Below are 57,281 nucleotides of genomic sequence, written 5' to 3'. Positions count from 1 at the left end.
TCCAAGTCATATTCGTCCTCCTATGTATCAGCTTATGCCATTATTTTATATGAAGCGGGTGCCTCTGTCACTTGATAACCTGAGATCTGGCCCTTTCCACGTAAAAAGAAATAACGGGCTGCAGACAGCCCGTTATGATTTATTGCTCAAGCGGTACGACCGCATCGTGTAAAAGCTTGTTGAGGTTTTCTGTATGTTTGTTTTTCGCCTGCTCATCCCATTGGAATCGCTCGCTCATAAAATCAATAACGGCATCTTTATATGTTCTTACCCAATTGATATCAAAAAATAAACGTCCCGTTCTGCGGACAAAGAAGTCAGCAGGAGTTGCAGTCATCTCTTCTTCTATACTGTATTCTGCCTCAGCAAGAATATGAACCGGAATGTTGCGTTTCGCGGCCTCATCTTTCAGCGCTTCTACCCGGTCAAAGACGCGATCTACGTTAGAGCCGTATCTGATCGCCAGCTGTTTTGCGTCTTTTTCTGATAAACCGGCTGCAATTCCTTCTTTTGTTTTCGCGGTAACGAAGGACATAAGATTTTTCGAACCGCCGACGTGCCCGCCAGAGATTGGCATGTTTTTCGTTTTACATGGTCCAAAATCCTTTTCGCCCTCTTCTTTTAAGCGATCACGGACAAGATCAACGATGTGCTCCGCCATTTTTCTGTATCCAGTCAGTTTTCCGCCGGCAATGGTGATCAGGCCTGAGTCAGATGTCCAAATCTCGTCTTTCCGTGAAATTTCAGAAGGATCTTTGCCTTCTTCATGAATCAGCGGACGCAGCCCCGCCCAGCTGGATTCGATGTCATTCGCAGTGATATTCAGTTCCGGGAACATGTAATTGATTGATTTGATGACATAATCACGATCCTCCGTTGTCATCCGCGGATGCTCCAGCGCCTCTTTGTAAACAGTGTCTGTTGTTCCCACGTATGTTTTGCCTTCACGAGGAATCGCAAATACCATCCGGCCATCAGGTGTATCGAAATATACAGCCTGTTTCAGCGGAAAGACAGACTGGTCAAATACAAGGTGAATGCCTTTTGTATGCTGCAAGTGCTTTCCGTTTTTCGAATGGTCTTTTTCTCTGAGCTGATCGACCCAAGGGCCTGTAGCATTGACAATTTTTTTCGCATACACTTTATATTCTTTCTTTGTCAGCACATCTTCAATTAATACGCCGACGGCTTTGCCTTTTTCGTAAAGAAGCTCCTTCACTTTGGAGTAATTCACAGGCTCTGCCCCGAATTTCACCGCTTCCTTCATGACTTCGATGGTCAGTCTCGCATCGTCAGTGCGGTATTCCACATAGTACCCGCCGCCTTTTAAGCCGTCTTTTTTTACCAAAGGTTCTTTTTGCAGCGTTTCTTTTGCTGAAAGCATGCTTCTTCGTTCTGACTTTTTCACACCTGCAAGGAAGTCATAAACCCTTAACCCGATTGATGTTGTAAATGAACCGAATGTGCCGCCTTTATGAAACGGAAGCAGCATCCATTCCGGTGTAGTGACATGCGGGCCGTTTTCATACACAATCGCCCGCTCTTTTCCTACCTCAGCGACCATTTTCACTTCAAATTGTTTTAAATAGCGCAAGCCGCCATGTACCAGCTTCGTTGATCGGCTTGATGTTCCCGCCGCAAAGTCCTGCATTTCGCTTAGTGCGACCTTCATTCCCCTTGATGCCGCGTCAAGAGCTGTTCCGGCTCCTGTAATTCCTCCTCCGATAATAAATAGGTCATATGTTTTTTTCGTCATGTCTGTCAGCATGCGATCTCTTTCAAGACTTGAAAATTGATGTTTCATCATTACGTCTCCTCCTTGTTGTCACGGTAAATAGAAAAAGAGACCACAACAGCCAAAGTGCATGCTTACACTTTGGTGCTGTGGTCTCTCCTCATCTCAGGACCGTTCTTATTAACTTGTAACCATTATACCATAGTATTACTTTATTTAAAAGCCATAGCTGCTTTCACGGCTTTTTGCCAGCCTTTATACAGCTCATTTCGTTTTTCTTCTTCTAATTCAGGCTCAAACCGTTTATCCAGATTCCACTGGTTCGCGATTTCAGAACGGTCCTTCCAGAATCCCACAGCGATACCCGCCAAATAAGCCGCGCCAAGTGCAGTCGTTTCATTAATTTCCGGGCGCTCCACAGGAACATTCAACAGGTCTCCTTGGAACTGCATTAGGAAATTGTTTTTCACAGCTCCTCCGTCTACACGAAGCGTCTTTAATGAAATGTTTGAATCTGCTTCCATTGCGTCAAGCACATCTTTGGTCTGATAAGCCAATGACTCCAGTGTCGCACGGATAAAGTGCTCTTTTGTTGTCCCTCTTGTCAGGCCGAAAACCGAACCGCGCACATCGCTGTCCCAGTAAGGCGTTCCCAGTCCGACAAAGGCCGGAACGACATATACGCCGTCAGTTGAATCCACTTTCTCTGCATAAGATTCGCTAAGCGAAGAGTCCTGGAACATTCTCAATCCGTCTCTAAGCCACTGGATGGCAGAGCCTGCGACAAAAATGCTTCCTTCTAACGCATAGTTCACTTTTCCGTCAATGCCCCAAGCGATTGTTGTCAAAAGCCCATGTTCGGACTTAATTGCTTTTTCCCCGGTATTCATCAGCATGAAACATCCTGTGCCGTATGTGTTTTTCCCCATGCCTTCTTCAAAGCATGCCTGGCCGAACAATGCGGACTGCTGGTCGCCTGCCGCTCCAGCAATCGGGATATTTTTTCCGAAGAAGTGATAATCAACAGTCTCCGCATACACATGAGAGGACGGCTTCACTTCAGGGAGCATGGATTTCGGTACGCCTAGAATGTCGAGCAGTTCATCGTCCCATTTTAAATCGTAAATATTAAACATCAGTGTTCTTGAGGCATTGGAGTAATCGGTCACATGCGCTTTTCCGCCTGACATTTTCCAAATGAGCCACGTATCAATCGTTCCAAACAGCAGCTCGCCTTTTTCCGCTTTTTCTCTTGCGCCTTCCACATTGTCTAAAATCCACTTCACCTTCGTGCCGGAGAAGTATGGATCGATTAAAAGCCCAGTTTTTTCTCTGAATTTATCATTATATCCTTTTTCACGAAGTTCCTCACAAATGCCGGACGTCTGTCTGGACTGCCAAACGATTGCATTATAGACAGGACTTCCTGTATCTTTATCCCACACAACCGTCGTCTCGCGCTGGTTCGTGATGCCGATGCCGGCAATTTGAGAAGCGCTGATTCCTGATTCAGAGATGACTGAGGCGATAACCGCGAGGACAGAGCCCCAAATTTCATTGGCATTATGCTCAACCCAGCCAGGATGCGGGAAGTATTGTGTAAATTCCTTTTGAGCAGAGTGGACAATTTTGCCTTCTTTATTAAACAGAATCGCTCTTGAACTTGTCGTCCCCTGATCTAAGGATAAAATGTACGTTTCCATAAGATGTCTCCCCTTTGATTAAATATATTTAGAATTTGATAATGTTTTAGCAGAATGTGATTTCGTATAAACATAGAGTCCTAACAATACCACAACCAATATAACGCTTACAATCCAGAAGCTGCTTGTGATGTGCCCTTTAAATGCAGCGTTGTAAAATACGCCGCCGAATGATCCGCCTAAAATCGGGCCGACTACCGGAACCCATGCGTATTTCCAGTTTGATGAGCCCTTCCCCGGAATCGGAAGAAAAGCGTGGGCTATCCGCGGACCTAAGTCACGTGCAGGATTGATAGCATAGCCGGTGGTGCCTCCCAGAGAAATACCGATTGCTACAATGAGGAAACCGACGATTAAAGGATTAAGTCCTTCTGTAAATTGATTTGCACCTATGGCCAAGATTCCAAGTACAAGGACAAATGTCCCAATCACTTCGCTTAAAACGTTTGCAAATGTATGCGGAATGCTGGGCCCTGTTGAGAAAACACCCAGCTTGGCAGCGGGATCATCCGTTGACTTCCAGTGCGGGAGGTAATGCAGATAGATAATCACCGCACCGATGATTGCTCCGATCATTTGCGCCGCAATATAAACCGGAACTTCTTTCCAAGGAAAATCTCCTACAAATGCAAGCGCTATCGTTAGCGCCGGATTCAAATGGGCACCGCTGATGCCGCCAACCGCGTATGCCGCCATGGCAACACCCAATCCCCATCCAAATACAACAACAATCCAGCCAGACTGGAATGAAAGCGATTTCTTTAAATTGACACCTGCACAAACACCTGCACCAAAAATGATAAGCAGCATCGTACCGATGACTTCTCCCCAAAATGCTGTCATAGCACATTCCTCCTAAAGTCACGATTAAAAAGCATGATAGAGAAGAAGAGAATAAAAAAACCACAACAAACCGCTTTACGGGTGCATAAACATTTGCCGTAAAGAGCTGCTGTGGTCTCCGAGTTCTCCATCACAATGTATTAACCTAGTGCAATTGTATCAGTGCATGAAAGCGGTGTCAATCACTTTCCGTCAAAAAGTTTTCATATTTTTTCCACAATTTGGTATTAGATGTTGTGACAGCTACAGCCCCCGCTTTCAATGCCTGCTCTACATCCTCTTCCGTACGGATGAAACCCCCGGCAAAGATGGGGATCCCTGTTTTCTCTTTTATTTCCTGAATGAGTGACGGAACGATGCCGGGAAGCACTTCGATGAAGTCAGGCTTATGCTTGCCGATAAACTCCATGCTTTTCTCCATCGCGCTTGTATCAAGCAAAAACAGGCGCTGAATGGCATAAATTTTCTTCTGCTTCGCTTTGGCAATCACGTTCGATCTTGTGGAAATAATCCCAGCGGGCTTGATATCCTGGCATATAAATTCCGCACCGTATTCGTCATGCTTAATCCCTTGAATGAGATCGACGTGCACCATCATGTTCTTTCCGTGCTTTTGCGCTTCTTTGATCACGCCCTTCAGCTGGCCGAGATGAATATCAAGAATAACACCGTAAGAGAACGAACTGTTCAAAAACTCATCAAATTGCTTCATATTGCGAATAGCCGGTAAGATCGGCTGGTTGTGAAAACTCATCATGTGCTCCTTTAATAATTCACTTTTATATTATATCGTTTGAAAACTTTCTTTCACCGTTTTCACGATAAAGGAAAGGTCCTCTTCTGTCAGGCAAAATGGCGGCGCAAGCTGGATGACATTGTTGTAGCCGGCGACTGTATCGCCGTTTTTGCCGATGATCAGCCCTTTTTCTTTGCACGCCGCAACCACTTGGTTTACTTTGGCGGCATCAGTCGGCTCTTTAGTCAATTTGTCTTTGACGAGTTCGATTCCGATCAGCAGCCCTTTTCCTCTAACATCCCCGACTGCCGGGTGTTCTCTCAGAGCTTGGAGCTCACCTAAAAGCTTTGCTCCAAGATCGCGGGATCGCTGAATCAGCTGTTCGTCCTCCATAATTTGCAGGTTTTTCAACGCCAAGGCACAGGCAGCCGGGCTTCCGCCGAACGTGTTCACGTGGCGGAAACGGTCATAAGGAGCTTCCCCCTGATACGCTTCGAAAATGTCCCGTTTAATAGCAGTCGCTGACAATGGCAGATACGCGCTTGTGATTCCCTTTGCCATCGTAATGATATCAGGCTTCACACCGTAGTGCATAAACCCGAACGGCTCGCCTGTCCGTCCAAACCCGCAGATCACTTCATCGCAAATCAAAAGGGCTCCGTGGCGCCGGCAAATGTCCTCCACCTTTTTCATATATCCGTCCGGCGGCATTAATATGCCTCCGCCTGTAATGATGGGCTCCATAATGACCCCGGCAATCGTTTCGCTTAATTCCCATGTCATGATGCGGTCGATTTCATTTGCGCTTTCAAGCGTGTCTGCATCATCAGGATTCCGGTATATATCTGGCGGAGCTGCATGCAGGAACCCTTGGCTCAAAGGCTCGTATTTATATTTCCGCTGCGCCTGTCCGGTAGCTGAGAGCGCTCCCAATGTATTGCCGTGGTATGCCCGATATCTTGAGATGAATTTATAACGGCTGTGGTCGCCGTTTTGCAGATGGTACTGGCGGGCAATTTTAAAAGCAGTTTCGTTTGCTTCCGATCCGCTGTTGGAAAAAAAGATAACATAATCGCCGCCAAGCCATTCATTCAGCTTTTCCGCCAGTTGAATTGCGGGTGCGTGACTTTGCGTTAACGGGTAGTAAGGCAGCTCCTTTAGTTGCTCATAGGCAGCCTCCGCAAGCTCCTTTCTGCCGTAACCAATGTTGACGCACCACAAACCGGACATCGCATCCAAATAGCGGCGTCCGTCTATGTCGGTTACCCAGACCCCCTCGGCCTTCTGGGCTATCAGGCTGTCCGCTTGATGCGCTCCCTTCATGGCATGCCACACAAATTGCTCATCTTTTTGCTTTAATCCCTGATTTTGCTGAATGTTTTCCATCCCCATCATCTCCATTTCATTAGCGTTCCCTATAATGCCAATTCAATTGAAACAGACCTTCTCTTTATGTGATTTCTTGGTGATGATTTCCCTGCCTTCAATATAAAGCCAGACCGGGTCAGAGTCAATAAACCGCGTAAATAATAAAATATCCTCTTTCTCAAGAAGAAAGAGGATGCAGCACCCAAAGCAAAACAGGCAAAGTGACAATGCTCAGCATCGTACTGATAAAGGTCGCACTCGAAACAACTTGGACAGCCATTGCAATAGCAATGTGAAGCCTAGCCGTTTTCTGTATGATATAGGAAATGGCGAAAATACAGAAACTCCATAAGGCACCTCCACTATACCTACTTTTATTTTAAAGATAGCACCTAAACAATTCCGCTTTTGTTTTAAAAAACCCGCCAATTCAGGCGGGTTTTTTGGGAATTATTTTTTATATTGAATATGATAAATATCACGCCGTCTGTCTTTTAGCTGGCGCACTGTACCGTTTTGGCGCTGTCTTCTGAGAATTTCCAGGTCAACATCGCCGATGACGACCATTTCAATATTCGGGTTTGTTTCGCCGACAATGCCGTCACGAGCGAATTCAAAATCAGACGGGGCAAAGATGCCTGACTGGGCGTATTGGATATCCATGTTTTCCGTTTGCGGAAGGTTTCCGACCGTTCCAGAGATAACCGTATAAATTTGATTTTCAACCGCTCTAGCCTGCGAACAGTATCTGACACGCAGATAGCCTTGACGGTCTTCTGTACAAAATGGCGTAAAGATGATTTTGGCTCCTTTATCAGCCGCAATCCGGGCAAGCTCAGGAAATTCAATGTCATAACAGATCTGGATCGCGATTTTCCCGCAGTCCGTATCAAACACGCGAACTTGGTCTCCTGCGCTGATCCCCCACCATTTGCGTTCATTCGGCGTAATATGGAGTTTGTATTGCTTCTCGATCGTTCCGTCCCGTCTGAACAGGTAAGCGATATTATAGATCTTGCCTTCCTCTTCGACGAAATGAGATCCGCCGATAATGTTGACGTTATACTTCACAGCCAAGTCAGTAAACAGGCTGATGTAATCTTCTGTATACTCAGTAATTCTCTGCACCGCCAAGCTCGGTGACCGTTCCTCAAGGAAGGACATCAGCTGGGTTGTGAAAATTTCCGGGAACACCGCAAAATCAGATCTTGCGTCGGAAGCAACATCGACATAGTATTCTACTTGATTCGCAAATTCCTCAAAGGAATAAATTTTCTTCATTTCGTATTGAATCACACAAATTCTAACAGGGAACGCCGATTTATAATAGCGTTTTGTCTGCTGCGGTAGATAATCCACATTATTCCATTCCATCAGCGTCGCATACTTGATCGAAGCTGTATCATCCGGGAGATAGTTCGGGTTAATTCGCATAAGGGTAAAGCCGTTCATCAGCTGAAAAGAAAGAACCGGATCGTAAATTTGGTGGCGTGTCACCTGTTCAACATACTCTCTCGCTGTCATTTCCTCTGCATATTTGTGATAGTTTGGAATCCGTCCGCCTATGATGATGCTTTTCAGGTTTAAGCGTCTGGCTAAGTCCTTTCTCGCCTCGTACAAACGGTGGCCAATCTTCATTCGTCTGTACTTCGGGTCCACCATGACTTCAATTCCATACATATTCAAGCCGTCAGGATTATGGTTGGTGATATAACCGTCATCTGTAATGTCCTGCCATGTATGACGGTCATCATATTCATCAAAGTTAATCAGGAGACTTGAGCACGAACCGATAATTTCACCTTCGAATTCTGCACAAAACTGCCCTTCTGGAAAATGCTCCAAATGGCTGATTAAATGCTCCCGCTTCCAAGGCTCCATTCCTGGAAAGCAGTCCTTTTGAAGATCGATAATCTTGTCGATGTCTTTCTCTTCGATATTGCGGATAACCATTTTCTTTTCAAACCGGGTCAAATCTAATTTCTCAGACAACCTACTCGCTCCTTTCTAGTTTTGTGAGTTCAGATGATCAAGCAATAGGGCGAGCTCCATCTCCGCCATTGATTCAAGCCTGTGATCATAGTCTTCAAACATCAAGGTGCCCGTTACTTTATTCGGGACAATGACACACTTCATGCCTGCACGTTTCGCAGCAATCGAACCATTGACAGAATCCTCAAACGCGAGACATTCCGCTGGCGATACCCCCAGGTTCTTTGCCGCCAATAAATAGAGTTCAGGATTCGGCTTCACCTCTTCCACATCATCAGCCGTTTGAATAACTTCAAAATCATCAAACAGGCCGATTTGCTTCAAATGGCCGGACACCCATTTATAATCAGAGCTGGAGGCAAGGCCTATTTTTAAGCCTAAATCCTTTGCCGCATTCAAATACGCTTCGACACCAGGTCTCGCTTTTTCTGATTCCATGCGTTTGGCAAACCGCTCTCTTCTCAATTGTGTGAGCTCTTCATGGTTCAGCTTTTTCCCGATCTGCTCTTCTAAATAGTCAAAAGGCCGGAAACCCGCTGCAGTTCCGATGACCTTCCCCCAGACAGATAGCGGCAGCACTGAGCCGTGCTCTTCAAATATTTCCTGAAGAACTTCATATTCGTGTGTTTCTGTATCTAGAATAAGCCCGTCAAAATCAAAAATTAACGCTTTAATCACTGGGTACAACTCCTTTAGTACGAATTGAGACATATGTATACACTCACTATACCCCGAAACAAGTCTGCTTTCAAAAAGTAAGGTTTTATGTGAAGAAAGAGCCTGCACACTGCAAGCTCTTTCTTATTAATGAATGTTTTGGTGAGAAATGTTTGTCAGCGCTGATCCCGCAGACTCGTTCGACATCTGATTGACTGCCAGGTCTCCAAGCGCAACGATCCCGACTAGATTGTTTTGATCTACAATAGGAAGGCGGCGGATTTGGTGCTGGGCCATCAGCTGCGACGCGTCTTCCAGACTCATATTAGGGTTTCCTGATACGAGTTCTGTTGACATCACTTCTGAAACGGGTGTCTGGCCATCACGGCCCTGAGCTGTAGTTCTTAATGCAATGTCACGGTCAGTCAGCATTCCTTTTAAAACACCTTGCTCTACAACGGGGATCGCCCCGACGTTATGCTGTTTCATTAGAGAAGCCGCTTCCTGAATCGTTTGATTCGGAGAAACGGTTGCCACCTGCGTTGTCATTGTATCTTTAACTGAACTCATTGTCAGCACCCCTTTCAATCATTAGTATGTTCAGACACGAGCCGTTTAAAAAGGGAGTTAGAGGAAAGGTTTTATGATATGATTTCTCTGATACAAAAAAGAGCTTTTCTAAAAATAGAAAAGCCCTTGCCGCATGATTATATCAGCCTTCTTTGACCGAAAAAGGCTTTGTTAGTCTTCTTTTGAAAGTCAGAAAAAGCAAACGGAAAATAAATCCCAAAATCATTCAGCATCTTGCTGTTTTTTTCAAAAATCGCCTGATCACTCAAATCAGAGTGCGGCGAAGGCTTGGTCAGGATAATATGTATCATTTGAAGACAAGCCATAATTTGAAATGCTTCTTTTAATGTTCCTTGGTAATAATGGTTATTTAAAGACAGAACGCCTTTCTTTTTAAAGCGCTGAATGTCCAGTTCGGAGAAATAAAGAGGAAATACATCATGGATCAGCTCCATAGACAGCTCCTTGATAAAGCTCTCCTGTTCTGCAGTTGCTGCGTTCACAATTCTCACGTCAATCACCTTTCTTGCCATCGAATATCCTAAGTCTTACTCAAGAATAGCACAGAAAAAAACGCGAAAGCTAAGGTAAGTGTTTCCTATGAGAAACAGCAGCCTTCCGCTTCGAAAAGGAGCCATTTAACATGAACCAAAAAGGCAGAGGGCTTGAGATCCTCATCAATGAAAAACAGGACGGCCAATGGCTGTTTTCCGTACTCAAAACAGCGCTCAAAGCTTCTAAACCAGTGATACAAGACTGGATGTCCCATCAACAGATAAAGGTCAATCACGAATCCGTCTTAAACAATATGATTGTAAAAAAGGGAGACCGTGTGTTCATTGATCTTCAGGAAAGTGAAGCATCTTCGGTCATTCCGGAGTATGGCGAGCTTGATATTTTATATGAGGACAATCATATGCTCATCGTCAATAAACCCGCTGGCATCGCGACGCATCCGAATGAGGATGGGCAAACCGGCACACTGGCTAATTTGATCGCTTATCATTATCAGATAAATGGCGAAACATGTAAGGTGCGCCACGTCCATCGTCTTGATCAGGATACATCTGGCGCTATCGTTTTTGCCAAGCATCGTTTGGCACACGCCATCTTAGACCAGCAGTTAGAGAAAAAGACGCTGAAGCGTACGTATACCGCCATCGCTGAAGGTAAGCTACGGACGAAAAAAGGGACAATTAATTCACCAATCGGCAGAGACCGGTCACACCCGACAAGACGCCGGGTTTCACCAGGCGGGCAAACTGCCGTCACTCATTTCAAGGTAATGGCCAGCAATGCGAAAGAACGGCTGTCGCTCGTTGAATTAGAGCTGGAAACAGGCAGAACACACCAAATCCGTGTTCATCTGGCGAGCCTCGGCCATCCGTTGACAGGAGACTCGCTTTACGGAGGCGGGAGCAAGCTGCTAAACAGGCAGGCACTGCACGCCAATAAAGTACAAGCGGTTCACCCGATAACAGACGAGCTCATAGTTGCTGAAGCCCCTTTCCCTGCTGATATGAAAAACCTTTGCCGCACATATTTTTCATGAAGAAAAGCCGCAGGCACTGCCTCGGCTTTTTAAGTCACTCGTTTTCCATATATAATATAGCGTTTCGGGGCATTTCCGACGTATGAAAACGGATAGCAGGTCGTCAGAATCAGCTCTTCCTTTTCATGCTGGAGCGTGATAATAGATGTGTCATCCTTATCGACAATTTTTGTATTTACAATTTCATATGTGAATTCTCCATATGACAGGAGAATGCGGAGCCGATCCCCCTTTTCCAGCTCTCCCGTCCGGCGAAACACGGTATCCCGATGCCCCGACAGCACAATTTGTCCGTTTTCATCAGGATAATAGCTGTCCTTGTAATGCCCGACACCTTTTTCTAAATCATCAGCATCGGTGCCCTCCACGATCGGAAGCTCTGCATTGATTTTCGGTATTTCCAAAATGCCGCTCGCTTGGCCGGTCTCAGGCTTAAATGATGCTTTGTTCTTTGCTTGATCTGTGCTATTTTTCGTCCCCAAAAGTTCCTGTGGCTTTTCAGCCGCCAGTTTTGCTTCTTTTAATGTCTGTTCCGTTTTCATATTCGTATCGATTAATTTAAAGCCTCCATAGCCTGCGATCACTAGGCCGGCAGCAATGATGAATAGTGGAATAACTTTTTTCACGTTCTGGAGGCGCTCCTTTTTCTTCTGACATATAGATAAGTTCCTGACAATGTCACCGCCGCACCGATTACCATAAAGTTATAGTAGCCCGCTGACGTATCCGGAAGCTGATGATCAGACCCGCTTTCCGCAGTCTCGGTTTGTAACGGCAATGTGCTGATGCTATTAGCAGTATCAGCGGTTTTTGTGTTGTTGATTGGTATTTCATTGAATCTCGAAATGGCTGAAGGCGGAAGCTGATGAACCGGTGCTGTTCCCGGAGTTTCTTTTATATCAGGCAAATCCACATCAGGCTCTGGAACCTCTTTCATTGGATGCTCCGTCCCCGGATCATCTCCAGGCTCTTCCGTAATCGGGTCTTTTGTTACAGGGTCTTCAATATCACTGGCTTCAGCGAGCTTAATTCTTCCCTCTTTTGTATACGCAATTGGCTCATCAAAACTCTTCACGTACTCAACTGTCGCTTCCAAATCCTCAGGCCCTGTCACCGGATTTTTTCCCAGCAGTCCGATTGGCTGATATTTGGCTCCTGTCGCCGTCGCCATAAAGTTGTTGACGGTCAATGTATATGTGGCATCGGGCTGGATCTCGGTGCCATCTGCCATTTTCATATCAACTGCTTTTCCGGTTTCTTTATCCCACGTATACGTAAACCCGCTGATGCTGTAGTCAGGCCCAAAAACCGGCGAGATTTGAGCATTGATAATCTCTCTTAAATCTTTTCCTTTAATCTCAAGCTTCGTTAACACATTTCCAAACGGCTGAATATTGTAAAGATCTCCCCACGTAATCGGGCCCTTCTTCAGCGCTTCACGTATGCCGCCGCCATTCATAAGAGCAAAATCCGTTTTCATGGCAGCTCTCATACCATCCGCAATCAGGTTTCCAAGAGGTGTATCGCCGTCATTTGAATACCCCCCTCCCATATCAACAGCGGCTTCGCCGACTACCTCGCTGATAATCGGTTCCGCAATTGTTTCGTATTTCTTTAAAATGGCTGACGCGCTGACATCCGGTTCGATTTTACTTTGATCAACATATACGATTTCCGCGGACTTTTTGACAATGTCTTTTGTCGTTTTATCGATCTCTACATCAACGACACCTATCGCTTTTCCATATTCAAACGCTTGAACAATCAGTTTTCCATTCACTTCACCGTTAACAACCTGATGATTATGCGCGGCAAAAATCACGTCAATTTCAGAATCTGTTTTGTTTGCAAGATCAGCAGACTCACCGGTAATGGCGTTGCCGTTTTGTTCAGCTGACATATGTGCGAGAACCGCGATAGCCTTCACGCCTTTTTTCCTCAGCTCTTTGGCCGCCTTATTCACCGCTGTTGCTTCATCTGTAAACTCGATATTTTTTATTCCTTCAGGCATAACCATGCCAGCTGCCGACTGTGTGACAACCCCGATAAAAGCAACGGGTACGCCCTCCACATTTATGATGTCATAAGCCGGCAAAAAGGGCTCTCCAGTTGATTTCATTTTACAATTGGCACATACAAGGGGAAAGTTCTGTCCATTATATCCGCTTGTGCCTTTCGGATGATCACCGCCGTTTAAGATCCTCAGCAGTTCATCCGTGCCTTCATCAAATTCGTGGTTTCCCACGGTTCCGACATCAAATCCGATGTCCTCCATCAGTTCTACAGTCGGTTCATCCTGAAGAAGAGAGGAAACTGGAGAACTTCCGCCGATCATATCTCCCGCGTGCACAATCAGCGAGTTTTTCTTTTCAGCCTTTTTTTCTTTTAAATATGCGGCGGCATAATCCATGCGTCCAAACGTGCCGTCTGCAATTCCATTTCCATCAAGATCAAGCTCGTATTGCTGATCGATTTTGCCATGCAAATCATTCATGCTGAGAATTCTAAGCGGCACATGTTCTTGAGGTGCCGTTTGCCTTTTTTTATATCCCGCGCTCTCCGCTTCACTTGCTGAAGCGAAGAAAATTCTGTTTTCAACAGCTACCTTCTTCCAGTCAGCTGGCTGCACATATGTTTTATTCGACGAATCCCCTACATATCTTGTCAAGCCTTTCCTTTGCTCTCTGGCTCTGAATTCAAACGGCATTTCCATGAGCGGATCGTTTTCATTCCAGATTCCTTTTTGGTCTTTTTTTGCAGTGGCTACTGCGGCCTGAAACTGCTGATAATCCTCTTCATTGTCAACCGGCCAAATAAAATACGTCGGAGCATAGCCATTTTTTACAAGCTCTAAGTTTACGTTGGAACCTGATTCGGTTATGACTTGTCCAAGCAATCTGCCATAGCTGTCCTTGGCTTCACTCCCGACCTTGACAGTAATTTTATCACCCGGGGACAGAACCGTTTTTAGATAGTCAGATGCTTTTTTGCCAAATCTTAATTGATTTTCATCTGCGTCATTTTTTGGTGTGTGATATGTTTCGGGTGTATCTACATTTACAAACCGGATTTTTGTCGTTCCAAGCACCGGAGATTTGAGATGAATGGTATCGCCGTCAACTACCCGGTCAACAATCCCTTCATATTCTCCCTCCGAAGACGGAGGTACAGGCTGCTCTTCAAGCAGCTTCAGGTCAGCCGATTTTCGCGGAAGCAGCTGAAAGGTTTGGTATCTGCTTAACACACCGGTAAATTCATACCATTTGCCCTCATCAAGCTCGTCTATCACCCCTGTTTCATTCATAACCCGGAGCGTCATTGCATGATGGTCGTCATCAATCATTGTTACATTGTAACCGCCGCCGGCAGGAGAACTTGGAATTGAGGAAACAAAAGCGGTTAGTTTCACAAGGCGTCCTTCATACTTATCACCTAGGCTGCCGTTAATAAGTTCATTGATTGTTAAGTGTTTGGGGGCTGGGAGGGATTGATTTGACTGGTTGATTTTGATGCCTGATGAGCTTGGAACGATTTCTTTCAGCCCCTGGTAAGACGTGATTTTCCCTGTCACCGTGACATCCATACCCTCTTTTAATTCGGGAAATTGTTCAGGGGATGGCGAATAAATGTTAATGCCTCCGGTTTCATCTTGCAAAAAGGTCGACAGTTTCCCGCCTCCGATTGCGTTTTGATCAGCTGTAATGATCCCTTTTATCGTTACTTCTTCATTCAGCCTTCCCCGTGCTTCATTTATGGTCACTTGCTGTTCAGCCGGCGGAGTTTTCGTGTCATCGGTTACGTTCATCGACTGAACGTTTTTAAGTCCTGTCGTGTTAAAGTAATTTTCAAGCTTTCCTTGAACCGTTATCTTTTTCCCAAGAAGAAGCGGATTGGTTTGCAGCCCAAATTGGCTTCTGAAGGCGGAGGGGATTTGCACAGGAAGGATGTGTTCGGGCGATGTCTCATTTTTACGGTCTGCCAGCGCGACATTATAATCATTTGAGAAAGGGCTTGTCAGCTTATAATGCTGTGGGGAAACAGCCTGGCCGACTGCATATCCTTCGACAAGCGTCTGTCCTTCTTTTTGCTGTATTGCCTTCTCAATCGATATAGGCTGTTGCGGTTCAGCTGCCTTTACAGCTTCGAACGTGTACATTACATTTAAGAACATCAATGCCGTGATCAACACAATATGCAGAATACGCCTCATCATATTTCCTCCCTTATACACATAATGACAACGATTTTGTCTGCTTATCATTTCGACAGACAGCATATAAATCCTTTCAGGCTTCTGCATAATACACGGCAGACTGACACAAAATACAGCTGATCTGAAAAAAAAGGAGGAATTCGGTTTGGATCAGTTCAATCAGCAGCAACAATCCCAAATGAACAAAGGTATTCCTGGCAAACCGCATAAAAACCACGGCGGACATGAAATGTTTGATATGCATGAGGTGCTTTCCGGAACACTTACTGTGCTAGATCAGTTTATGATGCTGAGACAATTCTGTAAGGATCAAGAATTATTAAACATCCTTGATCGTCAACATCAATTCATTACATCTCAATACAATATAACTGCAGAATGCTTCAAAACAGGCAGCGAACCTTCACAAAAAACAGCAACTTATATGATGAAGGAGGACAACCAGACTGTTTACGGCATGCAGCCGTCACAGCCTAAAAAACCTGTTCAATCCATGAATGATATTGATGACAGCATCATCAGCCGACAAATGCTTTGCGCGATTAAAGCACAAGCTTCTATGCTGACGATGGCTTCTCTGGAAATGACAAATCCGGCCGTAAGACGCGTACTGTCTGCGCAAATTCAGGAGTATGTTGAAATGGCATTTGAAATTTTCCTATACCAAAACAAACACGGCTATTACCAGGTTCCTCAGCTTGATGCGCAGGATATGGAACAGCTGAGAAATTCATTCGCCCCTGCCCAAGGACAAATGCCTCCGACACAAGGCGGAATGGGTCAGCAAGGACTTCACTAATAACAAAGGCATTGGATAGATACTATCCAATGCCGCACTGTTTTTTTCAAATTTTTTCTTAAAATCTTTTTCAAATTGATCAAGACTTTCCTTTGTTGCTGATTTAAACCCTTTTTCAAAGTCCCCTTTTTTTGCCGTTTCCTTAATTATTTCTGAAATAATGTCTTTCCCGTATTTGTCCGTCAGCTCATCGATCATATAAAAGCTTTGCAAATAGACATCAGTGTCATATTCGGCTCTGGCTTCCTGCCAGTCTCGATCAGTCTGCAAACGGTCAAAGGGCACGACAGAAAACGTGATCGGATCTATGAGCAATTCATAGTTCGCAATCCACTCGCTTAACCCTTCATGAAACCATAACGGAAACTCATCGGGATCCGTCTCAAGCTCCTTCAATTTCTGGTGAAACGCATGGTGCGAGTATTCATGAATCAACAATCTCTGGTACAAATAAACCGCTACCTCGTCCCCTTCTAACAGTTTCTTTTTCTCTTCAGGCAACAATCCGATCAGCTGCTCCCGTTCAGAATAAAAACCAACTACATCCAATAAACCGGAGTAAGCCTCCATCTGTTTTTCATTAGGAAAAAAAATAATGTCAATAGGCTTTTGATTCGAATATCCAATCATAATCTGATTAATACTGACCGCATATTCAAGCGTTTCTTTCGTCAATGGCAGTAAGGACTTTTCCTTAGAAGTGTAATAAATATCGGCCTGTTTGAATGACTCTTTCTTCATGTGCTTCGTCACTTGTTCTTTTGTTATTCCAGATGCCTGACCTGGAAAAGACAGGATATACATCGCGCTTGATACGATGGCTGAGCTCACAGCCAGCATCACAAGGACTCCGCACAGGAATAGAGCGGATGCCGCACGCTTTCCTATGCCATCCCGCAAACGTCTCCCTCCCTGAGCCGGTCCGTCTTGTACCTTTTTATTTTTACTCTATGCAGCCTGAGTTCGCAGTGTGTCATTAACGCAAAGAAAAAGCCGCACAAATTGTGCGGCTTTTTTTATTTATTCAGCGTTAGGGAATACGCGCTGTACAGTTTGTGTAAATTCATCAAATAATCCGGCGATTGGGTCACCATTTTGAATACGTTTTCCATATCCTTGCATACGCTCTACAAAATCAGGGTTAGCTGAAACGTAAACATTATCAATGTTTTTGTCAGTAGATCTTACCTTTTTGGCTATTTTTTTCTTCAGATTGTTTTCTACTGCACCTTTATTTCCATTGGTTAAAACGACTGCAACGTAGGCTTGATTTCCAGCCACAATGATATCGGCATGCTTTACTTCTTTTAGGTCTGTTACTTTATTAGCTGCTTCATCAGCAACCTCAAGTTTTCGGTCGTTGTTATTATCGTCATTTACACGATTGTTATTGACATTATCATTAACATTGTTGTCAACGTTATCCCGATTGTTTACATTCCGCATATCGTCATTGGCCGGATTTCGATAATTTACGTTTCTTACATCATTATTATCACGTCTGCCCTCACCTTGGTCGGCTACACCGCAGCCAGTCATAAGCAAAGGGATAAGAAGCACAGACGCAAGGACTTGTTTTTTTCCAAACATGTGAATTCCTCCTTTATCACTTTACTTATAGGTTTTTCTAACTGGCTTTAATTATGCATGCAAATCTGGAGGAAATGCTTTCCCGGGAAATATAACGGTTAATTTGTCTAACGAGGGGGAAAATATGAATACACTGCAAAGGAGGGATCATGTTGTTCAACCAGCGAAGAGGAATCAGCCCCGCAGCATTGATCATAGGATCAACTATGCTTATTGCTGCATTATCACCTCAGATCCGCCAAAGAATCAGCGGGTTTATCACAGGACAAATGAACAGACGAAATTCAGAAAATAACACGTTTGATGCTTCTAATGTAGGAAACATGGTCAAACAAGCATTTAGCAGAAGCAGCGGTGATAACCAAGACCGTTCGCAACATCAAAGCCAGCGGCAAAATGGCCGTCAGCACCAGCACGCAGGACAGCAGCAACCACAGCATCAGCATACACAGTCTCAAACTAGGCAAACTGAGACACCCGCGAAAAAAAGACAGCCGCATTATGCTGAACCCATTCATTTTGAACAAAGCGCAATGAATGTCATGGACGACAACACGATGATGGAAATGCTGGAGGACTTAGAACCCGGCCGTTAAAAAAACGTGTAATCCTGTTGGGATTACACGTTTTCATATATTACGCTTCTTCAGCTTCAATCACTCTGGATTGATCATGAAATGCCCCTTGATCAATTTCCTTTGTGACCTTACTTGTAATAAGACCGGATGTCATGCTTCCGCTGACATTCAAAGCAGTACGCCCCATGTCGATTAACGGTTCAATTGAGATTAACAAACCGGCGAGCGCGACAGGCATGTTTAATGATGATAAAACAAGAAGCGCCGCGAATGTCGCTCCGCCGCCGACTCCGGCAACCCCGAAGGAGCTGATGGCAACGACTGCGATAACAGTGATAATAAACACCGGGTCAAATGGATTTTGGCCGACAGTCGGAGCAATCATCATCGCCAGCATCGCAGGATAAATGCCGGCACATCCATTTTGGCCGATCGAAAGACCGAACGAACCGGCAAAGTTTGCGATCCCTTCTGGTACACCCATGCTTCTCTGTGTTTTAATATTCAGCGGTAAAGCACCCGCGCTAGACCTTGACGTAAATGCAAATACAAGTACAGGCACCGCTTTTTTCAAATAAATCAGCGGATTCAAACCGCTGAACGTCAGCAGCAGCAAATGAATGATAAACATAGTGATTAACGCGGCATATGAAGCAATCACGAACATGCCCAGTTTTAGAATGCTGTCAAGATCACTCGTTGCAATTGTTTTTGTCATGATGGCTAGCACCCCATAAGGCGTCAGTCTCAAAATGAGTGTGACAACACGCATGACAATGGCATAAACGGCATCAACCAGTTTTTTAAATGTTTCTGCCTGTTCCGGCTGTTTGTGTTTTACGCCGAGGAATGCCACTCCAAGGAAAGCGGCAAAAATAACGACAGCGATCGTTGAAGTCGGTCTAGCTCCCGTAAAATCTAAAAACGGGTTTCCAGGCAGCAGTTCAACAATCTGCTGCGGCAGCGTTTTCGCTGTCATATCCTCTGATTTCTGCTGAAGCTCCTGTCCCCGTGAAAGCTCTGTACTTCCTTGGTCAACCTGAATCGCCTGCAGATCAAATGAAAGCGCGGACGCGATACCGACAGCTGCAGCAACTGCTGTTGTTGCTACTAAAATCCCGATAATCAAACCGCTGATTTTCCCAAGATTTTTTGTCAGCTTCAGCTTTGTAAATGCGCCGAGAATCGAAATAAAGACGAGCGGCATGACAACCATCTGAAGCAATTTGACATATCCGCCCCCGGCAATATTAAACCAGTCGGCTGTTTGAATGACTATATTTGAAGTCGGGCCGTAAATCAGCTGAAGCGCAAATCCGAATACAATTCCCAGCCCCAGCGCAGTAAATACACGTTTAGAGAAGGAAACATGTTTTTTCTGCATAACAAAGAGCCCTAAGATAAGTAAAAATAAAATAAATACATGTAATACAACCAGTAAAGTCTCCAAAGCAGGTAAACTCTCCCTTCAAATTTTCTCATTTACTATAGTACACTAATTCCGATGGGTCAAGTGCGAATTATTTTAACTTATCAATTCAAGTAAAAAAACCTTATATAATGCCTTTTTTGTTCTTTTCTTTCCCTTCCATCTTTAGTACCTTATATAAGGGTGATAATATTGCTGAAAGAACTGTTTGTAAATTTGACCATTTTAATCACATTTAATTATCTCTTCACCCACCTGTTTAAAGAAAGGTTAGTACATAAAAAAGACAGCATATCTTTTCAAGCTGTTAAGGGACTGGCCTGCGGTTTACTCGGGGTTATTCTGATGGTTTTTGGATTTACCTATCAGCATTCAATTATTGATCTTCGAAATATCCCTATTATGATTGCCGCTCTTTATGGAGGCTGGGTTTCAACGGCAACGGCCCTGGCCATGATCACTGCAGGCCGCTTGCTGATTACAATGAACACATCTGCACTATACTCGGTTATTATCATTTGTATCGCTGCCATCCCGTCACTCATTGTTTCTAGAAGAAAAAAAGTTCAACTAAAACATGCTTTCTATCTTTTAATAATCACAAATAGCTTGATCTCCTTTTCCTTTTATTTTCTTATAGATTTACATTCATACGAACTTCATTTGTATTTTTGGATCATATCAATAGCGGGCGGCATGCTCAGTTTATATATTATTGATCATGAAACAAATGCACATCTTCTTTTTAAACAATATAAGTTTCAGGCGCACTTTGACTTTTTAACAGGCGTGTATAACCGAAGAAAGTTTGAAGAAACCACAAAAGCTCTGTATCAGCAGGCGGCCGATACCCCGCATTTTCAATTTGCACTGATTTATATGGATATCGATCATTTTAAGACCATCAATGACCAATATGGCCATCATGAAGGAGATCAGGTGCTCAAAGAGCTGGGGTTACGTCTGAAGCAGAGCATCCGAAATACTGATCCTGCCGCTCGGATCGGCGGTGAAGAATTTGCCGTGCTCCTGCCGAACTGTTCTCTTGATAAAGCAGCCCGGATCGCTGAACGGATCAGGAGAACTGTAAGCGATGCACCGATTGTATTAACAAACGGCGAAGAGCTTTCAGTTACGATATCACTAGGGGCCGCTCATTACCCCAATAATACGGAACAGCCAGGATCCTTGCCCATTCTTGCCGATCAAATGCTTTACAAAGCGAAAGAAACGGGACGGAACAGAGTGTGTTTATCAGAAAAAAAAGAATGAATTCAATGTTCGAATTCATTCTTCCAATCTGAAAGACGTTTCAAAGGCAGAAAAGCCGGGACAAGATCTCCCTGATATTCTTTTTCTATAAATGCCGCTGTATCATCAGCTTGATAAAGCTCAAGAATGGTTTGCAGCGCTTCCCGATCTTGATCCTCCGCTCTGACAACAATCAAATTCATCTCTTCCTCAGACATGAGTCCGCCGCTCTTTAGCGTATGCTTTTTCGGGTTCAAGCCCGCTTTTTTTGCTTCTGATGGTTTCATGACAAACACGTCGGCACCGCTCACTGCATCCTGTTGCCGGACAGCTTTTAATTTCAGGTGTCTCGGATTATCTTTAATCATATCAACTGAACCTGTTCCGTTAAATCCGTTTTTCAGCGTTAGCAAACCCGCTTCCTGGAGCACCGTAAGCGCCCTGCCAAAATCGAACGCTTTATCCGGAACAGAAACGACAGCTCCCCGCGATATATCTCGGATTCGTTCATATCGTTTTGAATAAATGCCCATGGGCGTTATGTATGTCGTCCCGAGCGGTGCCAAATTAAGTTTGTATTTTTCAGTGAACGACTGAAAATATGAAATGGTTTGAAAGGCGTTGGCATCAATTTCTTTGTTAGCAAGTGCGATATCAGACTCCGCATAATCAGAAAAAGGGATCAGCTGAATATCCAGCCCTGCCTCTTCAGCCTTTTGAGCAATATAGTTCCATATTGCCCCGTCAGACTCAGCAATCCCGATTTTTATCGATTCATGTTCTGCAGACGGTGAACATGCAGTAAATGAAACGAGAAGAACAAGGACGAAACTGCATATAAGCCACTTTTTCATTGTGACCATACTCCTATCTATGTATTAGAGCATGCAAGCAATATCAGACATAAAAATCATACGCTCTCTTAGTTGATAAACGTTGTCATTTGTAATATTGATTAACTTTTACCTTACTCATATCCAATAAGGTTGTCAATTCCTATTACTTATCTTCCCAAAATGAAGGAATACTAAGGCAAACGTATGATCACATATCGAGAAAACAGATGAATTTCCGTAAATAAATATCAAATTGAAAAATAAATATGGTATTTTCCGAAAAAAATTTCAATAAGCAGTTGTTTTTTCTGAAGATTACTGGTAGAGTAAAGGTAATTATTTTTGTTCGAACTATCTTTAAGAAGAAAGTTTTGTAAGAGTTTTCGTCTTGAAAGTTTGTTAAGAGCAAGAATAGTGAATTTAAGCGTTATGATCGCTTTAGGAGGAAATTTCATGTTAGAAGGTAAAGTAAAATGGTTCAACTCTGAAAAAGGTTTCGGATTCATCGAAGTAGAAGGTCAAGACGATGTATTCGTTCATTTCTCTGCTATTCAAGGCGAAGGCTTCAAAACTTTAGAAGAAGGCCAAGCTGTTTCTTTTGAAATCGTTGAAGGAAACCGCGGACCACAAGCTGCTAACGTTACTAAAGAAGCGTAAGCATAAATTGATATGAAAAACTGCAGGTGCAAACCTGCAGTTTTTATTTTGACAAAAAAGCTGTTTTGCATAAGCAAAACAGCTTTTTTTATTAGTTTGCAATATCCCGCTTCATGAAGATTCCGAAAGCAAGCAACAGGAAGATGATAAAGTAGATCGCCAGCATGACGAGAGAAAACGTCATAGTCATCCCTTTTATTAACGGTGTGCCATCCACATACTGAGTCAAGTCGACATTAGCAAACAATATATACTTTGCCCAGTCAAATTTCGCTGCAATAAATGCAGTTGCAGTCGTACCGGCAACCAACAAGAAGATGGAAAAACCAACCGCAAGAGAGCTGTTTCTGAATACCGCAGACAGCATAAACGCCATCGTCGCCACCATTAAAGCCGAGACGGATTCAGAAAGATACGTTGTGGCCAAATGCCCCATCATGTTTTGCTCAATGACATGGCCATCCTTATAGATTAAATGAATATTCGCGGCGGTTTCACCACCCGTCCCGAAGAAGATCAACCCTAATAAAGTAGAACCGATAAATAAAATCAACAGCAACAGGAGCCCAAACAGGAGAACTGTAATATATTTGGACATCAAAATTTGAAAACGACTGAGCGGCCGAATCATTAATAGCTTAATCGTTCCCCAATTAAATTCGTTCGCGACAATTCCGGCCGCGATGATAATAGTAAACAGACCGGTAAGGATGGTAAAGTTTGCTGAATCCGTTACATAAGACCATACCGTATAGCCCGTGTCACTAGGGATATTATGCTCGATGCGATAGTCGTTGAGTGTGATTGTTTCTTTATACCCATCTTTCAGTGAAGGATCTTCTTTGATTTCTTTCTTTAATTCGGCGTTTTGTGCTTGAAGTTCTTGTTTCCAATGGGAATTTGATTCACCAGCAGAAAAATGATTCGCCAAAAATGCAAATCCAACCATTGTCAGCCCCAGAATTCCGATCATCACCCATGTTCCGGCTCGGCTGAAAATTTTGAGCCACTCATTATAAATCAAATTAAGCATGCTGAACCTCCTCTTTTGTTTCACCTGTCATTTCTAAGAAACGGTCCTCTAATGATTTTGTTATGACCTTGACCTCATAAATACGGATTTGCTGCATCACCAGCAATTCAATAACCGCAGGGACTTCCTCTTTAGCCAGTTTGATTTCTACACCATTTGTCTTACTCAGCAAATCGTACTGATTTAAAACAGTAGCGGCTTCACTCGGCTGCTCAACCTGGAAGAAATATGTATCATTCTCATCAATGTTTTCATCTTTTACATTTTGAATATCGATCAGCTTTCCTTTTTGCAGAATCGCAATTCGATCACACATCAGTTCCATTTCTGACAGCAGGTGGCTTGAAACGATGACAGCCATTCCTCTTTCTCGGGTCAGCTTCTTTAAATGATCTCTGATTTCTCTGATCCCCGCCGGATCAAGGCCGTTTGTCGGTTCATCCAAAATCAGCACTTTCGGATCGTGCAGAAGGCATTGTGCCAAGCCAAGACGCTGTCTCATCCCTAGAGAATATGTTTTCACCTTGTCGTGGATTCTGTCTGTTAAACCGACCAGCTCAACAACTTCATCAATTTTTTCCTTCGTGACACCCTTGACCATCCTTGCGTATTGCTGGAGATTTTTATATCCGCTCAAAAATTTATACAGCTCGGGATTCTCAACGATCGCTCCAATATGCTTAATCGCCTTGGCATATTCTTTCGTAATTGATTGGCCGCAAATGAGGACATCACCTTTCGACAGCTTCATTAACCCCACCATCATCCGGATGGTTGTCGTTTTCCCCGCTCCGTTTGGTCCCAAAAAACCGAATACCTCGCCTTCACGAATCGTAAAACTGAGATTATCAATGATCGTTCGGCCTCTGATGTTTTTAGTCACGTTTTTCAATTCCAACACTGTTTTCATCATATTCCTCCTCTTTCTAGCAAACTTCCATTTTTGATTTAAACCATTGCAAAACAGACATGCCTTCCTGTTCACGAATATCTTCTACTTCACGCTGCGCAACTTTTTCTCCATTGGCGAGGATGATTACTTCATCTAACAAAGTCTCAATTTCATCAATTTCATGTGTCGCGATCACGACAATCTGCTGCTCAAAATCAATGTACGACACAAGGCTGTTTACGATGGAATCCCTGACCATCGGATCAAGCCCGGAAAAAGGTTCATCAAGCAAGATGACGTCTGCCCGTCTCGCTAAAGCAAGAACGATTTTCAGCCGGCCCCGATTTCCTTTTGATAGCTTTTTGATCTTTTTTTCCGGATTCAGCTGCATCTCATTCAATAGCTTATAAGCCTGTTCTGTTTGAAAATCAGGAAACTGCGACTGATAAAAATTCACCATATCTTTAACAGTGAAATGCGGATAAAACATATCAAGCTCAGTAAGATAAGCCGTTTGACGCACCATTTCTCTCGTAACCTGCTCTTCATCAACTTTCACAAATCCTGAAGTCGGAAACAGAAGGCCAGCCATCATTTTCAGGGTCGTTGACTTGCCGCTGCCGTTCGGTCCGATCAGGCCATAAATCCGTCCGGATGATAGGGTGATTGACACATCATTGACGGCCGTATGGCGGCCATATTTTTTTGATACATGTTCTAGCTTGATTTCCATTTTAGCCTCCCTCTGTGAATGTTTTAATCCCTTCTACCATTTCCTCTTTCGTTAGCCCCAGCTCTTTCATTTGCTTGACAAAGCCTTCCAGCACCTCTCGTGTCAGCTTGTCTTTCAGCTCGTCTACGATTTCTGCTTTTTCCGCAATAAACGTCCCTTGACCTCTTCTTGTCTCCACAATACCCAGCCTTTCCATCTCACTGTAAGTTCTTTGAATTGTATTGGGATTTACCTTAGTTTGAATCGCCATTTCTCTTACTGAAGGAAGCTTGTCTCCTGGGAGCAGCTCCTTCCTGACCAGCCTATAAAAGATCTGATCAGCGATCTGCAGATAAATCGGTTTCGAGGATTGGAATTGATTGTCCATATTTACACCTCTACTTTACGATCAAGCAGTTTTGAAGCCATAATAAGCAGCAAGAATGTGATGACTAAAGTAATAGGCAACCCTAGCACAGACAGATGGATAGGTTTTAATTCCAATCTCCAAACATTGTGGAAGTGGAAATCAAAATTGCAATAGACTGTTACAGGCCAGAAATGCTTTTGAGATTCAACCAAAGGGCTTATGATGTATTCATCGAAGAATAACCACACTGCAACCAACAGAACCATCGCAGCCCACCGCATTCCGCGCCAATTTCTGAGAGAGTGAAAAACAGTCCAAAACACAATGACTGTTACTGACATATCTAACGAAGAAATAAGCCCATACATATTCAGCAAAGCCACTGTACTCGTTATATCAACTTGATGCTCCAGCAGATTTTTTACAGAGAGCATATGATACATCCATATGCCATAGGCTGTTAATGCCAACTGAATCACAAATTGATAGAGCAAAGATGCTGCCAATTTAGAAGAAAACAACCATAAGCCGCCATTTGGATTGTACAGCCAAAGCTGTGATTTCCCTTCCTTGCGAAGGTGATAAAACACAAAAACAGGAGATAAGAAAAGCAGAAAAAAAGCAACTGCAACAAAAAAACCAAAAATGACTAGAGGTTCTTTCGTGCGAGAAGCTATAATATGGCCTGTTCCCAATAAGAAAATGATTCCGCATATCCATACTAGCAGCCACATTCTTGAAAGCTTGATATCTTTCTTTAATAAACCTAAAAAAGAATTCATGTCTTTACCTCCCGGAAAAAATCCTCGGTGTATGAGTAACATAGTACACTAGATCAAGATGGAATACAACATATTCCATGGATTTATTTGATAAAAACATAATTGATGGAAACAGCAAAAAAGGCAAACCCGCATGAGTAAACGGATTTGCCTTTTTCATTACTTTTTCTTATTTTTCATAGAGAGCAGCGCATCACGATAGCTGCGGTCCTGCATTTTGTCACTTTCCTCAGTGACCTCTTCTTCTGCATGAACTTCATCAGAATGCTTAAACTTTTGCAGCGCCTGCCTGTAAATATCATCACCCATTGTGTCACGCTTCTCTTTTGGAGAATCGTTTTTGACAACGGATGGCGTATGCTCGGCAGCCCTTGCTTCAGCAGGGTAATGCGCTTCGTTTTTTTTCTCTTCTGGAGGTGCGATTCTATCAGTTGCTTCTTGCTTCTCAGGTCCAGGTGAGGCGTTGCGGACGTTAAATGTAATAAGGGCCGCAATGACAATGACAGCAGCAATTATTGCTATAATAATGGCCATTTCAACCTCTCCTTACTGTCCTGCTGTTAGGTTTCCTGTGACTTGGCTGACACGTCTTCCCAACGCGCGTCCAAGCTGAATACCTTCCTCAGACATTAACTCATCACTGTCTACCGGACAAGTGACACCTGCTCCGTAATAAGAGCCATAAAGTGCGTTTTCAGGCACGTTGCCAGGCAGTCCGACAACAATCATGCCTTGGTGGAACATCGGCGTGATTAAATTGTGCATTGTCATTTCCAAGCCGCCGTGTGTTGTTGCCGTTGTGCAGAAGACAGCACCGACTTTGTTGATCAGCTCGCCTTCAGCCCACAAGTAGCCAAGTCTGTCGATCCAAGTTTTAAGACCGGAGCTGATTGTTCCGAAATGCCCTGGGCATCCCCAAATAATCGCATCCATATCTTTAAGCTTGCGGATATCAGCCTGATCTACATGGTCGATGAACACTTCAGCCGTGTCGTTTTCTCTCGCGCCTTCAGCAATCGCTTCTGCAAGCACTTTAGTATGTTCGCCTTCACTATCATACACTACATAAATTTTCATTCAGGAAACCTCCCTGTACAGATTAAGATTCCTTAGCTTCTTTTGGAGCAGGAAGTAATGAAAGCTCCTCTTTTTTCTTCTTACGCAATTTATCTTTTCTAACGTCACGCAGGAAGATACTTAAAATCAAACCTGCTACACAGAATAAGGTTGCCCACATAAAGGCATCATTTATCCCCATGACATTGGAATCGAGTGACGCGTGTTTATAAATATGTGAGTACACATATGTTTTCGCCGTATCATAAGACACATTCATATTCACCATTAAATTCGAAACTGCATTTTGGAACGCATGGAGGAAGTTCGGGTCCGCCGTGCTTGTTTTATCTGCAATTTGTGAATAATGGAATGTCGTCCGGTTTGTATAAATCGTCGTAATTAAACTTGTTCCGATTGATCCGCTGATTTGGCGAAGCGTGTTGCTCATCGCCGTTCCGTGGCTGTTCAGACGGGCAGGAAGCTGGTTCATCCCGGCTGTCATGACTGGCATCATTAAGAGAGACATACCAAATGCACGAATTGAATAGATCAGCATGATGTGTGTATATGGTGTATCAATTGTCAATTGCGTGTATTGATAGGTTGTTACCACTGTCACGAGAAGCCCGATAATCGCAAGCGGTCTCGGTCCGAATTTATCGAACAAAATACCTGAGATCGGTGACATAATCAGCATAACGATCGCACCCGGAAGCAGAAGCAGGCCGGATTGAAGCGCCGTAAAGCCGACCAGGTTTTGCAGATAGATCGGTAAAAGGAACATACCAGTGTAAAGTGCCACTGTAATAATGATATTAATGACACTCGAGAGTGAGAAAATGTCATATTTAAACACTCTGAAATCAAGCATCGGATCATCATGACGCAATTGCTGAACCACAAAAGCAACAATTGCAATGGCTCCGATAATAACTGTAGACAATACAATCGGGTCGGTCCAGCCGTCAGATCCGGCTTCACTGACTCCGTATAATAAGGAAGCGAATCCGACAATCGAGAGGATTGCGCCAAGAGTATCGAGTTTGATTTTTTGCGGCTCCACCATATTTTTAAAGATGAAGAAAGCCACAATGATAACAATTGCGCCGATCGGCACAAGTCCGTAAAACATAATGCGCCATGTATAATGCTCAATAATCCACCCGGAAAGAGTCGGGCCGACCGCTGGAGCAAACATCATCGCTAGCCCGAAAATCCCCATTCCTTTCCCCCTGCTTTCAGGCGGGAAAATTAACAGAATGGTTGTCATAACGAGCGGCTGCAAGATACCTCCGCCCACGGCCTGAATCAAACGGCCGATCAGCATTGTAGAGAAGTTAGGTGCGATACCGCAGACTAACGTACCGAGCGTAAAACAAAACATCGCGACGAGAAAGAGACTCCGCTGGCCAAATCGTGTAATCAGGAAAGCAGATAACGGAATCAATACACCGTTAACAAGCATGTAACCTGTTGTCAGCCACTGAATCGTCGTTGCACTTACGCCAAATTCAGTCATTAAGTGCGGCATTGCAACATTAAGCAGTGTTTGGTTTAGAATTGCCAAAAATAAACCCGCCATTAGCACAATCAGCAATGACATAGGGTTTTTTGCATTTTTTTCTTTGCCTGTAGCCATCTAAGACAACCTCCTTTCATGGTTTGATGACTGATCTGTTTTACTCAGAAATTTTAACAGATGCATTCATTCCAGGAAGCACCTTATCAGATGGGTTTTTGATTGAAATTTTCACAGGAACTTTTTGTGTTACTTTTGTGTAGTTTCCGCTTGAATTTGTAGAAGGAAGCATATCAAAAGTTGAGTTAGTCGCATAGCCAATTTCTTCTACAGTACCGTCAAATGTAGTATCAGGGTCTCCGTCAACTACTACGTCTACACTATTTCCTACTTCAATATCCGCAATATCTGTTTCTTTAATATTTGCTGTGATGTATAGGTTGTCCATGTCAATCGTTTGTGCAATTGTTGTACCAGCTTGTACGGTTTGTCCGTTTTTCACTTCGTTTTTCACAATTGTTCCATCCATAATGGATTTTACGTCAACAGTTTGTTCGCCTTTGATTTTTGCAACTGTGTCGCCTTTTTTCACTGTTTTTCCTTCGTCCAGATCCCAGTCAGATACTTTACCTGCTGCTGGAGCAGTAATAGCAGCCATATCGCCCGCTACTTTTGCTTCATCTGTTTTTACGTAATTTGTGCTTTGATAATAGTAGTAAGCACCTCCAGCTATAATTGCAAGAACAACAATCAAACCGATAATGTTGGTCAGAATTAAACGTCCTCTGTTCATTTTGTTTTCTCCTTTCGTTTCATCCTCTATCATTTTGCGGAAAGCTGGTGAAAATATGTGAGAAGTTTTTAATTACCGCTTTTTTCTGAACAGCCTTCAGCAAGCTTCGTTAAACTTCCGGCTAGTTTGCGCAAATACTGCAGCTGGGAGGTATCAAGCTTTTGGTACAAGCCAGCACCCATTTTTGCATATTGCACAGCGGCTTTTTCTATCAGTTCTTCCCCCTCTTCGGTTAACTGAATCATGACGATACGGCGGTCATCCGGACTGTCATATCGATTCATCAATTGGCGCTTATACAGAATATCTGTCATCCGCGTCACAGAAGCAGGCTTAAGATCAAGCGACATTGCCAGCTTGCTTAGCGGGGTGCTTCCGCTTTGATGAATTTTAAACATCAGCAAATATTGAAGGACTGTAATATCAAAAGGCTCAAGCACAATCTCCAATATCTTCTTCTGTTTTTTATATATCGCCCGAGACGTATCGAAGAGCTGTTCAAAAGTGAGCAAAGCACGTTCTGATTCAGTCAACTCCTTTTCACCTCATTCCTCAATAATAGTTCACAAGATAAAATATTAATAAATGAAAGAAGATTTGTCAAAGGAAAAATTTCTTTTTCTCCCGTATTTTTTTCGCAAGCGTTTTCTTGCTTTTATTAAATAAAAAAAAGCCCTGAAATGGGCTTTTCATTACGAAAATTGATGGCTTACACCAGACTCTTCATTTCTGAAAAAGTTCTTTAGAGCCTGAAAAACATCAGATTTCTGTTTTAAAATATAGTACTTAAATTTCTCATCTTTTACATTTTTATATGCAGACATTAACGTTGAATGCCTGTTGTACTGATTGACCTCGCCGTAGCAAAACAGATTGGCCTTCTTCATAATATCATTGACCAGCTTCACACAGCGCGCGTTATCAGATGTCAGGTTGTCACCGTCAGAAAAATGAAACGGGTAAATGTTATAGCGGGCGGGATTGTACTTTTCATCAATAAGCTCAAGCGACTTCCGATATACGGAAGAACAAATGGTACCGCCGCTTTCTCCCTTTGAGAAAAAATCCTCCTCCGAGACCACTCTTGCTTCTGTATGATGGGCAATAAATTCAATTTCCACAGTCTCGTATTTTGTCCGCAAAAAACGGGTCATCCAGAAAAAGAAGCTTCTGGCCATGTATTTTTCCCAAACCCCCATACTGCCGCTTGTATCCATCATGGCTAAAACGACGGCTTTTGATTCGGGCTTTGTGATGTCATTCCACGTCTTATATTTCAGGTCCTCCGGATAAATTGGGTAGAACGACGGTTTTCCTGACATTGCGTTTCGTTTAAAGGCTGACATCATCGTTCTTTTCTTATCAATATTACCGGTTAACCCTGTTTTACGGATATCATTAAACTCGATATCTGTATGAATGATATTGTCCCGCTCTTTTTGCTGGAGATTCGGAAGCTCTAATTCTTTAAAAAGCGCTTCTTCTAAATCCATTAATGAAACTTCCGCTTCATAATAATCCTCGCCTGCCTGATCACCGGCACCCTGCCCTTTTCCAGGCCCTTGTTTTTTGTCTGATCCATCCCGGGCCACAACATCTCCAACCTGGCTCTCGCCGTCTCCTTGCCCTACATGTTTATTTTTATCATAGTTATAACGGATTTTATACTCATCAAGTGAACGGATTGGGATCTTCACTACATCTTTTCCATTAGACATAATAATGCTTTCCTCAGTTACGAGGTCCGGAAGATTGTTTTTGATCGCTTCCTGCACTTTTTTCTGGTGGCGCTGCTGGTCATCGAAGCCTTTGCGATGGAGGGACCAGTTTTCCTCAGAAATCAAAAAATGGCCGCTGTCATTTTGGGACATGAATTCCCCTCCTTAACCATTTGTGGTCGTGATACATACGTATTCCGGCTTGTGCCAGATTATGAAACAAGTCTTTTGAAAAGATTTATATTCATCATATGCACATATGCACGTTTAATTGACAAACTATTTAGAAAATGGGACAAAATAACCCGCCCTATTCGGACGGGTCACGTTGCTTATCGGTTCAGCAGGCTGCCGACATATTTCAGCAGCTCATTGGCGCTCGTCGAGTTGTAGCCGTGCTCATCAATTAAACGGGCCACGACTTCATTTACCTTTTTCAGCTGCTGCTCATCCGGCGTTTTTGTTGAGGTCGTAATTTTAACGACATCCTTCAGATCAGCAAACAGCTTTTTCTGAATAGCTTCACGCAGTCTTTCATGGGAATTGTAATCAAACCGCTTGCCTTTTCTCGCATAGGCCGAGATGCGGATTAAAATTTCTTCGCGGAACGCTTTTTTGGCGTTTTCCGAAATGCCGATCTGCTCTTCGATGGATCTCATCAGCTTTTCGTCAGGGTTCATTTCCTCTCCTGTCAAAGGATCACGAAGCTTGTTTTTATTGCAATAGGCCTCTACGTTATCGAGGTAATTGTCCATAAGTGTTTTTGCTGATTCTTCATATGAATAAACAAACGCTTTTTGAACTTCCTTTTTCGCAATATCGTCATATTCCTTGCGGGCGGCAGAAATAAAATTCAAATACCGCTCCCTGTCCTCGCTTGAAATTGATGGGTGCTGATCAAGACCTTCTTTTAAGGAGCGAAGGACATCGAGAGAATTAATCGATTCCATATTTTTTCTGATAATCGTTGAAGAAATCCGGTTGATCACGTACCGCGGATCAATTCCGCTCATGCCTTCATCATTATATTCTTTTTTCATATCCTCAACGTCGACAGAGTTATATCCTTCCACACTTTCCCCATCATACAGTCTCATTTTCTTGACCAGATCAATATCCGACCGCTTCGGCTCTTTTAACCGGGTAAGGATTGAGAACATCGCGGCGACCTTCAACGTATGCGGGGCAATATGAACATCCGCCACATCGCTTTCTGCAATCATTTTTTCATAAATTCTCTCTTCCTCAGACACTTTTAAATTATAAGGAACCGGCATCACGATGATTCTTGAGTGCAGGGCTTCATTCTTCTTATTAGAAATAAATGAGCGATACTCCGTTTCATTCGTGTGAGCCACGATCAGCTCATCAGCAGAAATTAACGCAAACCGCCCAGCTTTAAAATTCCCTTCCTGTGTCAAGGAAAGCAAATGCCAGAGAAATTTCTCATCACATTTCAGCATCTCCTGAAACTCCATCATCCCGCGGTTCGCTTTATTCAGCTCTCCGTCAAACCGATAAGCACGCGGATCTGATTCTGAACCGTACTCGGCGATTGTTGAGAAATCAATACTCCCCGTCAAATCGGCAATATCCTGAGATTTCGGATCAGAGGGACTGAATGTTCCAATTCCCGTACGCTTATCTTCTGAAAAGAAGATACGCTCCACCTTCACATCCTCAATTCTTCCTCCGTACTCTTCCTCCAGCCTCATGACATTTAAAGGAGAAAGACTTCCTTCTATTCTAATGCCGTATTCCCTGTAAAAGTCATCGCGTAAATGATGGGGGATTAAATGTAGAGGGTCCTCGTGCATCGGGCAGCCTTTAATCGCATATACAGCGCCATTATCTGTCAGCGTGTACGCTTCGAGACCTTTTTTAAGCATTGTGACCAGCGTGGATTTACCGCCGCTCACAGGCCCCATCAGCAATAGAATCCGCTTTCTGACATCTAGACGTTTGGCAGCCGGATGAAAATACTCTTCCACAAGACGCTCCAGAGATTCTTCAAGCCCGAACAGCTCGCGGTCAAAAAAACTGTACTTCTTGCGCCCGTCAATCTCCTCTATCCCGCTGTCTTTTATCATATTAAAAACTCGAGAATGAGCAGATTGCGCGACCATCGGATTTTCTTTAATAATCTCCAAATAATCGGCGAAAGTTCCTTCCCATTTCAGCCGCTGCTCTTCCTCTCTGTACTGTTCAATTTTCTTTAATATATCCATAAGGACCTCCTCTATCATGTTTGATACACTATGCAAATAAGGTACTTTGATACAATCTATGCCGCCATCTCGTGATACATGCTTTGGTTTCTTAAAAATAAAGATACTTATACATCGTTGACAAGGCAGACTGCGACCGTTCATAATAAAGAAAAATACAGAATCATCCAGACTCGGACAGCACGGAAAAATTGAAGAGGGGGAGAGACGGTGAAAACAATCATCATGATGGGTGTCATTGTCACTTTTTTAGTATCAATTTTTACCGCAGGATACGAAAGCAAGCCTGGAAAAGAATAAAAAAGGGTGCTCCTGAAAGAGCACCCTTTTTGTATAACAGAACAATGTTTTACAGTTTTGTTTTTTCTTTAATCTGTGAATGCGGATCGCATTCATATTTGTTTTCGTACTCAATTGTTCCGATACTGCATCCCGGCCCGATGATCACTTCTTTTCCCCTGACGACTGCCGCTTCGGTATTCTCCAAATAAACCCGATCGCCTTCTATGACATCGGCGATCAGCTTCACTTTCTTCCGATTAAAAAAACTCGCGCGTCTTTTCACTGTAATTGTTGTTCCGCCGATTTCCTGCACATGGCTTATATCATGGCTCAATCCCAGCTTGATCTCACCCGAATTTAATAACCCCGATACATCAACACAGCCTGTGACATGGAACATTTCTGTTTCACAATCACCTTTTACGCTAAGCTTCCCTTTCACATCGCAGGATTCTCCAGTCATATTCCCGCCAATTTCAGTCTGGCCTTTCAGATTGAATCGATCAAATTGAAGTGAGCCGCTGACTTTCATTATCCCATATATATTGATTTTGCCGGCTGTCAGATCGCCTTTACATTCACTTTCTCCGAGCACACGCAGCCGCTCAGTCTCTGCTTTTCCGAGAAAAAGGCCCGTTCCGTATATGCGGCAGCCTACAGCAGACAACCCTTCTCCAACTACACCTTCTCCTTTGATGCTGACATTGTGATACGCGCCTCCTGCGGCATGCCCAGCGCCATATAATTTTAAATTTCCCAGTTTTGTTGTCTCCATTACGATCCTCCTTACAACTTTGTGGATGTTTCAACCGATGCGCTTGGATCACAGGTATAGTCCCCGCTGTATTCGACGGTTTCAATCTGGCAATCCGGGCCGATGATCACTTTATTTCCGCGCACGGTTTTCGCCTTTGTATTTGTCAATTCAATCACGTCACCTTCGATCAGCTCTGCTGTTAGAACAGGCTGCGGCATCAATCTGAGCAATGTCAGCATTCCTTTTCTGCAGGTCACTTGAAGATGGCGGCAGCCGATCTCCCGCGCATAGCTTTCCCCTGCAGAAAGCTTAATGATCACCTGGTCTGCATTTAAAAGCCCGCTGATTTTGCATTTCCCTTCTGATTGAAAGGTTTCTGTTTCACAATCTGCTTCCATGACAGCTTTTCCGCTAATGTCAATGCCATCAGCCTTGACAGTGCCGCCAAATGTTGATGATCCAGCGATTTTCAATTGTTTTGCAGATACCTCTCCTTGAATAAAACAAGTGCCATTCATCCGGATAGATTCTGCTTCAACGTCTCCATGTATCTTTCCTGAACCGCTGATGGTTACCGCTTTCGCTTTGACGCTGCCGTCAGCTTTTCCGTTTCCATTAAAAGAAAAAGTGTCACACTCCACGTCCCCGGCCACTGTCCCGCTGCCATTAATCTCAACAGATTGAAATGTTCCTCCCTTTGAACTTCCTGATCCGTTTATCACCAGCTTTTCCACTACATCCATCGATGGCCCTCCTGCATAAATGTTGTTTTTAATTCCTCTGAAGCTTTTAATAAATCTACCCGTTCCACAACCTTTACGGATGATTCAAACAAAATGCTGTCCGCCGCAGCCGCTATAAAACAAGTTGTGACACCGAGCTTGCGGAGCACAATCAGCTCCGTCTGTTTTTCAATCTCTTCATTATCATGCTTCTTTAATACCTCTGCAGCCATTTTTGCTTCTGCAAGGCTGACATTTCCAGACTGCAGCAGTCCCTCAAGCACATATAGCGAAAGCAAATCGCTGGATGAAAAAACCGGACTTCCTCCGTCTTCTGAATAGGCTTCAAGAGCAGGCCTTGAAACCAAACCTTTATGAAGCAATTCATCAGCGGTCATGCTGACATCCTTCATTTTCGGCGACAGCATTTCCCTCATTTCATCCAAAGACAAATTTTCTTTCATCTTTTGAATCATTGATATACGTTTTAAAATCTCCTCTCTCGGAAAAAACGTCTCTTGCCCTGTAAATGTGGATTTACGAATAAACCATTCCTCAGGTATTAAGTTTTTCCGCTTCCATCGATACAGCTGACCGTATGAAATCGATGTTCTTTCAAGTAATTCTTTTTTAGAGATTAATTGTTCTTCCATAAGTCCAGCTCCTTTGATGGGTACATTGTAACATAACACTGTTACGTTGTTAAGCCCAAAAACGAAACAAAGCATTTCAACATCCGCAAAAAAACCCGCCCATCATCGATGAGCGGGTTTTTTCACTATTTTAAATCACGGTAATTTTGCTGGCGCAGCGCTTCATAAACAAGAATCGCGGCAGTATTGGACAGATTTAACGATCTGACATGCTCTGTCATCGGAAGACGCAGGCAGCGGTCCATATTATTTTGAATTAAATCCTTTGGCAAACCGCTTGTTTCTCTTCCGAACACGAAGAAATAATCCTCGTCAAGATCAGTGTAATCAAATGATGTATGAGGCTGCTGGCCGAATTTTGTAATAAAGAAAAACTGGCCTTTTTCATATGCCTCAAACAATTCTTCTAACGAATCATGATACACAACGTTAACAAACTCCCAATAATCGAGTCCGGCACGCTTCAGCATTTTATCATCCGTTGAAAAGCCGAGCGGACGAATCAGGTGTAGCGTTGTATTGGTTGCTGCACAAGTACGTGCAATATTCCCTGTGTTAGCGGGAATTTCTGGTTGATATAAAACGACATGTAATGCCACAATGTTCACCTCTGTTTTTCTTATCCGCCCATCATTATAACATTAATTACTCTTTTGTCGTATCATCAACGATATGAAAAAAGGCATATCGTATTGACTGCGTGTATGCTGTAGAATCCTCATATGACCAATACCTCATCCGGCTGTCATAGGTCTGGGCGTTGACAAGCGGCATATTGCCTTTGTCCTTTGCCACGACAATCGTTGTATGATTAAAGCGGCCGTCTCCTTCGAAGTCATAGCAAATCACATCGCCCGGCATCAGTTCTTCCGCTGATTTCACCCGCACCGCACGCAGTCCGGCCTTTGAATTCGACAAATACATTTTCATAGAGTGCGCCACCGTCCAGCTGTAGCTCCATGAGCTTTGTTTCATCCACCAGCCTGATCCCCTGTTCGGATGACCGCGCATCGGCGCGCCTCCTGCATGAAGACACTGAGAAATAAAATTTGTACAGTTATCGCTGAAATTTTTATAAGCAGGATTGCGCTTGTTCCAAAATTTCTCGGCATATTGGACAGCGCCGAGACGATCGTATTGAAAAGCCCTGCCAAACGCTTCTCTTTCCTCTTCAGCTTCAGAATAGTCAATAATACTGGTCCCTTCATGAAATCCAGCCGGCTTTTTCGCAATTTCCTGATCACTAATCAAAATGTGATCATACAGGAAAGCCATTCGCTCCTCTATGTGCTCTTCTATATACAAGCTGTCATCTTGTTCCTTACACACGTATTCGTAATGGATGGTATACGAAAGGCAGGTCGTTCCGTCATCCTCAACCCGCACATGATTAATCACGGCCTTTGCTTTCGCTTTTATGATGTCAACTTTACGTTTTTCCAGAAGCTTTTTCTTACGCTCCATGACTTTAAGGTCTCCGACTTGAGACTCCTGTCTCATAGCATGCCCGTTAACCAGAAAGCCCAGCCGCTCCTCCGCTAATTGTTCTAAAATGTACTTCAAGCTCACCCCACCCGCCATACTTTTTTATAGAGAAAAAACACTTGGATGATCTCAAGTGTTTTTTCCTTCTGCTCTATACGTATGTCAGGACAGGCCTTGTTTAGTCATGCCTGAAGCTTTTAGCAACTCAATTCCTTTTTCAATTTCCAGCTTTGCCTCTTCATCCTTCTCTTTTTCCAGCGCTTTTTCAAGCTCTTCCGCGTAGGCGGGGTCTCCGATTTTTCCGATTGCCCATGCGGCTGTCCCCCTGATGACAGGACGCGGATCCTTGTGCATCAGTTCCGTCAATTCAGGCAGTGCGGAAGCATCCTTAAAATGCGCAAGCGCGAGAATGGCGTTTCGCTGAATCGGTTTTTTCCCGCGCCAAGAACCTGAGACATGCCCGAATTTCTCCTTAAATTCCCGATTGCTGATGGTCAAAAGCGGCTTCAATAACGGTTTGGCAATCTCAGGATCAGGCTCCATTTCCGGATGAAGATGAAAATCCTTCCCTTTATTGAGAGGGCATACCGTTTGGCACGTATCGCACCCGTACAGGCGGTTTCCGATTTTTGTCCGGAATTCATCAGGTAAAAATCCTTTTGTCTGGGTCAGAAAAGAGATGCAGCGCTGCGCATTAAGCTGCCCGGGATTAACCAGTGCTCCCGTTGGGCAGGCGTCCAAGCATTTCGTGCAGGACCCGCACATATCTTCAATCGGCACATCAGGCTCAAAAGGGATATTTGTGATCATTTCCGCCAAATACACATAAGAGCCATACTCGGGTGTTGTGATCATACAGTTTTTCGCACTGAATCCAATTCCGGCACGTTCCGCAACGGCGCGATCAGACAATTCACCTGTATCAACCATTGACTTCGTTCTGATATCCTCATGCTTGCTTTTTAGAAAATCCTCCAGTAGATCAAGCTTTTCCCTCAGCACATCATGATAGTCTTTTCCCCAGGAAGCTCTGCAAAAAATGCCCCTGCGCTCAGTTCTCGTGCTTCTCGGCGCATCCTTCATTCTGGAAGGATATGCGAGAGCAATTGCCACTATTGATTTCGCTTTCGGCAAAAGAAGCTTCGGCGTCACCCTTTTTTCGATATCCGGCTCTTCAAAGCCGGAGAGATAGCCGAGTGATTCTTGAAGAATCAAACGGTCTTTTAAACTGTCAAAAGTATCAGCAGTCGTAAAACCAATCTTGTCCACGCCAATGCTTTTCGCGTATTCAATTAATTCTTCTTTGAGCTGATAAACGTTCATGTTTTGCACAGCCTCCTTTCTTTGTGATAAAACGATACAGCGTTTATAATAGGTTGATATCACGTAACTGGAGTGAATGCTAGTGAATATCAAACTTGATTCTGTTATTACTGAACGTGCGGCCGGCTTACATGCAGCTGCTGTCATTTATGAGAATATCGAAGTCGGCTCCTCACCGCAAATGCTGAAAGGCAGACTCCGCCTGTTTCAAGAATCCTTGTTTTTCGACTATGCGGACGGCGGTATATCCGATGAATCCTTCGTCAAGGAATGGCAGAAACTCTTTAAACAGCTTAACCCTTCATTTGAGGGAGAAACAACCCCAATGGAGGACATGCTGGTCCCGATATCCAAGGAACAATTCATGGAAAGTAAAGACTCGGCCCATGACACAATCGATTTTTTCGCATTAAAATATTCTCTGCCTATTATGATTTATGATGCCGGAAAGCTTCATGAGCCGGTCCGGATCTCATTGGGAGAAAAAGAAAACATACTGCTTTTCTCTGATGAAAACGGCATTTTTGGCGATTTCAAAAACAGCGTCAACCACTATCCCGTTTCAAACGAGACTAAGAATATGCTGCAAATCATTTTTTTCCCGCCATCGATTGAGAAAAGCAGCGCTGTTAACCTCTTATCATCATTAACGAAAATGTTTGAACAAATTCACGGCGGCACCCATACAGTACATTGGCTTACGTAAAAGAACACGAATGTCGTGTTCTTTTTTACATAAAAAAACGCAATACTTCGTTTATCTGAGAAACGAAACACTGCGTTAATAACGTATGTATGGAGCGGGTGATGAGAATCGAACTCACGACATCAGCTTGGAAGGCTGAGGTTTTACCACTAAACTACACCCGCATTTGTGATTGTCAGCAACAGTACCGCTCTGACTTTTTTTATATTACATGTTTATTTATTTTTCGTCAAGGGAATATAAAAATTTTGTCGAAAAAAAGTTATCTTTTTGTAAAGTTGTTAAGTTCCATTTACATAATGTTAAGTATACTATACAATATAATCAATCGAGATTGTGAAGGGGACAGACGTCATGATGAAAAATAAAGTAAAAGAGCTGAGGGCACGCTTCGGCTATTCTCAGGAAAAACTCGGAGAAACGGTCGGCGTCACAAGACAGACTGTGGCAGCGATTGAAAAAGGCGATTATGTTCCCTCACTGCTGTTAGCACTGAAAATCTGCAAAGCCTTCTCCATGAAAATGGAGGATGTCTTTTGGTTAGAGGAGGAAAACTAAGATGAGCATGAAAACAAAAGCAGCTTTTCACCTTGTTTTATTTGGCCTTGCATGCTGGGCGCTGATTTCATACTTTGAAGCCTCAGAAGGCATAGCATCTTTTTTCGGCACAAAGAGCGGCGGGATGGTATTTGAATTAAACCTCACCCCCTTTATTCTGTTTGTTGCGGCGTTTGCGGTTTATTTGTACTTACAGAAAAAAAGCCGCCCTGCCAGAAAGCAGCTTCTTCTGCCTGATGAGTTTGAAGAGCAGGATGAAAGAGAGCAGATGATGACGGCAAAAGCATGTCGCGCGTCATATATCGCTGTCTACTTCTCGCTGCCTGCCGCAGCGGTTCTTCTCATTTTTTATCCGCTTTTTCAATCGCGTATTCCGTTTTTCCCTATTATTATTGTGTTTATCATCATGATCATCCAGCACCTTTCCTACGTCATCTCTTTCAAGAAAAACGAAAAAAACTCCGGCGCGCTGTAATCGGCCGGAGTTTTTTCTTACCAGCTTGCTTTTTTCACACCGGGAATCTGGCCTTTATGGGCCAGCTCCCTGAAAGCGATTCTGGACATTTTAAACTTCCTCATATATGCTCTCGGGCGCCCCGTTACCATGCAGCGGTTGTGAAGCCTTCCCGGTGCTGAATCTCTTGGCAGCTTGCTGAGTGCCTCGTAATCTCCTTTTTCCTTCAACTCGCGTCTAATATCAGCGTATTGCTCAACAAGCTGTTGGCGTTTTAACTCTTTTGCCACTTTTGATTTTTTAGCCAAGTCACATAGCCTCCCTTTAAATCGAAATTGTTACGATTTAAAATGTATCATGCACCATTCAAAAAAGCAAGCATACCGCTTTGTAAAACAGACGGCCTGAAGCCGCCCATTCTAATGATGCAATTCCACATAATACAGTAACGCATCTTGATGCTTAATGAGCTCTTTTTTATGTTCAGAGGTGTGCATTGTCTCGTCAGTCCCTCTAATACTGCTGCCGATCAAAGCAGGCTTCTCGAAAGTAATCGGTTCCGGCGATGAAATATTCTGAGTCATTTCCTGTGTTGTGCTATCGTCACGTTTCACCGATGAATCAGCCGCTATATTTCCCTGTTTATCCACAATGCCAAAATGAATGGTGGTATGTTTATTCTTTCCTTCCCCCTCTTCCTTCTCAAAATAAACAAATTGTATGGTATCGGGTTTTTCCTCTGAATAATCTGCACTAGCCGGTCCAAACCTCTCAACAAGCTTTCCCTTTTGATAATGTTCGATGTACATGTCAGCTGAAGAAACACCTTCACCGATATTGACGGCTTCGGCAGTGAATGCCTGTGAAGCTGCGACATCCATTCTGTTTTTTTCAAGTTCTGATATGTCCGCCGCTTTGATTTCCATCTGTTTTGAATGTCCGCATGCTGACAGCATAGCTATGAGGCAAATGACTGCCGCGCTTCTCAATGTTTTCAGAAAAAAAGCCCCCTTTTTTTGAATATCATACCATGTTTGGGGGCTGTATTTTTATTAAACTCATGCATTTTTCTCTTTGACAAAATAAGTGTTTCCTACCGCTTCTCCCCTTTTGTTCTGAAGCTTTCTCGTCCGATCATTTTCAAACGGCAAAAGCGGAAATACAAGCTCTGCAAAATAATACGCTTCTTCTAAATGCGGATAGCCTGAGAATATAAACGATTCTATGCCGAGTGCCTGGTACTCCGCTATCCGGTCGGCAATCGTCTGCGGATCACCGACAAGAGCTGTTCCTGCCCCTCCTCTGACTAGGCCGATCCCCGCCCACAGATTCGGACTGATTTCAAGCTTCGTCCGATCGCCTTGATGAAGGACGGCCATCCGCTGCTGGCCTGTAGAGTCGTAACGGCTCAAAGCTGCCTGCGCTTTGGCAATGGTGTCATCATCCAAGTGGCTGATCAAGCGCTCTGCCGCTTCCCATGCCTCTTGTTCAGTTTCACGGGCAATGACATGCAGCCTAATGCCAAATCGAACGGATCTCCCTTCTTTTGCCGCTTGCTTTTTGACTCTTTCTATCTTTTCTTTTACTTGTTCAGGCGGCTCCCCCCATGTCAAGTATACGTCTGTATGCTTTGCGGCAGCTTCAATCCCAGCCTGTGACGAACCACCGAAATAGATGGGCGGATGCGGCTCTTGCTGCGGCGGGAAAAGCAGATTGCTGTTTTCCACTTTTATATGCTTTCCTTCATAGGAAACCGTTTCTCCCTGCAAAAGTCTCCGCCAAACGGTTAAAAATTCGTCTGTTGCCTCGTAGCGCTCATCATGGCTGATAAACAGGCCATCGCCTGCCAGCTCATACGGATCGCCCCCTGCCACAACGTTGATCAGCAGCCGCCCGTCTGAAATGCGGTCTAGGGTGGATGTCATTCTGGCTGCCAGAGAAGGCTGCATTAAACCAGGTCTTACCGCGACTAAAAACTTTAAGTCCTTTGTTTCTCCTGCCAGTGCCGACGCTGTAAGCCACGGGTCCTCGCACGATCTTCCCGTTGGCAGAAGAACTCCTGTATATCCCAGCCTGTCTGCCGCCTGCGCGACTTGTTTAAAGTAAAGATGATCCGCAGTCCGTCCATCACTTTCAGATCCTAAATATCTCGCGTCTCCATGAGTCGGTATAAACCAAAGAATTTCCATATTCATCTCCCCTTTATATCTTTTATCCTTCGTAGCTGTTTCTCCACTTTAACAGCTTTCGTTCAAGCAGCCTGACGAAGGAATCCGTCAGCTTTCCAACCACTGCAAAAATGATAATCCCTGCAAAGACTTTATTCGTTTGTGAAAACTGTCTCGCATCCATGATCATATAGCCGACTCCCGAGCTTGAGCCCATCAGCTCTGCCACAACGAGCCCGAGCCATGCAATGCCGAGCGATAAGCGAATGCCTAGCAATATATTGGGCAGGGCTGCCGGCAATATCACTTTGGATATCTGCTGATGCCATTTAAATTCAAGCACCCGGGCGACTTCAAACAGCTTCGCGTCAACCCCGCGGATGCCGTTAAACGTATTGATATAGACAGGAAAGAAGGCACCGAGCGCAATCAGCAAAATTTTAGATACTTCGTCAAATCCGAACCATAAAATAAACAGCGGCGTGACGGCCAGATGAGGTACGGTTCTAAGCATTTGCAACGACGGATCAAGATACAGCTCCGTCCGTTTGGAGAATCCAGCCAAAATCCCGATCATCAATCCAAGCCCCGCGCCAAGCAAAAAACCAAGTGCCGCCCGATAAATGCTGATTTGCAGATGGCCGAACAGTTCGCCGGACAAAATAAGCTCCTTAAAGGTCAGAACAATCGTAACAGGTGTAGGCAGCACTGTAGCGGACACAACCCCCAGCCCGCCGATGACCTGCCAGATGGCAATGATGACAGCGGGCAGTAAAAGCCCCTTCATCCAGCCGTATCTCTTCCTTCCGGGCTTTTTTCGCACCGCTTCCGCATTCGTTTTGGGCAGCGAGCCCGCAGCCTCTGCTTTCATCATTGATCACCTCCTGAGGAATGTTCCTTTAATGCTTTTTTGATAAAAGTGTTATCGACAACATCCTTCACATCAATCTTCTTATCTATCGCCTTTGTTCGAAATTGAAAATCTGCTGTTTCCTGCTGCGCTTTCACAATGTCGTCACTGATGACCTCATTCAGAGGTTCAGTATTTTTCAGCACATTTTCGACGACCTTTTTATCGAGATCTTTAATGTCAGAATACAAGTCCGCTGCTTCATCCAGATGTTCCTTTTGCCATACAACGGCTTTATTAAACACCTTCAGAAAACGGACCACTTCGTCTGGATGCTCCTCTGAAAACTTTGTTCTTACTAAAGTAAAACCCGGGGAATATAAATCTGTGCTTTCTCCGTTCACAAGGATTTTTGCCCCGTGTTTCATTGTTTCTAAGGACAAGTACGGCTCCCAAATGGACCAGGCATCAACAGATCCGTTTTCAAATGCGGAAGCTGCTTCATCAGGCTGAAGCTGAATAATTGTCACATCGTTAGCTGACAACCCCACTTGATCAAGCGCTTTATACAAAAAATCAAACCCGCTGCTGCCTTTAGCGACTGCAATTTTCTTTCCCTTTAAGTCCTTAACGTCCTGAATGCCGCTGTTTTGGTTGACAAGGATGCCGTTCGCTTTCAACCCATCCTGAGATAAGCCAATTTCTTTAAAGTCAATGCCTGCCGCCTGTCCAGCGATCACAGGCGAATTACCGACTTGAGAAAAATCAAGTTTGTCTGCCGCAAGGCCTTCAAATTGGGGCGGACCGCTTTGAAACTCCACCCATTTCACTTTGATGCCTTCTTTTTCAAATGCATCTTCGAACCAGCCTTTTTCTTTTGCGATCAAAAGCGGGCTTAAGCTTTGCTGAATACCAATACGTATTTCCTTCAATTGTTTGTGGTCACCGCTGGCTCCATTTGCTCCACAGCCTGCGAGCAGAAAAATAACGGCAACCAATACAATGAGTCCTTTTTTCATTTCCGCTTCCGCCCTTTCTATATCCCTGATCCTTCTGCGTACTCCAAATCTTCTGTTTTCTCGAATTCCGACAGCACTCTCTGTCTGATCGCTTGGAAATCCGGAGTCGTCCGGTTTCGCGGATACGCCAGGTGAATGGGCATCAGCTTATGGATTTTCCCCGGTTTGGCCTTAAGGATCGCAAGCTCATTTCCTAAATAAACAGATTCATCTATATCATGAGTCACGAGAATCATCGTTGTTTTTTTCCTCCTCCATATATCCAGCAGCACGTCCTGCAGGTGTTTTCTTGTAAAAGCGTCGAGTGCACCAAACGGTTCATCTAAAAGCAGCACCTCAGGCTCCCGCAGAAGGGCCCGGGCGATGGCTACTCTCTGTGACATGCCGCCTGACAGCTCGCGCGGATATGCTTTTTCCGATCCTTTCAATCTGACAATCTCGATCAGTTCATCCACCTTTTGTTTGACTTTTGGGTCCTTCAAATTCAAGTCGGCTGCAATATTCTGCTCAACAGTCAGCCAAGGAAAGAGGCGGTGTTCCTGAAAAATAAATCCTTGCTGAATACCCGGAGCTGTTACGCTGCGGCCGTTAATTTCAACACTCCCGTCATATTCAGAATCAAGCCCTGCAATAATCTTTAACAGGGTGCTTTTTCCGCACCCGCTCGGTCCGATAAGCGTTAGAAATTCGCCTGGTGCGATTGATAATTCTATGTTCTCTAAGACCGTGTTTTTGCGGCCCTCTTGAACAAATGCCTTTTCTTTGATGCTGATGGTCACAGCCACTTTTATCCCTCTCTTTCTGCCAACCCCGCCTTCAAAAAAAACAAAAAGGCCCCCATCTCTGTTCTTGTAGAGATGAGAGCCTTCGGCGGTCCGATCAGCTGCCCAATTGTTTTTTGTTTGAATAACATGTTAATTCAAATTATTCCGATATGTCAACTCTTTTTTAAATACGATTTTTGATATCCTTGTTTATCACTTACTCTGCTTGTTTCGCAAATAGAGAAGGAAAAATTATTTCTTCAAAAATTATCAAGTGCCATAAAAAGCTGTTCCAACAAGGTTTTTCCACACTTTCAATACTAGATATCGCTTAATAGAGATAACTATTTTATAATAATTATAAAATAATATTGACTTTTTACTTAGAGATGATATTATGTTCTTATAAATTCCAAGAGGTGATAACATGAGTTCAAATAAACTGACAACTAGCTGGGGCGCTCCGGTTGGAGATAATCAAAACTCAATGACTGCCGGTTCTCGCGGACCAACTTTAATTCAAGATGTACATTTACTCGAAAAATTGGCCCATTTCAACCGAGAACGTGTTCCTGAACGTGTTGTTCACGCCAAAGGAGCAGGCGCACACGGATATTTTGAAGTGACAAACGACGTAACAAAATACACGAAAGCCGCTTTCCTTTCTGAAGTCGGCAAACGCACACCGTTGTTCATCCGTTTCTCAACAGTTGCCGGTGAACTTGGCTCTGCTGACACAGTTCGCGACCCGCGCGGATTTGCTGTTAAATTTTATACTGAAGAAGGAAACTACGACATCGTCGGCAACAATACGCCTGTATTCTTTATCCGCGATGCGATTAAGTTCCCTGATTTCATCCATACACAAAAAAGAGATCCAAAAACACACCTGAAAAACCCAACGGCTGTATGGGATTTCTGGTCACTTTCACCAGAGTCACTTCACCAAGTGACAATCCTGATGTCTGACCGCGGAATTCCTGCAACACTTCGCCACATGCACGGCTTCGGAAGCCATACATTCAAATGGACAAATGCCGAAGGCGAAGGCGTATGGATTAAATATCATTTTAAAACGGAACAAGGCGTGAAAAACCTTGATGTCAATACGGCAGCAAAAATTGCCGGTGAAAACCCTGATTACCATACAGAAGACCTTTTCAATGCAATCGAAAACGGTGATTATCCTGCATGGAAACTATATGTGCAAATCATGCCTTTAGAAGATGCAAACACGTACCGTTTCGATCCGTTTGATGTCACAAAAGTTTGGTCTCAAAAAGACTACCCGTTAATCGAGGTCGGACGCATGGTTCTAGACAGAAATCCGGAAAACTACTTTGCAGAGGTAGAACAAGCGACATTTTCACCTGGAACACTCGTGCCTGGTATTGATGTTTCACCGGATAAAATGCTTCAAGGCCGACTGTTTGCTTATCATGATGCACACCGTTACCGTGTCGGTGCAAACCATCAAGCGCTGCCAATCAACCGCGCACGCAACAAAGTAAACAATTATCAGCGTGATGGACAAATGCGCTTTGACGATAACGGCGGCGGGTCTGTGTATTACGAGCCTAACAGCTTCGGCGGTCCAAAAGAGTCACCTGAGGATAAGCAAGCAGCATATCCGGTACAAGGTATCGCTGACAGCGTAAGCTACGATCACAACGATCACTACACTCAAGCCGGTGATCTGTATCGTTTAATGAGTGAAGATGAACGTACCCGCCTTGTTGAAAATATCGTTAATGCTATGAAGCCGGTAGAAAAAGAAGAAATCAAGCTGCGCCAAATCGAGCACTTCTACAAAGCGGATCCTGAATACGGAAAACGCGTGGCAGAAGGCCTTGGATTGCCGATTAAAAAAGATGCTTAATGTAGAAATGCAAAAACCCGCTGTAGTCAGCGGGTTTTTTTATATTTAGTTACACATTGCGTATGCTTCTCATCAATCTTCATATAAATTTCTTCCATGAGCTCCGCGCTGTTTATAATCTCTCGTTTGTTTTTTTCAATCAGCAGCTCAAGCGGCAAAATCTGATTCCCGTAGGTTTTTCGCTTCCTGAATCGTTTTCTCCCCTTTTCTTTTTTGACTCCCATCAATAATCCCTCCTTTTTCATACAAAAAAGGCCCTTATCTAAACGATAAGAGCCTTCGGTGTTCCGATCAGCGCGATAAATTTGAAAAATTTGTACTGACCATGTTAATTCATACAATACCGACCTGTCAACTATTTTTTAAGGGTGTTGACACTGTATCAGATTGCATCCCCGCTTTTTCCTTATACACTCTTTTCCCCTGACGCATAAGCTAGAGAAACTAGAATACGAGAGAAAGAGATGTGGGAGTGTGGAAAAGACAAAATTGACAGGACGTATCGTGACACGGGATGATCCGGACTATAACGAAGCAAGAACCAATATTAACCTAAGCTTAGAAAGGTATCCTGACATCATTGTGTTTTGCCAAAACAAACAGGATGCACTCAATGCGCTGAAATGGGCGCGTGAAAACCGTGTGCCTTTCCGTATTAGAGGCGGCAGACACAGCTATGAGAACTTTTCCCTTTTAAATAACGGTCTTGTTATTGATTTAAGCGAGATGAAAAAAATAACTGTGAATCAGGATAAAAAGCTGGCCTATATTGAAGCGGGGGCTGAATTGGGAGAAGTCTATCGGACACTTTGGCAATACGGCCTGACACTTCCCGCAGGCACCATTGCCAATGTAGGGCTCACAGGTTTAACTCTCGGAGGGGGAATTGGACTTTTAACAAGGGCTGCCGGCCTTACTTGCGACAGCCTCGTGCAGCTTGAGATGATCGTAGCAGACGAAAAAGAGGGCGCTGATCTGATTACAGTCAGCTGTTCAAATCATCCAGACTTATTTTGGGCGTCTCAGGGAGGCGGAGGAGGCAATTTCGGCATAGTCACCTCCATGACATTTAAAGCAGTGCCCATCTCTCAAGTGTCGATTTTTTCTATAACATGGGGATGGGATGATTTTGAGGAAGTATTTAACACGTGGCAGCACTGGGCCCCGTATACAGATGACCGGCTTACATCATCAATAGAGTTTTGGCCTAAAGAAGTAAACCGCATAGAAGCCCTCGGCCAATTTGTCGGTCCAAAAACAGAGTTAAAAAAACTGTTAAAGCCTTTATTGAAAGCAGGAAGCCCAACAAGCGGAATGGTAAAAACAATGCCGTTCATCGAAGCGGTAACCTTTTTTAACAGCCCGGGAGGCAATCAGCCTCAAAAAATGAAACGCTCCGGCTCTTTCATTGAAAAGCCATTATCAGAACGTGCGATTACAACAATAAAACACTTTTTAGAGCACGCTCCGAATCAAAACGCCAGTGTCTGGCAGCAAGCACTCGGCGGGGCAGCCGGACGGATCGCTCCTGACCAAACGGCATTTTATTATCGTGATGCAATCATTGCCCAGGAATACTTAACAAACTGGACATCCCCTGGAGAAAAAAGACAAAACGTCCGCTGGATTGAGGGGCTGAGAACGTCCCTTTCGAGAGAAACGATGGGAGACTACGTAAATTGGCCAGATATCGAAATCAGAAATTGGCCAAGAACATATTACGGCGAAAACGTTGAACGACTCCGCCGTGTCAAAACGAAATATGATCCAGAAAATGTTTTCCGCTTTGAACAGAGTATTCCTCCGCTTCGACGCTCTCTGTTTTTCTAAAAAAATGAAGATGGAGCATTCTCCATCTTCATCTTTTTTATTGATATAAATTGCTTCCCGTATCGACAAACTCTTTTGCTTTTTCTTTTAATCCTTTATTTATGGCTTCTGCTTCACTGAGATCGTTTTTCTTCGCATAATCCCGAATATCCTGTGAAATTCTCATGCTGCAAAATTTCGGACCACACATGGAACAAAAGTGAGCAGTTTTTGCTCCTTCAGCAGGCAGGGTTTCATCATGGTATTCAAGGGCTCTCTCCGGATCAAGAGATAAATTAAACTGATCCCGCCAGCGGAATTCAAAACGGGCTTTCGATAACGCATCATCCCGGATTTGCGCTCCGGGATGCCCTTTTGCAAGGTCCGCAGCGTGCGCAGCGATCTTATATGTAATGACTCCTTCACGAACATCATCACGGTTTGGCAGCCCCAAATGCTCCTTCGGCGTTACATAACAAAGCATTGCTGTCCCGTACCAACCGATCATCGCCGCTCCGATCGCTGAAGTAATATGGTCATATCCCGGAGCAATATCCGTTGTCAACGGCCCCAATGTGTAAAAAGGCGCTTCTTTACAAATGTCCATTTGTTTATCGACGTTCTCTTTGATTTTATGCATCGGAACATGTCCAGGACCCTCAATCATCACCTGAACATCATGCTTCCAGGCAATTTGCGTCAGCTCTCCAAGCGTCTCTAATTCAGCAAACTGCGCTTCGTCATTGGCATCAGCAATTGATCCGGGACGCAAACCATCCCCAAGAGAGAAAGCAATATCATACATTTTCATAATCTCACATATTTCTTCAAAATGTGTGTATAAAAAGCTTTCTTGATGATGAGCCAGACACCACTGCGCCATAATCGCTCCCCCGCGTGACACAATACCAGTTGTCCGTTTGGCAGTCAGCGGTACATACCTAAGCAAAACACCCGCGTGAATCGTAAAATAATCCACTCCCTGTTCTGCCTGCTCGATTAGCGTATCACGATAAATCTCCCACGTTAAATCCTCCGCTACGCCGTTTACTTTTTCAAGCGCCTGATAAATCGGAACAGTTCCCACAGGCACGGGGCAATTGCGGATAATCCATTCACGCGTCGTATGAATATCTTTTCCGGTAGAGAGATCCATCATCGTATCCGCTCCCCAGCGGATGGCCCACGTCATTTTTTCCACTTCTTCTTCAATGGATGACGTAACCGCTGAATTCCCGATATTCGCATTAATCTTCACATGAAAATTCCGGCCGATAATCATTGGCTCACTTTCAGGGTGATTAATGTTTGAAGGAATAATCGCCCGGCCGCTGGCTACCTCGTCTCTGACGAATTCAGGAGACACATGCTCACGAATGGCGATAAATTCCATCTCAGGTGTAATGATCCCCTTTTTTGCATAGTGCATTTGTGTGACATTTTGACCTGCCTTCGCCCTCAGCGGTTTCCGCTTTAATCCTGGGTAGCTTACGTTTGGATTTGCTTTTTTATAACCGTTATCTTCTGGTTTTATAGCCCGACCTTCATACTCTTCCACGTCACCGCGCTGTGTAATCCATTTTTGGCGGAGCGGCTTTAATCCTTCTTGAATATTAATGGTTACTTCAGGATCCGTATACGGTCCGCTTGTATCATAGACACGCACAGGCGCGTTTTCCTCTTCGCCGAACGATCCCGTCGTCGGACTCAATGCAATCTCCCTCATCGGCACTTGGATGTCCGAAGAAGAACCCTCCACGTATACCTTCTTGCTGCCTGAAAAACTTGACATAATGGAAATGTTGGCTTGCTGCACTGAATTGTTTTGCATTACTTTTCCTTCCCCTCTCTACGTTTGAAAGGACAAAATCAAGCCCATAACCAGCACAAAAAACCGGATTCATATAAATGAACCCGGTTACAGTCAGAAAGAAACATATTATTGCCCAGCACGACAATAACAAAAACAATTCCTCTACTTCCCCACGCTGGTACGAACCAGATCAGGTCCAAAGGGTTAAGAAGCTTGCCTTCTCTCTCAGCCCGAAAGCGGGCACCCCCAGTAACTATTGATTTCGCACTCATCTTATCATAAAATCAATCTGAAAAAAAGAGGAATATAGATAATATTCAGCCAATTTCACCCTAAATATTTGACCGGCAACGGGATTTCAGCTATTTCATGTTCAGCCATCATCACCCGATATGCCTTTGCACCCGACCTTGAACTCACAGTCTGAAACAGCTGATCATTTATGAAATGGAGAGCAGCCCCATCATCCGCTGCATAGCCACTGCATAAGAACTTGTTAGATATCAGCTGGTGGTATGCCGGTCTCCGATCCTTTTCCCCGTCATAATGGGGACAAAAGCTCCCTTGCAAAAAACCTAAACTTTTCAAACTTGTCAGCGGTCCGGCTGAATCTGTCACCCCTTCTTCAAACCAGCAGATCGCACCGGCACTTATTCCAGCTACAACCACACCGTTCTTCCATGCTTCCCTGAGAATATGGTCCAGCCCCCACTCTTTCCATAACACAAGTAAATTCCGCGTATTTCCCCCGCCAACATAAATCACGTCCATTTCCATAACAAAAGAAGCTAAATCTGATGATGGTGGCTTAAACAAAGATAAATGAGACGGCACGCAATCCAATGTTTGAAATGCATGATAAAACCGCTGAATATAGTTTTGGGAATCTCCGCTCGCCGTCGGCAAAAAACAAATACGAGGCTGCTCTCGTTTTGATTGATTGAGGATATATTGATCGAGGGACAAATTATCCGGCTCCATCGAAAAACCCCCGCCCCCCATCGCAATAATCTGCTTCATCATCACACCCCCCAACAAAATTTGTTGCTTATTATAGCATTTTGTATAGAAGCAAGAAACAAAGTCAAATACTTTCTTATCAGGAGCTGCTAAAAAAACAAAGGAGGTGGTTTCCCATTGAACAAAGTCTTTGTCCCAAAGATATTCTTGATTTGTTAACAACAATAAAAACCAGCATTAACAAATACACTGTCGCAACAACAGCAACCGAAAATCCCCACATCAGAAGAGCATTGCATGATCAATTAGATACAGCTGTTTATCTCCATGATGAACTGTCAGATCTTCTGTTAGAAAAGGGGTGGCTCGGGTGAGCAATTCCAAATCGATTCGCTTTTATCTTACAGCAAAGACCACAAAAAGAGACGGGATCTCAAAGATGAGATGCCGTCTCTTTTTTATTGCTCCACTCTTCTTAAAGCCTCATTTACCGTTTCTTTTATAAACACGTCTTCACCGCTTAATCGGTCTAAACTGAGATCTCCGTTTCTCAGCCTTTCGGAAATATTGTTTATATCCTCCTCTACTGTGATTTGCAGCTCACCAGCCAAAAACATTCTGTGTAATTCATCTGCAACCAAACTTTCTTTATTCACTTCCATCCACTCCTTTATTCTCAATATTATTCTTAGTCTGTCCCTAGGCCGAGACGAATAATAGGAAAAAAGTATGAATCAAACGAATCTTTTTTCCTCCTTCTTACGTATATCTGTTGAGAAAAAAGAAAAAGGGGAAGATCTAACATGTCATTTTTTAAGAAGCTTGCGGCAAGTGCCGGAATTGGAGCTGCAAAAGTAGATACAATTTTAGAAAAAGACGCATATTTTCCAGGAGAAGAAGTACAGGGAACGGTACATGTCAAAGGCGGAAAAATCGCTCAGGACATCCGTTATATCGATTTACAGCTTAGCACACGGTATGTCATTGTAAAAGACGATGAAGAGCACCGGAAATACGCTACAATTCATTCTTTCCGGGTCACTGGTTCATTTACCATACAGCCTGGTGAAGAGCATCAATTTCCGTTCACATTCACTCTGCCTCTAGATACGCCGATCACTGTAGGGAAAGTAGAGGTTGCCGTGGTGACAGACCTTGACATTCAAGGCGGTATCGATAAATCCGATCATGACCGCATTTTCGTTGAAGCGCACCCTTGGATTGAAAATGTGCTTGAAGCAATCGAAAACCTGGGCTTCCGTCTTAACGAAGCAGACTGCGAACAAGCGCCCTACTTCCAGCGTCGTCTTCCGTTCGTTCAAGAATTCGAATTCGTTCCGACTTCCGGATATTATCGTCAGATGCTTGATGAATTAGAGCTCATTTTCCTTTTAGACGAAGACGGTTTGGAAATCATTTTCGAAGTCGACCGCAGAGCAAGAGGACTCCGAGGGTGGTTGGAAGAGATGTATAATGACGGAGAACAGCTTGTACGCGTCCGTTTCAGCCAATCAGAGCTTGAAGATACAGAAGAGCTAGAAGAGGTGCTAGAAGAGATCCTAGACCAATACGCTGAGTAAGTATAAAAAGGAGCCTCGGCTCCTTTTCTTTAATAAAAAATAAAAACCCGTTTCTGTTAAGAAACGGGTTTTTCAGTATACCGGTGGTCGGGGTCGAACCGACACTCCAGAAGGAACACGATTTTGAGTCGTGCGCGTCTGCCAATTCCGCCACACCGGCAAGTTTTACGTCGTATCTAACCGACGAATATAAATATATCATGGATCTCATAAAGTGTCAACGTATTTCAAAAAAGTTTTTATGGAAATATAAAATAAAAGTGTTGAAAGACTAGCTATACAGCCGCTTTATAATAGGCCTCGGAACTTAACTTGTTATGATAAATCAAAGCATTAAAAAAATGATCTACTTATGTAGATCATTAATATGATTAGTTATAATGATAAAACACAAACACCAATTCAACTTACCATGTAAGTAAAATTGGTGCCGAGGGCCGGACTTGAACCGGCACGGTAGTCACCTACCGCAGGATTTTAAGTCCTGTGTGTCTGCCAATTCCACCACCCCGGCAATAAGAAGGCGACACCCGGATTCGAACCGGGGATAAAGGTTTTGCAGACCTCTGCCTTACCACTTGGCTATGCCGCCGTAATTGGAGCGGAAGACGGGATTCGAACCCGCGACCCCCACCTTGGCAAGGTGGTGTTCTACCACTGAACTACTTCCGCATTTTTAATGGACTTAATACATTATATGCAGTTGATATAAAAAGTGAGACTGGGCTAGCTGGATTCGAACCAACGCATGACGGAGTCAAAGTCCGTTGCCTTACCGCTTGGCTATAGCCCAATGATAATATGGGGCGATTGATGGGAATCGAACCCACGAGTGCCAGAGCCACAATCTGGTGCGTTAACCACTTCGCCACAACCGCCATAATCTCAAGATGTCATAAATTTGGCAGGGGCAGTAGGAATCGAACCCACACCGGAGGTTTTGGAGACCTCTGTTCTACCGTTAAACTATGCCCCTATAAATGGTGGAGGGGGGCAGATTCGAACTGCCGAACCCTGAGGGAGCGGATTTACAGTCCGCCGCGTTTAGCCACTTCGCTACCCCTCCACATTAAATTTTGAAAAAACAGTGCCGGCAAGAGGACTTGAACCCCCAACCTACTGATTACAAGTCAGTTGCTCTACCAATTGAGCTACACCGGCATAGGTGGTGGCTCGGGACGGAATCGAACCGCCGACACACGGATTTTCAGTCCGTTGCTCTACCAACTGAGCTACCGAGCCTAAGTATTCAAATGGCGGTCCGGACGGGACTCGAACCCGCGACCTCCTGCGTGACAGGCAGGCATTCTAACCAACTGAACTACCGGACCATTTTAAAATTTGGTTGCGGGGGCAGGATTTGAACCTGCGACCTTCGGGTTATGAGCCCGACGAGCTACCGAACTGCTCCACCCCGCGATGATATAATGGTGGAGGATGACGGGCTCGAACCGCCGACCCTCTGCTTGTAAGGCAGATGCTCTCCCAGCTGAGCTAATCCTCCATCATATAATGACCCGTACGGGATTCGAACCCGTGTTACCGCCGTGAAAGGGCGGTGTCTTAACCGCTTGACCAACGGGCCCAGACTTTCAATTGTAATTATGTATAAGTATCAGTGGCGGAGAGCAAGGGATTCGAACCCTTGAGACGGAGTTGACCGCCTACACGATTTCCAATCGTGCTCCTTCGACCACTCGGACAGCTCTCCAATAATGGCTCCGCAGGTAGGATTCGAACCTACGACCGATCGGTTAACAGCCGATAGCTCTACCACTGAGCTACTGCGGAATGAAGTCTGCCTGGCGATGTCCTACTCTCACAGGGGGAAACCCCCGACTACCATCGGCGCTGAAGAGCTTAACTTCCGTGTTCGGCATGGGAACGGGTGTGACCTCTTCGCCATCATCACCAGACAATTTCAGTGACATTTAACATTGTACTATGTATTCTTGAGAAAATCAAGTGTTTTTTTAAAAAACTTATTCTCTCAAAACTAAATAACAGGTGTGACATCATTCAAAATGTGGTTAAGTCCTCGATCGATTAGTATCTGTCAGCTCCATGTGTCGCCACACTTCCACCTCAGACCTATCAACCTGATCATCTTTCAGGGATCTTACTTCCTTGCGGAATGGGAAATCTCATCTTGAGGGGGGCTTCATGCTTAGATGCTTTCAGCACTTATCCCGTCCGCACATAGCTACCCAGCGATGCCCTTGGCAGAACAACTGGTACACCAGCGGTGCGTCCATCCCGGTCCTCTCGTACTAAGGACAGCTCCTCTCAAATTTCCTGCGCCCGCGACGGATAGGGACCGAACTGTCTCACGACGTTCTGAACCCAGCTCGCGTACCGCTTTAATGGGCGAACAGCCCAACCCTTGGGACCGACTACAGCCCCAGGATGCGATGAGCCGACATCGAGGTGCCAAACCTCCCCGTCGATGTGGACTCTTGGGGGAGATAAGCCTGTTATCCCCGGGGTAGCTTTTATCCGTTGAGCGATGGCCCTTCCATGCGGAACCACCGGATCACTAAGCCCGACTTTCGTCCCTGCTCGACTTGTAGGTCTCGCAGTCAAGCTCCCTTGTGCCTTTACACTCTGCGAATGATTTCCAACCATTCTGAGGGAACCTTTGGGCGCCTCCGTTACCTTTTAGGAGGCGACCGCCCCAGTCAAACTGCCCACCTGACACTGTCTCCCCGCCCGATAAGGGCGGCGGGTTAGAAGGTCAATACAGCCAGGGTAGTATCCCACCGATGCCTCCACCGAAGCTGGCGCTCCGGTTTCCAAGGCTCCTACCTATCCTGTACAAGCTGTACCAACATTCAATATCAGGCTGCAGTAAAGCTCCACGGGGTCTTTCCGTCCTGTCGCGGGTAACCTGCATCTTCACAGGTACTATAATTTCACCGAGTCTCTCGTTGAGACAGTGCCCAGATCGTTGCGCCTTTCGTGCGGGTCGGAACTTACCCGACAAGGAATTTCGCTACCTTAGGACCGTTATAGTTACGGCCGCCGTTTACTGGGGCTTCAATTCGCACCTTCGCTTACGCTAAGCGCTCCTCTTAACCTTCCAGCACCGGGCAGGCGTCAGCCCCTATACTTCGCCTTACGGCTTCGCAGAGACCTGTGTTTTTGCTAAACAGTCGCCTGGGCCTATTCACTGCGGCTCTCTCGGGCTTGCACCCTAACAGAGCACCCCTTCTCCCGAAGTTACGGGGTCATTTTGCCGAGTTCCTTAACGAGAGTTCTCTCGATCACCTTAGGATTCTCTCCTCGCCTACCTGTGTCGGTTTGCGGTACGGGCACCTCTCACCTCGCTAGAGGCTTTTCTTGGCAGTGTGGAATCAGGAACTTCGCTACTATATTTCGCTCGCCATCACAGCTCAGCCTTATGGGAAACGGATTTGCCTATTTCCCAGCCTAACTGCTTGGACGCGGATATCCAATACCGCGCTTACCCTATCCTCCTGCGTCCCCCCATTGCTCAAATGGTGAGGAGGTGGTACAGGAATATCAACCTGTTGTCCATCGCCTACGCCTTTCGGCCTCGGCTTAGGTCCCGACTAACCCTGAGCGGACGAGCCTTCCTCAGGAAACCTTAGGCATTCGGTGGAGGGGATTCTCACCCCTCTTTCGCTACTCATACCGGCATTCTCACTTCTAAGCGCTCCACCAGTCCTTCCGGTCTGGCTTCACAGCCCTTAGAACGCTCTCCTACCACTGTTCGAAGAACAGTCCGCAGCTTCGGTGATACGTTTAGCCCCGGTACATTTTCGGCGCAGAGTCACTCGACCAGTGAGCTATTACGCACTCTTTAAATGGTGGCTGCTTCTAAGCCAACATCCTGGTTGTCTAAGCAACTCCACATCCTTTTC

At 44.4% G+C, this 57,281-nt stretch carries 57 protein-coding genes, 17 tRNA genes, 2 rRNA genes and 1 riboswitch (2 of these 77 running past the window's edge); of the genes, 12 read left to right on the top strand and 64 right to left on the bottom strand.

Annotated elements, in window-relative coordinates; translation table 11 throughout:
• From pgcA to NSU05_RS04920, 10 genes are all read right to left on the bottom strand, one after another.
• Positions 1-10: the start of a phosphoglucomutase gene (gene pgcA, locus NSU05_RS04965; protein WP_038428672.1), read on the bottom strand. The gene continues 1,736 nt to the left of window position 1, outside the view; the window shows 10 of its 1,746 coding nt (coding positions 1-10); it begins with the start codon at positions 8-10; the stop codon falls past the left edge of the window.
• Between the two features lie 129 nt (positions 11-139).
• Entirely contained in the window at positions 140-1,807 is a 1,668-nt protein-coding gene (gene glpD / locus NSU05_RS04960) for a glycerol-3-phosphate dehydrogenase (protein WP_021479678.1), read from the bottom strand.
• Positions 1,808-1,947: 140 nt separating this feature from the next.
• Positions 1,948-3,438, bottom strand: coding sequence for a glycerol kinase GlpK (gene glpK / locus NSU05_RS04955; RefSeq protein WP_003233384.1), 1,491 nt, complete (start codon positions 3,436-3,438; stop codon positions 1,948-1,950).
• An 18-nt stretch (positions 3,439-3,456) separates the two neighbouring features.
• Entirely contained in the window at positions 3,457-4,281 is an 825-nt protein-coding gene (glpF, locus tag NSU05_RS04950; protein WP_003233386.1) for a glycerol uptake facilitator protein GlpF, read from the bottom strand.
• A gap of 178 nt (positions 4,282-4,459) precedes the next feature.
• Positions 4,460-5,038, bottom strand: a complete 579-nt coding sequence (glpP, locus tag NSU05_RS04945; RefSeq protein ID WP_003233388.1) for a glycerol uptake operon antiterminator GlpP — start codon at positions 5,036-5,038, stop codon at positions 4,460-4,462.
• Between the two features lie 27 nt (positions 5,039-5,065).
• Positions 5,066-6,418: an aspartate aminotransferase family protein gene (locus tag NSU05_RS04940; protein WP_082200933.1), complete on the bottom strand. Its 1,353-nt coding sequence runs from the start codon at positions 6,416-6,418 to the stop codon at positions 5,066-5,068.
• Positions 6,419-6,835: 417 nt separating this feature from the next.
• Positions 6,836-8,377 carry a bifunctional GNAT family N-acetyltransferase/carbon-nitrogen hydrolase family protein gene (locus NSU05_RS04935; RefSeq protein WP_032725279.1) on the bottom strand — a complete coding sequence of 514 codons (1,542 nt, stop codon included), beginning with the start codon at positions 8,375-8,377 and terminating at the stop codon, positions 6,836-6,838.
• A gap of 15 nt (positions 8,378-8,392) precedes the next feature.
• Positions 8,393-9,055, bottom strand: a complete 663-nt coding sequence (locus NSU05_RS04930) for an HAD family hydrolase (protein ID WP_032730435.1) — start codon at positions 9,053-9,055, stop codon at positions 8,393-8,395.
• A 126-nt stretch (positions 9,056-9,181) separates the two neighbouring features.
• A complete protein-coding gene (locus NSU05_RS04925; protein ID WP_003245462.1) occupies positions 9,182-9,604 on the bottom strand; it encodes a CBS domain-containing protein in 423 nt (140 codons plus the stop codon).
• Positions 9,605-9,741: 137 nt separating this feature from the next.
• A complete protein-coding gene (locus NSU05_RS04920; RefSeq protein WP_003233401.1) occupies positions 9,742-10,137 on the bottom strand; it encodes a YhcU family protein in 396 nt (131 codons plus the stop codon).
• Between the two features lie 110 nt (positions 10,138-10,247).
• On the opposite strand from NSU05_RS04920, the gene NSU05_RS04915 reads away from it, so the two are divergent.
• Positions 10,248-11,156: an RluA family pseudouridine synthase gene (locus tag NSU05_RS04915; protein WP_003233404.1), complete on the top strand. Its 909-nt coding sequence runs from the start codon at positions 10,248-10,250 to the stop codon at positions 11,154-11,156.
• Positions 11,157-11,185: 29 nt separating this feature from the next.
• Here NSU05_RS04915 and srtA read toward each other — a convergent pair whose 3' ends face one another.
• Complete coding sequence (gene srtA, locus NSU05_RS04910; RefSeq protein WP_014476256.1) at positions 11,186-11,782, bottom strand: sortase SrtA; 597 nt, start codon at positions 11,780-11,782, stop codon at positions 11,186-11,188.
• Complete coding sequence (gene yhcR, locus NSU05_RS04905) at positions 11,779-15,432, bottom strand: endonuclease YhcR (protein WP_082200932.1); 3,654 nt, start codon at positions 15,430-15,432, stop codon at positions 11,779-11,781. Before yhcR ends, srtA begins: the two co-directional genes overlap by 4 nt.
• 82 nt (positions 15,433-15,514) lie before the next feature.
• Here yhcR and NSU05_RS04900 point away from each other — a divergent pair, with 82 nt between their 5' ends.
• Positions 15,515-16,168 carry a spore coat protein gene (locus NSU05_RS04900; protein WP_009966881.1) on the top strand — a complete coding sequence of 218 codons (654 nt, stop codon included), beginning with the start codon at positions 15,515-15,517 and terminating at the stop codon, positions 16,166-16,168.
• On the opposite strand, the gene NSU05_RS04895 is transcribed toward NSU05_RS04900, so the two are convergent.
• Entirely contained in the window at positions 16,100-17,068 is a 969-nt protein-coding gene (locus NSU05_RS04895) for a hypothetical protein (protein ID WP_038428666.1), read from the bottom strand. The two genes, NSU05_RS04900 and NSU05_RS04895, sit on opposite strands and share 69 nt — an antisense overlap.
• 120 nt (positions 17,069-17,188) lie before the next feature.
• Complete coding sequence (locus tag NSU05_RS04890) at positions 17,189-17,758, bottom strand: YhcN/YlaJ family sporulation lipoprotein (protein ID WP_033883018.1); 570 nt, start codon at positions 17,756-17,758, stop codon at positions 17,189-17,191.
• Between the two features lie 149 nt (positions 17,759-17,907).
• On the opposite strand from NSU05_RS04890, the gene NSU05_RS04885 reads away from it, so the two are divergent.
• Complete coding sequence (locus tag NSU05_RS04885; protein ID WP_015252490.1) at positions 17,908-18,354, top strand: hypothetical protein; 447 nt, start codon at positions 17,908-17,910, stop codon at positions 18,352-18,354.
• Between the two features lie 40 nt (positions 18,355-18,394).
• Here the strand turns inward: NSU05_RS04885 and tcyP are convergent, their stop codons facing one another.
• Positions 18,395-19,786: an L-cystine transporter TcyP gene (gene tcyP / locus NSU05_RS04880; protein WP_038428665.1), complete on the bottom strand. Its 1,392-nt coding sequence runs from the start codon at positions 19,784-19,786 to the stop codon at positions 18,395-18,397.
• A 171-nt stretch (positions 19,787-19,957) separates the two neighbouring features.
• Here tcyP and dgcK point away from each other — a divergent pair, with 171 nt between their 5' ends.
• Entirely contained in the window at positions 19,958-21,037 is a 1,080-nt protein-coding gene (gene dgcK / locus NSU05_RS04875) for a diguanylate cyclase DgcK (RefSeq protein ID WP_046380874.1), read from the top strand.
• 2 nt (positions 21,038-21,039) lie between these two features.
• Here the strand turns inward: dgcK and NSU05_RS04870 are convergent, their stop codons facing one another.
• On the bottom strand, positions 21,040-21,870 hold the full coding sequence (locus tag NSU05_RS04870) for a MetQ/NlpA family ABC transporter substrate-binding protein (RefSeq protein ID WP_003245726.1): 831 nt from the start codon (positions 21,868-21,870) through the stop codon (positions 21,040-21,042).
• Positions 21,871-22,305: 435 nt separating this feature from the next.
• Here NSU05_RS04870 and cspB point away from each other — a divergent pair, with 435 nt between their 5' ends.
• Positions 22,306-22,509 (top strand): cold shock-like protein CspB, encoded by a 204-nt coding sequence (cspB, locus tag NSU05_RS04865; protein ID WP_003224086.1) that lies wholly within the window; start codon positions 22,306-22,308, stop codon positions 22,507-22,509.
• A 91-nt stretch (positions 22,510-22,600) separates the two neighbouring features.
• On the opposite strand, the gene NSU05_RS04860 is transcribed toward cspB, so the two are convergent.
• The 19 genes from NSU05_RS04860 to queG all read right to left on the bottom strand — a co-directional run bounded on the left by NSU05_RS04860 (position 22,601) and on the right by queG (position 38,837).
• Entirely contained in the window at positions 22,601-23,542 is a 942-nt protein-coding gene (locus NSU05_RS04860) for an ABC transporter permease (RefSeq protein WP_003233421.1), read from the bottom strand.
• On the bottom strand, positions 23,535-24,452 hold the full coding sequence (locus NSU05_RS04855) for an ABC transporter ATP-binding protein (protein WP_032721217.1): 918 nt from the start codon (positions 24,450-24,452) through the stop codon (positions 23,535-23,537). The genes NSU05_RS04860 and NSU05_RS04855 overlap by 8 nt, the downstream gene beginning before the upstream one ends.
• Before the next feature lie 16 nt (positions 24,453-24,468).
• On the bottom strand, positions 24,469-25,167 hold the full coding sequence (locus NSU05_RS04850; protein WP_015252494.1) for an ABC transporter ATP-binding protein: 699 nt from the start codon (positions 25,165-25,167) through the stop codon (positions 24,469-24,471).
• A 1-nt stretch (position 25,168) separates the two neighbouring features.
• Entirely contained in the window at positions 25,169-25,534 is a 366-nt protein-coding gene (locus NSU05_RS04845; protein ID WP_015252495.1) for a GntR family transcriptional regulator, read from the bottom strand.
• A gap of 2 nt (positions 25,535-25,536) precedes the next feature.
• Positions 25,537-26,298 (bottom strand): hypothetical protein, encoded by a 762-nt coding sequence (locus tag NSU05_RS04840; RefSeq protein WP_029726352.1) that lies wholly within the window; start codon positions 26,296-26,298, stop codon positions 25,537-25,539.
• 4 nt (positions 26,299-26,302) lie between these two features.
• Positions 26,303-26,458: a hypothetical protein gene (locus tag NSU05_RS04835; RefSeq protein WP_003233426.1), complete on the bottom strand. Its 156-nt coding sequence runs from the start codon at positions 26,456-26,458 to the stop codon at positions 26,303-26,305.
• Entirely contained in the window at positions 26,458-26,832 is a 375-nt protein-coding gene (locus tag NSU05_RS04830; RefSeq protein WP_038428662.1) for a hypothetical protein, read from the bottom strand. The genes NSU05_RS04835 and NSU05_RS04830 overlap by 1 nt, the downstream gene beginning before the upstream one ends.
• Positions 26,833-26,844: 12 nt before the next feature.
• On the bottom strand, positions 26,845-27,375 hold the full coding sequence (locus tag NSU05_RS04825) for an NAD(P)H-dependent oxidoreductase (RefSeq protein WP_015252498.1): 531 nt from the start codon (positions 27,373-27,375) through the stop codon (positions 26,845-26,847).
• A gap of 22 nt (positions 27,376-27,397) precedes the next feature.
• The gene (locus NSU05_RS04820) at positions 27,398-28,996 is read right to left on the bottom strand and encodes an MFS transporter (RefSeq protein ID WP_003233429.1); all 1,599 of its coding nucleotides are present in this window, start codon (positions 28,994-28,996) and stop codon (positions 27,398-27,400) included.
• A gap of 40 nt (positions 28,997-29,036) precedes the next feature.
• Positions 29,037-29,702, bottom strand: coding sequence for an HlyD family efflux transporter periplasmic adaptor subunit (locus tag NSU05_RS04815; RefSeq protein WP_003233430.1), 666 nt, complete (start codon positions 29,700-29,702; stop codon positions 29,037-29,039).
• Positions 29,703-29,737: 35 nt separating this feature from the next.
• A complete protein-coding gene (locus NSU05_RS04810; protein ID WP_003233431.1) occupies positions 29,738-30,202 on the bottom strand; it encodes a MarR family transcriptional regulator in 465 nt (154 codons plus the stop codon).
• Positions 30,203-30,361: 159 nt separating this feature from the next.
• Positions 30,362-31,540 (bottom strand): sporulation protein YhbH, encoded by a 1,179-nt coding sequence (yhbH, locus tag NSU05_RS04805; protein WP_003233432.1) that lies wholly within the window; start codon positions 31,538-31,540, stop codon positions 30,362-30,364.
• A gap of 179 nt (positions 31,541-31,719) precedes the next feature.
• Positions 31,720-33,615, bottom strand: a complete 1,896-nt coding sequence (prkA, locus tag NSU05_RS04800; protein WP_003239626.1) for a serine/threonine protein kinase PrkA — start codon at positions 33,613-33,615, stop codon at positions 31,720-31,722.
• Between the two features lie 349 nt (positions 33,616-33,964).
• Positions 33,965-34,672, bottom strand: coding sequence for a hypothetical protein (locus NSU05_RS04795; RefSeq protein WP_003233436.1), 708 nt, complete (start codon positions 34,670-34,672; stop codon positions 33,965-33,967).
• A gap of 11 nt (positions 34,673-34,683) precedes the next feature.
• Entirely contained in the window at positions 34,684-35,397 is a 714-nt protein-coding gene (locus tag NSU05_RS04790) for a polymer-forming cytoskeletal protein (protein WP_038428661.1), read from the bottom strand.
• Positions 35,388-36,029, bottom strand: coding sequence for a YhbD family protein (locus tag NSU05_RS04785; RefSeq protein WP_033883013.1), 642 nt, complete (start codon positions 36,027-36,029; stop codon positions 35,388-35,390). The genes NSU05_RS04790 and NSU05_RS04785 overlap by 10 nt, the downstream gene beginning before the upstream one ends.
• A 125-nt stretch (positions 36,030-36,154) precedes the next feature.
• A complete protein-coding gene (gene trmL / locus NSU05_RS04780; RefSeq protein ID WP_003233442.1) occupies positions 36,155-36,637 on the bottom strand; it encodes a tRNA (uridine(34)/cytosine(34)/5-carboxymethylaminomethyluridine(34)-2'-O)-methyltransferase TrmL in 483 nt (160 codons plus the stop codon).
• Positions 36,638-36,674: 37 nt separating this feature from the next.
• Entirely contained in the window at positions 36,675-37,610 is a 936-nt protein-coding gene (locus NSU05_RS04775; RefSeq protein WP_031315024.1) for an amidase domain-containing protein, read from the bottom strand.
• Between the two features lie 66 nt (positions 37,611-37,676).
• A complete protein-coding gene (gene queG, locus NSU05_RS04770) occupies positions 37,677-38,837 on the bottom strand; it encodes a tRNA epoxyqueuosine(34) reductase QueG (RefSeq protein ID WP_032677424.1) in 1,161 nt (386 codons plus the stop codon).
• Positions 38,838-38,919: 82 nt separating this feature from the next.
• Between queG and NSU05_RS04765 the strand changes: the two genes are divergently transcribed.
• Positions 38,920-39,543: a B3/4 domain-containing protein gene (locus NSU05_RS04765; RefSeq protein ID WP_003245517.1), complete on the top strand. Its 624-nt coding sequence runs from the start codon at positions 38,920-38,922 to the stop codon at positions 39,541-39,543.
• Between the two features lie 90 nt (positions 39,544-39,633).
• Here the strand turns inward: NSU05_RS04765 and NSU05_RS04760 are convergent.
• Positions 39,634-39,707 (bottom strand) — tRNA-Gly (locus NSU05_RS04760).
• Positions 39,708-39,900: 193 nt separating this feature from the next.
• On the opposite strand from NSU05_RS04760, the gene NSU05_RS04755 reads away from it, so the two are divergent.
• Both NSU05_RS04755 and NSU05_RS04750 read left to right on the top strand, forming a co-directional pair.
• Positions 39,901-40,101, top strand: coding sequence for a helix-turn-helix transcriptional regulator (locus NSU05_RS04755; protein ID WP_009966860.1), 201 nt, complete (start codon positions 39,901-39,903; stop codon positions 40,099-40,101).
• Position 40,102: 1 nt separating this feature from the next.
• Positions 40,103-40,576 carry a hypothetical protein gene (locus NSU05_RS04750; RefSeq protein ID WP_038428659.1) on the top strand — a complete coding sequence of 158 codons (474 nt, stop codon included), beginning with the start codon at positions 40,103-40,105 and terminating at the stop codon, positions 40,574-40,576.
• Between the two features lie 17 nt (positions 40,577-40,593).
• Here the strand turns inward: NSU05_RS04750 and rpsN are convergent, their stop codons facing one another.
• The 6 genes from rpsN to NSU05_RS04720 all read right to left on the bottom strand — a co-directional run bounded on the left by rpsN (position 40,594) and on the right by NSU05_RS04720 (position 45,377).
• Positions 40,594-40,863 carry a 30S ribosomal protein S14 gene (rpsN, locus tag NSU05_RS04745; protein WP_024573218.1) on the bottom strand — a complete coding sequence of 90 codons (270 nt, stop codon included), beginning with the start codon at positions 40,861-40,863 and terminating at the stop codon, positions 40,594-40,596.
• Positions 40,864-40,974: 111 nt separating this feature from the next.
• On the bottom strand, positions 40,975-41,511 hold the full coding sequence (locus NSU05_RS04740; RefSeq protein ID WP_003233457.1) for a hypothetical protein: 537 nt from the start codon (positions 41,509-41,511) through the stop codon (positions 40,975-40,977).
• Positions 41,512-41,613: 102 nt separating this feature from the next.
• Positions 41,614-42,744 carry an FMNH2-dependent alkanesulfonate monooxygenase gene (gene ssuD, locus NSU05_RS04735; RefSeq protein WP_038428656.1) on the bottom strand — a complete coding sequence of 377 codons (1,131 nt, stop codon included), beginning with the start codon at positions 42,742-42,744 and terminating at the stop codon, positions 41,614-41,616.
• A gap of 22 nt (positions 42,745-42,766) precedes the next feature.
• Positions 42,767-43,597, bottom strand: a complete 831-nt coding sequence (locus tag NSU05_RS04730) for an ABC transporter permease (protein WP_010886451.1) — start codon at positions 43,595-43,597, stop codon at positions 42,767-42,769.
• Positions 43,594-44,592: an aliphatic sulfonate ABC transporter substrate-binding protein gene (locus tag NSU05_RS04725; RefSeq protein ID WP_024572624.1), complete on the bottom strand. Its 999-nt coding sequence runs from the start codon at positions 44,590-44,592 to the stop codon at positions 43,594-43,596. Before NSU05_RS04725 ends, NSU05_RS04730 begins: the two co-directional genes overlap by 4 nt.
• Positions 44,593-44,609: 17 nt before the next feature.
• The gene (locus NSU05_RS04720) at positions 44,610-45,377 is read right to left on the bottom strand and encodes an ABC transporter ATP-binding protein (protein WP_021479704.1); all 768 of its coding nucleotides are present in this window, start codon (positions 45,375-45,377) and stop codon (positions 44,610-44,612) included.
• A gap of 406 nt (positions 45,378-45,783) precedes the next feature.
• Here NSU05_RS04720 and katA point away from each other — a divergent pair, with 406 nt between their 5' ends.
• A complete protein-coding gene (gene katA, locus NSU05_RS04715; protein ID WP_014476225.1) occupies positions 45,784-47,235 on the top strand; it encodes a catalase KatA in 1,452 nt (483 codons plus the stop codon).
• Positions 47,236-47,261: 26 nt separating this feature from the next.
• On the opposite strand, the gene senS is transcribed toward katA, so the two are convergent.
• Positions 47,262-47,459, bottom strand: a complete 198-nt coding sequence (gene senS, locus NSU05_RS04710; RefSeq protein ID WP_003245192.1) for a transcriptional regulator SenS — start codon at positions 47,457-47,459, stop codon at positions 47,262-47,264.
• Positions 47,460-47,709: 250 nt separating this feature from the next.
• On the opposite strand from senS, the gene NSU05_RS04705 reads away from it, so the two are divergent.
• Positions 47,710-49,065, top strand: coding sequence for an FAD-binding oxidoreductase (locus NSU05_RS04705; RefSeq protein ID WP_038428654.1), 1,356 nt, complete (start codon positions 47,710-47,712; stop codon positions 49,063-49,065).
• A gap of 37 nt (positions 49,066-49,102) precedes the next feature.
• On the opposite strand, the gene thiC is transcribed toward NSU05_RS04705, so the two are convergent.
• Both thiC and NSU05_RS04695 read right to left on the bottom strand, forming a co-directional pair.
• Positions 49,103-50,875, bottom strand: a complete 1,773-nt coding sequence (thiC, locus tag NSU05_RS04700) for a phosphomethylpyrimidine synthase ThiC (protein WP_038428653.1) — start codon at positions 50,873-50,875, stop codon at positions 49,103-49,105.
• Between the two features lie 132 nt (positions 50,876-51,007).
• Positions 51,008-51,115: riboswitch (TPP riboswitch) on the bottom strand.
• Between the two features lie 69 nt (positions 51,116-51,184).
• Positions 51,185-51,877: a Type 1 glutamine amidotransferase-like domain-containing protein gene (locus NSU05_RS04695; protein WP_015715544.1), complete on the bottom strand. Its 693-nt coding sequence runs from the start codon at positions 51,875-51,877 to the stop codon at positions 51,185-51,187.
• A gap of 41 nt (positions 51,878-51,918) precedes the next feature.
• Between NSU05_RS04695 and NSU05_RS04690 the strand changes: the two genes are divergently transcribed.
• Positions 51,919-52,191, top strand: a complete 273-nt coding sequence (locus tag NSU05_RS04690) for a spore coat protein (protein ID WP_010886449.1) — start codon at positions 51,919-51,921, stop codon at positions 52,189-52,191.
• Between the two features lie 84 nt (positions 52,192-52,275).
• Here the strand turns inward: NSU05_RS04690 and NSU05_RS04685 are convergent, their stop codons facing one another.
• Positions 52,276-52,479 (bottom strand): hypothetical protein, encoded by a 204-nt coding sequence (locus tag NSU05_RS04685; RefSeq protein ID WP_003233478.1) that lies wholly within the window; start codon positions 52,477-52,479, stop codon positions 52,276-52,278.
• Positions 52,480-52,620: 141 nt separating this feature from the next.
• Here NSU05_RS04685 and spo0M point away from each other — a divergent pair, with 141 nt between their 5' ends.
• Positions 52,621-53,397, top strand: a complete 777-nt coding sequence (gene spo0M / locus NSU05_RS04680) for a sporulation control protein Spo0M (protein ID WP_003233481.1) — start codon at positions 52,621-52,623, stop codon at positions 53,395-53,397.
• A gap of 78 nt (positions 53,398-53,475) precedes the next feature.
• On the opposite strand, the gene NSU05_RS04675 is transcribed toward spo0M, so the two are convergent.
• From NSU05_RS04675 to NSU05_RS04590, 18 genes are all read right to left on the bottom strand, one after another.
• Positions 53,476-53,557: transfer RNA gene (locus tag NSU05_RS04675), tRNA-Leu, on the bottom strand.
• A 265-nt stretch (positions 53,558-53,822) separates the two neighbouring features.
• Positions 53,823-53,911 (bottom strand) — tRNA-Leu (locus NSU05_RS04670).
• 7 nt (positions 53,912-53,918) lie between these two features.
• Positions 53,919-53,989: transfer RNA gene (locus NSU05_RS04665), tRNA-Cys, on the bottom strand.
• A 5-nt stretch (positions 53,990-53,994) separates the two neighbouring features.
• A tRNA-Gly gene (locus NSU05_RS04660) sits at positions 53,995-54,069 on the bottom strand.
• Positions 54,070-54,118: 49 nt separating this feature from the next.
• Positions 54,119-54,190, bottom strand: a tRNA-Gln gene (locus NSU05_RS04655).
• 9 nt (positions 54,191-54,199) lie between these two features.
• Positions 54,200-54,275 (bottom strand) — tRNA-His (locus NSU05_RS04650).
• Positions 54,276-54,299: 24 nt separating this feature from the next.
• Positions 54,300-54,373 (bottom strand) — tRNA-Trp (locus tag NSU05_RS04645).
• Positions 54,374-54,378: 5 nt separating this feature from the next.
• Positions 54,379-54,463 (bottom strand) — tRNA-Tyr (locus tag NSU05_RS04640).
• A 22-nt stretch (positions 54,464-54,485) separates the two neighbouring features.
• A tRNA-Thr gene (locus NSU05_RS04635) sits at positions 54,486-54,558 on the bottom strand.
• Positions 54,559-54,563: 5 nt separating this feature from the next.
• Positions 54,564-54,639: transfer RNA gene (locus tag NSU05_RS04630), tRNA-Phe, on the bottom strand.
• 12 nt (positions 54,640-54,651) lie between these two features.
• Positions 54,652-54,728, bottom strand: a tRNA-Asp gene (locus NSU05_RS04625).
• An 11-nt stretch (positions 54,729-54,739) separates the two neighbouring features.
• Positions 54,740-54,816 (bottom strand) — tRNA-Met (locus tag NSU05_RS04620).
• Between the two features lie 9 nt (positions 54,817-54,825).
• A tRNA-Val gene (locus NSU05_RS04615) sits at positions 54,826-54,901 on the bottom strand.
• Between the two features lie 9 nt (positions 54,902-54,910).
• Positions 54,911-54,982, bottom strand: a tRNA-Glu gene (locus NSU05_RS04610).
• A gap of 34 nt (positions 54,983-55,016) precedes the next feature.
• A tRNA-Ser gene (locus NSU05_RS04605) sits at positions 55,017-55,108 on the bottom strand.
• A gap of 5 nt (positions 55,109-55,113) precedes the next feature.
• Positions 55,114-55,188 (bottom strand) — tRNA-Asn (locus NSU05_RS04600).
• A 9-nt stretch (positions 55,189-55,197) separates the two neighbouring features.
• Positions 55,198-55,313, bottom strand: a 5S ribosomal RNA gene (rrf, locus tag NSU05_RS04595).
• 110 nt (positions 55,314-55,423) lie between these two features.
• Positions 55,424-57,281, bottom strand: a 23S ribosomal RNA gene (locus NSU05_RS04590) (it continues 1,070 nt past the right edge of the window).

This window comes from Bacillus sp. EU52, from assembly GCF_037964975.1.
In the GTDB taxonomy this organism is placed as follows: Bacteria; Bacillota; Bacilli; order Bacillales; family Bacillaceae; genus Bacillus; species Bacillus subtilis.
Note: the sequence above shows the minus strand (reverse complement) of the source record. Positions and strands in the feature narration are given on the sequence as shown.

Bases quoted from the DNA above. Each gene is read 5' to 3' on its own strand.
- NSU05_RS04890 (WP_033883018.1), bottom strand. From the start codon at position 17,758: ATGTTTGGAAAAAAACAAGTCCTTGCGTCTGTGCTTCTTATCCCTTTG.
- NSU05_RS04785 (WP_033883013.1), bottom strand. From the start codon at position 36,029: ATGGAAGAACAATTAATCTCTAAAAAAGAATTACTTGAAAGAACATCG.
- thiC (WP_038428653.1), bottom strand. From the start codon at position 50,875: ATGCAAAACAATTCAGTGCAGCAAGCCAACATTTCCATTATGTCAAGT.
- NSU05_RS04840 (WP_029726352.1), bottom strand. From the start codon at position 26,298: ATGAATTCTTTTTTAGGTTTATTAAAGAAAGATATCAAGCTTTCAAGA.
- NSU05_RS04925 (WP_003245462.1), bottom strand. From the start codon at position 9,604: ATGAGTTCAGTTAAAGATACAATGACAACGCAGGTGGCAACCGTTTCT.
- spo0M (WP_003233481.1), top strand. From the start codon at position 52,621: ATGTCATTTTTTAAGAAGCTTGCGGCAAGTGCCGGAATTGGAGCTGCA.
- NSU05_RS04750 (WP_038428659.1), top strand. From the start codon at position 40,103: ATGAGCATGAAAACAAAAGCAGCTTTTCACCTTGTTTTATTTGGCCTT.
- NSU05_RS04845 (WP_015252495.1), bottom strand. From the start codon at position 25,534: ATGGACAATCAATTCCAATCCTCGAAACCGATTTATCTGCAGATCGCT.
- cspB (WP_003224086.1), top strand. From the start codon at position 22,306: ATGTTAGAAGGTAAAGTAAAATGGTTCAACTCTGAAAAAGGTTTCGGA.
- NSU05_RS04920 (WP_003233401.1), bottom strand. From the start codon at position 10,137: ATGGCAAGAAAGGTGATTGACGTGAGAATTGTGAACGCAGCAACTGCA.
- yhbH (WP_003233432.1), bottom strand. From the start codon at position 31,540: ATGTCCCAAAATGACAGCGGCCATTTTTTGATTTCTGAGGAAAACTGG.
- glpD (WP_021479678.1), bottom strand. From the start codon at position 1,807: ATGATGAAACATCAATTTTCAAGTCTTGAAAGAGATCGCATGCTGACA.
- NSU05_RS04850 (WP_015252494.1), bottom strand. From the start codon at position 25,167: ATGGAAATCAAGCTAGAACATGTATCAAAAAAATATGGCCGCCATACG.
- NSU05_RS04940 (WP_082200933.1), bottom strand. From the start codon at position 6,418: ATGGAGATGATGGGGATGGAAAACATTCAGCAAAATCAGGGATTAAAG.
- NSU05_RS04730 (WP_010886451.1), bottom strand. From the start codon at position 43,597: ATGATGAAAGCAGAGGCTGCGGGCTCGCTGCCCAAAACGAATGCGGAA.
- prkA (WP_003239626.1), bottom strand. From the start codon at position 33,615: ATGGATATATTAAAGAAAATTGAACAGTACAGAGAGGAAGAGCAGCGG.
- NSU05_RS04870 (WP_003245726.1), bottom strand. From the start codon at position 21,870: ATGAAAAAGTGGCTTATATGCAGTTTCGTCCTTGTTCTTCTCGTTTCA.
- NSU05_RS04695 (WP_015715544.1), bottom strand. From the start codon at position 51,877: ATGAAGCAGATTATTGCGATGGGGGGCGGGGGTTTTTCGATGGAGCCG.
- glpP (WP_003233388.1), bottom strand. From the start codon at position 5,038: ATGATGAGTTTTCACAACCAGCCGATCTTACCGGCTATTCGCAATATG.
- glpK (WP_003233384.1), bottom strand. From the start codon at position 3,438: ATGGAAACGTACATTTTATCCTTAGATCAGGGGACGACAAGTTCAAGA.
- NSU05_RS04825 (WP_015252498.1), bottom strand. From the start codon at position 27,375: ATGAAAATTTATGTAGTGTATGATAGTGAAGGCGAACATACTAAAGTG.
- yhcR (WP_082200932.1), bottom strand. From the start codon at position 15,432: ATGCTGTCTGTCGAAATGATAAGCAGACAAAATCGTTGTCATTATGTG.
- NSU05_RS04830 (WP_038428662.1), bottom strand. From the start codon at position 26,832: ATGGCCATTATTATAGCAATAATTGCTGCTGTCATTGTCATTGCGGCC.
- NSU05_RS04835 (WP_003233426.1), bottom strand. From the start codon at position 26,458: ATGAAAAAGGCAAATCCGTTTACTCATGCGGGTTTGCCTTTTTTGCTG.
- katA (WP_014476225.1), top strand. From the start codon at position 45,784: ATGAGTTCAAATAAACTGACAACTAGCTGGGGCGCTCCGGTTGGAGAT.
- NSU05_RS04860 (WP_003233421.1), bottom strand. From the start codon at position 23,542: ATGCTTAATTTGATTTATAATGAGTGGCTCAAAATTTTCAGCCGAGCC.
- NSU05_RS04815 (WP_003233430.1), bottom strand. From the start codon at position 29,702: ATGATAGAGGATGAAACGAAAGGAGAAAACAAAATGAACAGAGGACGT.
- NSU05_RS04915 (WP_003233404.1), top strand. From the start codon at position 10,248: ATGAACCAAAAAGGCAGAGGGCTTGAGATCCTCATCAATGAAAAACAG.
- NSU05_RS04795 (WP_003233436.1), bottom strand. From the start codon at position 34,672: ATGGAGACAACAAAACTGGGAAATTTAAAATTATATGGCGCTGGGCAT.
- NSU05_RS04820 (WP_003233429.1), bottom strand. From the start codon at position 28,996: ATGGCTACAGGCAAAGAAAAAAATGCAAAAAACCCTATGTCATTGCTG.
- NSU05_RS04885 (WP_015252490.1), top strand. From the start codon at position 17,908: ATGTTGTTCAACCAGCGAAGAGGAATCAGCCCCGCAGCATTGATCATA.
- NSU05_RS04855 (WP_032721217.1), bottom strand. From the start codon at position 24,452: ATGAAAACAGTGTTGGAATTGAAAAACGTGACTAAAAACATCAGAGGC.
- NSU05_RS04775 (WP_031315024.1), bottom strand. From the start codon at position 37,610: ATGGCGGGTGGGGTGAGCTTGAAGTACATTTTAGAACAATTAGCGGAG.
- NSU05_RS04685 (WP_003233478.1), bottom strand. From the start codon at position 52,479: ATGGAAGTGAATAAAGAAAGTTTGGTTGCAGATGAATTACACAGAATG.
- NSU05_RS04790 (WP_038428661.1), bottom strand. From the start codon at position 35,397: ATGGATGTAGTGGAAAAGCTGGTGATAAACGGATCAGGAAGTTCAAAG.
- NSU05_RS04740 (WP_003233457.1), bottom strand. From the start codon at position 41,511: ATGCTGTCAGCATGCGGACATTCAAAACAGATGGAAATCAAAGCGGCG.
- NSU05_RS04755 (WP_009966860.1), top strand. From the start codon at position 39,901: ATGAAAAATAAAGTAAAAGAGCTGAGGGCACGCTTCGGCTATTCTCAG.
- senS (WP_003245192.1), bottom strand. From the start codon at position 47,459: ATGGGAGTCAAAAAAGAAAAGGGGAGAAAACGATTCAGGAAGCGAAAA.
- queG (WP_032677424.1), bottom strand. From the start codon at position 38,837: ATGAACGTTTATCAGCTCAAAGAAGAATTAATTGAATACGCGAAAAGC.
- NSU05_RS04725 (WP_024572624.1), bottom strand. From the start codon at position 44,592: ATGAAAAAAGGACTCATTGTATTGGTTGCCGTTATTTTTCTGCTCGCA.
- ssuD (WP_038428656.1), bottom strand. From the start codon at position 42,744: ATGGAAATTCTTTGGTTTATACCGACTCATGGAGACGCGAGATATTTA.
- glpF (WP_003233386.1), bottom strand. From the start codon at position 4,281: ATGACAGCATTTTGGGGAGAAGTCATCGGTACGATGCTGCTTATCATT.